Origin of the sequence: Nonomuraea sp. NPDC005501 (assembly GCF_040605905.1) — a bacterium.
GTDB lineage: Bacteria > Actinomycetota > Actinomycetes > Streptosporangiales > Streptosporangiaceae > Nonomuraea.
Map to the genome: position 1 here is coordinate 1 of NZ_JBEXDT010000044.1, position 50494 is coordinate 50494.

At 70.7% G+C, this 50494-nt stretch carries 49 protein-coding genes; 30 read left to right on the forward strand and 19 right to left on the reverse strand.

The annotated features are described in order from the left end of the window. Both ABZS51_RS21665 and ABZS51_RS21670 read right to left on the reverse strand, forming a co-directional pair. Positions 1 to 898, reverse strand: an 898-nt coding sequence (locus ABZS51_RS21665) for an MFS transporter (protein ID WP_355443909.1), incomplete at its 3' end; no start/stop codon positions are given. Positions 899 to 900: 2 nt separating this feature from the next. Next, positions 901 to 1503 carry a helix-turn-helix domain-containing protein gene (locus tag ABZS51_RS21670; RefSeq protein ID WP_355443775.1) on the reverse strand — a complete coding sequence of 201 codons (603 nt, stop codon included), beginning with the start codon at positions 1501 to 1503 and terminating at the stop codon, positions 901 to 903. A gap of 73 nt (positions 1504 to 1576) precedes the next feature. Between ABZS51_RS21670 and ABZS51_RS21675 the strand changes: the two genes are divergently transcribed. The 5 genes from ABZS51_RS21675 to ABZS51_RS21695 all read left to right on the forward strand — a co-directional run bounded on the left by ABZS51_RS21675 (position 1577) and on the right by ABZS51_RS21695 (position 8103). Next, on the forward strand, positions 1577 to 2248 hold the full coding sequence (locus tag ABZS51_RS21675; protein ID WP_355443778.1) for a phenylalanine--tRNA ligase beta subunit-related protein: 672 nt from the start codon (positions 1577 to 1579) through the stop codon (positions 2246 to 2248). 204 nt (positions 2249 to 2452) lie between these two features. Further along, positions 2453 to 6136, forward strand: coding sequence for a multifunctional oxoglutarate decarboxylase/oxoglutarate dehydrogenase thiamine pyrophosphate-binding subunit/dihydrolipoyllysine-residue succinyltransferase subunit (locus ABZS51_RS21680; RefSeq protein ID WP_310708616.1), 3684 nt, complete (start codon positions 2453 to 2455; stop codon positions 6134 to 6136). Between the two features lie 139 nt (positions 6137 to 6275). Continuing rightward, positions 6276 to 6452 (forward strand): DUF6104 family protein, encoded by a 177-nt coding sequence (locus ABZS51_RS21685; protein WP_310708615.1) that lies wholly within the window; start codon positions 6276 to 6278, stop codon positions 6450 to 6452. A gap of 128 nt (positions 6453 to 6580) precedes the next feature. After that, positions 6581 to 7381 carry a DUF4097 family beta strand repeat-containing protein gene (locus ABZS51_RS21690; RefSeq protein ID WP_355443781.1) on the forward strand — a complete coding sequence of 267 codons (801 nt, stop codon included), beginning with the start codon at positions 6581 to 6583 and terminating at the stop codon, positions 7379 to 7381. After that, on the forward strand, positions 7378 to 8103 hold the full coding sequence (locus tag ABZS51_RS21695; protein WP_355443784.1) for a PadR family transcriptional regulator: 726 nt from the start codon (positions 7378 to 7380) through the stop codon (positions 8101 to 8103). Before ABZS51_RS21690 ends, ABZS51_RS21695 begins: the two co-directional genes overlap by 4 nt. A 43-nt stretch (positions 8104 to 8146) precedes the next feature. Here ABZS51_RS21695 and ABZS51_RS21700 read toward each other — a convergent pair whose 3' ends face one another. The 3 genes from ABZS51_RS21700 to ABZS51_RS21710 form a co-directional block, all read right to left on the reverse strand. After that, complete coding sequence (locus ABZS51_RS21700) at positions 8147 to 9103, reverse strand: zinc-binding dehydrogenase (RefSeq protein ID WP_355443787.1); 957 nt, start codon at positions 9101 to 9103, stop codon at positions 8147 to 8149. Positions 9104 to 9112: 9 nt separating this feature from the next. After that, a complete protein-coding gene (locus tag ABZS51_RS21705) occupies positions 9113 to 10018 on the reverse strand; it encodes a hypothetical protein (RefSeq protein WP_355443790.1) in 906 nt (301 codons plus the stop codon). 190 nt (positions 10019 to 10208) lie between these two features. Next, positions 10209 to 10469, reverse strand: a complete 261-nt coding sequence (locus ABZS51_RS21710; RefSeq protein ID WP_310708610.1) for an SSI family serine proteinase inhibitor — start codon at positions 10467 to 10469, stop codon at positions 10209 to 10211. Positions 10470 to 10771: 302 nt separating this feature from the next. On the opposite strand from ABZS51_RS21710, the gene ABZS51_RS21715 reads away from it, so the two are divergent. The 5 genes from ABZS51_RS21715 to ABZS51_RS21735 all read left to right on the forward strand — a co-directional run bounded on the left by ABZS51_RS21715 (position 10772) and on the right by ABZS51_RS21735 (position 18854). Next, complete coding sequence (locus tag ABZS51_RS21715) at positions 10772 to 11872, forward strand: serine protease (RefSeq protein ID WP_355443794.1); 1101 nt, start codon at positions 10772 to 10774, stop codon at positions 11870 to 11872. Between the two features lie 200 nt (positions 11873 to 12072). Next, positions 12073 to 13239 carry a hypothetical protein gene (locus tag ABZS51_RS21720; protein WP_310708608.1) on the forward strand — a complete coding sequence of 389 codons (1167 nt, stop codon included), beginning with the start codon at positions 12073 to 12075 and terminating at the stop codon, positions 13237 to 13239. Positions 13240 to 13693: 454 nt separating this feature from the next. Further along, the gene (locus ABZS51_RS21725; protein ID WP_355443797.1) at positions 13694 to 15223 is read left to right on the forward strand and encodes a hypothetical protein; all 1530 of its coding nucleotides are present in this window, start codon (positions 13694 to 13696) and stop codon (positions 15221 to 15223) included. A gap of 431 nt (positions 15224 to 15654) precedes the next feature. After that, positions 15655 to 17190, forward strand: coding sequence for a hypothetical protein (locus ABZS51_RS21730; RefSeq protein WP_355443800.1), 1536 nt, complete (start codon positions 15655 to 15657; stop codon positions 17188 to 17190). 176 nt (positions 17191 to 17366) lie between these two features. Continuing rightward, a complete protein-coding gene (locus ABZS51_RS21735) occupies positions 17367 to 18854 on the forward strand; it encodes a hypothetical protein (protein WP_355443803.1) in 1488 nt (495 codons plus the stop codon). Between the two features lie 25 nt (positions 18855 to 18879). Here the strand turns inward: ABZS51_RS21735 and ABZS51_RS21740 are convergent, their stop codons facing one another. After that, entirely contained in the window at positions 18880 to 20238 is a 1359-nt protein-coding gene (locus tag ABZS51_RS21740) for a hypothetical protein (RefSeq protein ID WP_310708604.1), read from the reverse strand. 176 nt (positions 20239 to 20414) lie between these two features. Continuing rightward, on the reverse strand, positions 20415 to 21620 hold the full coding sequence (locus tag ABZS51_RS21745) for an NADP-dependent malic enzyme (RefSeq protein ID WP_355443806.1): 1206 nt from the start codon (positions 21618 to 21620) through the stop codon (positions 20415 to 20417). A gap of 279 nt (positions 21621 to 21899) precedes the next feature. On the opposite strand from ABZS51_RS21745, the gene ABZS51_RS21750 reads away from it, so the two are divergent. The 4 genes from ABZS51_RS21750 to ABZS51_RS21765 all read left to right on the forward strand — a co-directional run bounded on the left by ABZS51_RS21750 (position 21900) and on the right by ABZS51_RS21765 (position 24835). Beyond that, the gene (locus ABZS51_RS21750; protein ID WP_355443808.1) at positions 21900 to 22757 is read left to right on the forward strand and encodes an ABC transporter substrate-binding protein; all 858 of its coding nucleotides are present in this window, start codon (positions 21900 to 21902) and stop codon (positions 22755 to 22757) included. Between the two features lie 27 nt (positions 22758 to 22784). Next, positions 22785 to 23600 (forward strand): amino acid ABC transporter permease, encoded by an 816-nt coding sequence (locus ABZS51_RS21755; protein WP_355443810.1) that lies wholly within the window; start codon positions 22785 to 22787, stop codon positions 23598 to 23600. Continuing rightward, complete coding sequence (locus ABZS51_RS21760) at positions 23597 to 24340, forward strand: amino acid ABC transporter ATP-binding protein (RefSeq protein ID WP_355443812.1); 744 nt, start codon at positions 23597 to 23599, stop codon at positions 24338 to 24340. The genes ABZS51_RS21755 and ABZS51_RS21760 overlap by 4 nt, the downstream gene beginning before the upstream one ends. Positions 24341 to 24403: 63 nt before the next feature. After that, complete coding sequence (locus ABZS51_RS21765; RefSeq protein ID WP_355443815.1) at positions 24404 to 24835, forward strand: CGNR zinc finger domain-containing protein; 432 nt, start codon at positions 24404 to 24406, stop codon at positions 24833 to 24835. On the opposite strand, the gene ABZS51_RS21770 is transcribed toward ABZS51_RS21765, so the two are convergent. Then, positions 24808 to 25164 carry a S24 family peptidase gene (locus tag ABZS51_RS21770; protein WP_355443818.1) on the reverse strand — a complete coding sequence of 119 codons (357 nt, stop codon included), beginning with the start codon at positions 25162 to 25164 and terminating at the stop codon, positions 24808 to 24810. The genes ABZS51_RS21765 and ABZS51_RS21770 overlap by 28 nt on opposite strands. Positions 25165 to 25254: 90 nt before the next feature. Here ABZS51_RS21770 and sodN point away from each other — a divergent pair, with 90 nt between their 5' ends. From sodN to ABZS51_RS21785, 3 genes are all read left to right on the forward strand, one after another. Next, complete coding sequence (gene sodN / locus ABZS51_RS21775) at positions 25255 to 25656, forward strand: superoxide dismutase, Ni (RefSeq protein WP_310708597.1); 402 nt, start codon at positions 25255 to 25257, stop codon at positions 25654 to 25656. A gap of 127 nt (positions 25657 to 25783) precedes the next feature. After that, positions 25784 to 26209, forward strand: coding sequence for an anti-sigma factor (locus ABZS51_RS21780; RefSeq protein ID WP_310708596.1), 426 nt, complete (start codon positions 25784 to 25786; stop codon positions 26207 to 26209). Positions 26210 to 26226: 17 nt separating this feature from the next. Further along, positions 26227 to 27006: an RNA polymerase sigma factor SigF gene (locus tag ABZS51_RS21785; RefSeq protein ID WP_310708595.1), complete on the forward strand. Its 780-nt coding sequence runs from the start codon at positions 26227 to 26229 to the stop codon at positions 27004 to 27006. 12 nt (positions 27007 to 27018) lie between these two features. Here the strand turns inward: ABZS51_RS21785 and ABZS51_RS21790 are convergent, their stop codons facing one another. Then, positions 27019 to 27414, reverse strand: a complete 396-nt coding sequence (locus ABZS51_RS21790) for a hypothetical protein (RefSeq protein WP_355443823.1) — start codon at positions 27412 to 27414, stop codon at positions 27019 to 27021. Positions 27415 to 27524: 110 nt separating this feature from the next. Between ABZS51_RS21790 and ABZS51_RS21795 the strand changes: the two genes are divergently transcribed. After that, positions 27525 to 28535, forward strand: a complete 1011-nt coding sequence (locus tag ABZS51_RS21795; RefSeq protein ID WP_355443826.1) for a diacylglycerol kinase family protein — start codon at positions 27525 to 27527, stop codon at positions 28533 to 28535. Between the two features lie 273 nt (positions 28536 to 28808). Further along, positions 28809 to 29063: a WhiB family transcriptional regulator gene (locus ABZS51_RS21800; protein ID WP_310708592.1), complete on the forward strand. Its 255-nt coding sequence runs from the start codon at positions 28809 to 28811 to the stop codon at positions 29061 to 29063. A 166-nt stretch (positions 29064 to 29229) separates the two neighbouring features. On the opposite strand, the gene ABZS51_RS21805 is transcribed toward ABZS51_RS21800, so the two are convergent. Further along, complete coding sequence (locus ABZS51_RS21805; RefSeq protein ID WP_355443829.1) at positions 29230 to 30813, reverse strand: histidine kinase N-terminal domain-containing protein; 1584 nt, start codon at positions 30811 to 30813, stop codon at positions 29230 to 29232. Between the two features lie 60 nt (positions 30814 to 30873). Here ABZS51_RS21805 and ABZS51_RS21810 point away from each other — a divergent pair, with 60 nt between their 5' ends. From ABZS51_RS21810 to ABZS51_RS21850, 9 genes are all read left to right on the forward strand, one after another. Beyond that, positions 30874 to 32022, forward strand: coding sequence for an 8-amino-7-oxononanoate synthase (locus tag ABZS51_RS21810; RefSeq protein ID WP_355443832.1), 1149 nt, complete (start codon positions 30874 to 30876; stop codon positions 32020 to 32022). Then, entirely contained in the window at positions 32019 to 32738 is a 720-nt protein-coding gene (locus ABZS51_RS21815) for a GntR family transcriptional regulator (RefSeq protein ID WP_175604581.1), read from the forward strand. The genes ABZS51_RS21810 and ABZS51_RS21815 overlap by 4 nt, the downstream gene beginning before the upstream one ends. 169 nt (positions 32739 to 32907) lie before the next feature. Continuing rightward, positions 32908 to 33630, forward strand: coding sequence for a dethiobiotin synthase (bioD, locus tag ABZS51_RS21820; protein ID WP_355443835.1), 723 nt, complete (start codon positions 32908 to 32910; stop codon positions 33628 to 33630). Further along, entirely contained in the window at positions 33627 to 34622 is a 996-nt protein-coding gene (gene bioB, locus ABZS51_RS21825) for a biotin synthase BioB (protein WP_355443838.1), read from the forward strand. Before bioD ends, bioB begins: the two co-directional genes overlap by 4 nt. An 87-nt stretch (positions 34623 to 34709) precedes the next feature. After that, positions 34710 to 35678 carry a hypothetical protein gene (locus ABZS51_RS21830; RefSeq protein ID WP_355443841.1) on the forward strand — a complete coding sequence of 323 codons (969 nt, stop codon included), beginning with the start codon at positions 34710 to 34712 and terminating at the stop codon, positions 35676 to 35678. A gap of 100 nt (positions 35679 to 35778) precedes the next feature. Then, the gene (locus ABZS51_RS21835) at positions 35779 to 36939 is read left to right on the forward strand and encodes a histidine kinase (protein ID WP_355443845.1); all 1161 of its coding nucleotides are present in this window, start codon (positions 35779 to 35781) and stop codon (positions 36937 to 36939) included. Beyond that, on the forward strand, positions 36930 to 37583 hold the full coding sequence (locus ABZS51_RS21840) for a response regulator transcription factor (RefSeq protein ID WP_355443848.1): 654 nt from the start codon (positions 36930 to 36932) through the stop codon (positions 37581 to 37583). The genes ABZS51_RS21835 and ABZS51_RS21840 overlap by 10 nt, the downstream gene beginning before the upstream one ends. Beyond that, the gene (locus ABZS51_RS21845; protein ID WP_355443851.1) at positions 37580 to 38353 is read left to right on the forward strand and encodes a hypothetical protein; all 774 of its coding nucleotides are present in this window, start codon (positions 37580 to 37582) and stop codon (positions 38351 to 38353) included. The genes ABZS51_RS21840 and ABZS51_RS21845 overlap by 4 nt, the downstream gene beginning before the upstream one ends. Before the next feature lie 55 nt (positions 38354 to 38408). Continuing rightward, on the forward strand, positions 38409 to 40055 hold the full coding sequence (locus ABZS51_RS21850; RefSeq protein WP_355443854.1) for an acetolactate synthase: 1647 nt from the start codon (positions 38409 to 38411) through the stop codon (positions 40053 to 40055). A gap of 4 nt (positions 40056 to 40059) precedes the next feature. Here the strand turns inward: ABZS51_RS21850 and ABZS51_RS21855 are convergent, their stop codons facing one another. Further along, entirely contained in the window at positions 40060 to 41910 is a 1851-nt protein-coding gene (locus ABZS51_RS21855; RefSeq protein WP_355443857.1) for a protein kinase, read from the reverse strand. Between the two features lie 383 nt (positions 41911 to 42293). Between ABZS51_RS21855 and ABZS51_RS21860 the strand changes: the two genes are divergently transcribed. Continuing rightward, on the forward strand, positions 42294 to 42677 hold the full coding sequence (locus ABZS51_RS21860; protein ID WP_355443860.1) for a thioesterase family protein: 384 nt from the start codon (positions 42294 to 42296) through the stop codon (positions 42675 to 42677). Here ABZS51_RS21860 and ABZS51_RS21865 read toward each other — a convergent pair whose 3' ends face one another. From ABZS51_RS21865 to ABZS51_RS21890, 6 genes are all read right to left on the reverse strand, one after another. Next, positions 42678 to 42890, reverse strand: coding sequence for a biotin/lipoyl-binding carrier protein (locus tag ABZS51_RS21865; RefSeq protein ID WP_310708580.1), 213 nt, complete (start codon positions 42888 to 42890; stop codon positions 42678 to 42680). Between the two features lie 72 nt (positions 42891 to 42962). Further along, entirely contained in the window at positions 42963 to 44228 is a 1266-nt protein-coding gene (locus tag ABZS51_RS21870; protein ID WP_355443863.1) for an HD domain-containing phosphohydrolase, read from the reverse strand. Beyond that, a complete protein-coding gene (locus ABZS51_RS21875) occupies positions 44225 to 45595 on the reverse strand; it encodes an HD-GYP domain-containing protein (protein WP_355443866.1) in 1371 nt (456 codons plus the stop codon). Before ABZS51_RS21875 ends, ABZS51_RS21870 begins: the two co-directional genes overlap by 4 nt. A 229-nt stretch (positions 45596 to 45824) precedes the next feature. Then, positions 45825 to 46763 (reverse strand): NAD-dependent epimerase/dehydratase family protein, encoded by a 939-nt coding sequence (locus tag ABZS51_RS21880; RefSeq protein ID WP_355443869.1) that lies wholly within the window; start codon positions 46761 to 46763, stop codon positions 45825 to 45827. A gap of 10 nt (positions 46764 to 46773) precedes the next feature. Beyond that, a complete protein-coding gene (rsrA, locus tag ABZS51_RS21885) occupies positions 46774 to 47040 on the reverse strand; it encodes a mycothiol system anti-sigma-R factor (RefSeq protein ID WP_355443872.1) in 267 nt (88 codons plus the stop codon). Next, positions 47037 to 47642 carry a sigma-70 family RNA polymerase sigma factor gene (locus ABZS51_RS21890; RefSeq protein ID WP_310708575.1) on the reverse strand — a complete coding sequence of 202 codons (606 nt, stop codon included), beginning with the start codon at positions 47640 to 47642 and terminating at the stop codon, positions 47037 to 47039. The genes rsrA and ABZS51_RS21890 overlap by 4 nt, the downstream gene beginning before the upstream one ends. A 371-nt stretch (positions 47643 to 48013) precedes the next feature. On the opposite strand from ABZS51_RS21890, the gene ABZS51_RS21895 reads away from it, so the two are divergent. Beyond that, a complete protein-coding gene (locus tag ABZS51_RS21895) occupies positions 48014 to 48802 on the forward strand; it encodes a methyltransferase domain-containing protein (RefSeq protein WP_355443876.1) in 789 nt (262 codons plus the stop codon). Between the two features lie 182 nt (positions 48803 to 48984). Here ABZS51_RS21895 and ABZS51_RS21900 read toward each other — a convergent pair whose 3' ends face one another. Further along, positions 48985 to 49317: a TraR/DksA C4-type zinc finger protein gene (locus ABZS51_RS21900; RefSeq protein WP_355443879.1), complete on the reverse strand. Its 333-nt coding sequence runs from the start codon at positions 49315 to 49317 to the stop codon at positions 48985 to 48987. A 154-nt stretch (positions 49318 to 49471) separates the two neighbouring features. Then, positions 49472 to 50224, reverse strand: coding sequence for an SOS response-associated peptidase (locus tag ABZS51_RS21905; RefSeq protein WP_310708572.1), 753 nt, complete (start codon positions 50222 to 50224; stop codon positions 49472 to 49474). Positions 50225 to 50494 lie beyond the last annotated feature (270 nt).

Below are 50494 nucleotides of genomic sequence, written 5' to 3' on the forward strand. Positions count from 1 at the left end.
GTCCGAGGGCCGCGCCGCGCGCCGGTCCCCGGGCCAGCCGGGCCGCCCGGGGCGCGACCGCGTTGCCCACGGAGCTCCCCGCGAAGCCCAGGGCCGCGACCAGCGCGTACGCCGTCCCGCCCAGCTCCGCCGTGCCGGCCAGCCGGGCCAGCCGGCCCGGCGTCAGCAGCTCCACGGCGGTCAGCGCGACGCCCGTCACCACGGCGTACACCATCAGCCGGCGCAGCACGGCGTGACGGGTCGCCAGCCGCAGGCTCGACAGCACGGTCGCGGGCACGGCGCGCAGCGTCTCCCCCAGCGACGCCCGCCGGTGCGACGGCTCGGGCAGCGCGAGCAGCACCACGGCCAGCAGCACCGCCGCCGCGACAGCGCCGAGCAGCGGCGGCGCGGCCAGCGGCAGCAGCACGGCCGGCGGCACCACCAGCGGCACGAACCCGCCCGCGAGCACGCCGAGGCACAGCGCCGCCGACTCCATCGCGCCGCCACGCGACAGCCCCGGCCGCAGATCGGCGTCGCGGCCCTCCAGGTCGTGCAGCGTGTCGACGTACCAGGCGGTGGCGGGGCCGCTGGACAGCGCCCGCGCCACCCCCTTGAGCACGCCGGTCAGCACGAACATCCAGAACGTCGTGGACACCGCCATCAGCGTGAGCGAGACGACGGTGAACCCGGCCGACACGGCCAGCACCACGCGGCGGCCCACGACGTCGGCCAGGCCGCCCGTGGGCAGCTCCAGGGAGACGGTGACGACGGAGAACACGGTGAAGGCCACGCCGATCTCCGCCAGGCTCAGGCCGCGCTCGGCCATCAGCAGGATCATCGTGGTCATCATGAGGCCGGTGGGCAGCCAGCTCAGGAAGCAGACGAGCAGGTAACGGCGTAACGCCGATCGGGGGGTCATGGTCACGTGTCCTCCTCGGTGTCGCGGCTTCCGCTGTCACGGCTCTCCGTGTCGCGGCTCTCACGGGGGAAGGCGGCGGCCCAGAGCTGCACGTTGCGGGCCTCCGGGTGGCCGGCGTAGCGGGCGATCAGCTCGCGCACCAGCCCGCCCACCCGCTCGGCGAACTCGCGGACCCCCTCCGGAGGCAGTTCGGCCAGGTAGTCGCTCATCCCCGCCACGGGTATCCAGGCCGGGTCCGGGGACCTCTCGAACGCCCCCATCTCGCGCGCCAGCATCTCCACCTGGCGCGCCTGCATGATGCGGACCGCCTCCCAGCCCTCGGGCGTGGCGGCCATCCGGACGTTGTCCCAGCTGGTGTAGAAGTGGCGGGCGCGCCAGCGGCGCTCCCTGCCGTCGCGCCGGTCGTCGTCCTCCTCGATGAACCCGTACCGGGCCAGTACGCGCAGGTGGTAGCTGGTCGAGCCGGAGCTCTCTCCCACCACCCGCCCCAGCTCGCTGGCCGTCGCGGGCCCGTCGATGCGCAGCAGCCCCAGCAGCCGCACCCGCAGCGGATGGGCCACCACCTTCAGCACCCGCGGATCGCCGATCTCGTAGATCTCCTCCACACTCACGACGGTAAACCGCAAAGGCAATTTTGCAAAGTGTTTTTTGCGGTTTCTCGCTCCCTAAACTGGACGCATGCTCGACGACATCCGGGTGGACGACTCCGTCCTCGCCCTGCGCCCCGACTTCGCCGTCCTGGTCGTGACCGCCCACGGGCTGCGCAACGGCCCGACGGACGACCGCTCGCGCGGCTGGCTGGAGTCCGCCTCCGCCCACCTGTCCGCCGAGGGCGAGGAGGAGCGCGAGGCGCGGGCCGCCAAGATCGAGGCGTGGCGCGACGCGTACCGCGCCTTCGGGGCCAAGCCGTCGCGCACCCGGCCCTCGGTCGACGCGCTCACCCGCCGCCTGCCGCTGCCCGAGATCAACCAGGTCGTCGACGCGTACAACTCGATCAGCGTGAAGCACGCGCTGCCCATCGGCGGCGAGGACCTCGACCGCTACGACGGCCCGGCCCGGCTGGTCACGGCGGCCGGCGACGAGGCGTCGGAGGAGGCGCTCGGCACGCCCGACGCCGGCGAGGTGATCTGGCGCGACGACACGGGCGTCACCTGCCGCAGGTGGAACTGGCGCCAGGTGGCGCGCACGCGGCTCACCGAGGAGACGGTCAACGCGCTGTTCCTCCTGGAGCGGCTGGAGCCGATGTCGCTGGAGGAGCTGAAGGCCGCGGGCGAGGAGCTGGCCGATCTTCTCTCCGAGCTGTCCCCGGGCGTCCGCATCACCAGCCGGTTGCTGTCCGGCGGGAAATAAACCTCTTCCCTCAGCGTTGATACCAAACAGTGATGTTTACTGCATCACCCCCTTTGACTAGGGGTGCGTCGTCCCTGTTCACGGTCCTGGAAGGATCCGACGGGGTGGCGTGGCCACCCGGGCGCGCGTTGCCGGGCAGGACGAGTAACCTTGGACAGGTTCTCTAACATCAACGCCGATCTGCGGAAGAGGGCGATTTCCGCCGTGTCGTCTGAGTCGTCGCGGACAAACCCGCTGGCAAGCTTCGGTCAGAACGAGTGGCTTGTCGACGAGCTGTACCAGAAGTACCTCCAGGACCCCGAGTCGGTCGACAAGGCCTGGTGGAACTTCTTCGCTGACTACAACCCTGACTACGGACCGGGCCGGAGCCCGGCCAGGGAGGCGGCGAACGGCACAGCGACCGCGCCTCCCCCGGCACCCGCCAAGACGGCGGCTCCTCCGGCCCCCAAGACCATCGAGAAGCCGGCCGTCCCGTCCCCTGACGGGGTGGCCGCCAAGCCGGCGCAGCCGGTCGCACCGGCGCCGAAGGGCGCCGAGGAGATAAGGCTGCGCGGGGCGGCGGCCCGCACGGCCGCCAACATGGACCTCTCGCTGTCGGTCCCCACCGCGACCAGTGTCCGCGCCATCCCGGCCAAGCTGCTCATCGACAACCGCATCGTGATCAACAATCACCTCAAGCGGGGACGCGGCGGCAAGGTCTCCTTCACGCACCTGATCGGCTTCGCGATCGTCAAGGCGCTGAAGGCCATGCCGGAGATGAATCACTCCTTCGCCGAGGTCGACGGCAAGCCGACGCTCGTCAAGCCCGAGCACGTCGGGTTCGGCCTGGCCATCGACGTCCAGAAGAGCAACGGTGAGCGCCAGCTCCTCGTGCCGTCCATCAAGGCGGCCGAGCAGATGGACTTCCGCCAGTTCTGGATGGCGTACGAGGAGATCGTCCGCAAGGCGCGGGCGGGCAAGCTCGGTGTCGACGACTTCGCCGGCACCACGATCTCGCTGACCAACCCCGGCACGATCGGCACCGTCCACTCCGTGCCCCGCCTGATGCCCGGCCAGGGCACGATCATCGGCGTGGGCGCGATGGAGTACCCGGCCGAGTACCAGGGCGCCTCCCCCGAGACGCTCTCGCGCCTGGCCGTCTCCAAGGTCATGACGCTGACCAGCACCTACGACCACCGGATCATCCAGGGCGCCCAGTCGGGCGACTTCCTGCGCCAGATCCACCGGCTGCTGCTCGGCGAGGACGGCTTCTACGACGAGATCTTCGAGGCGCTGCGGATCCCGTACGAGCCGGTCCGCTGGGTGCGCGACATCTCCGCCTCGCACGACGACGACGTGGCCAAGTCCGCCCGGGTGATCGAGCTGATCCACGCCTACCGGGTGCGCGGCCATCTCATGGCCGAGACCGACCCGCTGGAGTACAAGCAGCGCAAGCACCCCGACCTCGACATCCAGTCCCACGGCCTGACGCTGTGGGACCTGGAGCGGGAGTTCGCCACCGGCGGCTTCGGCGGCAAGCCGCTGATGAAGCTGCGCGACATCCTGGGTGTGCTGCGCGACTCCTACTGCCGCACGGTCGGCATCGAGTACATGCACATCCAGAACCCCGAGGAGCGGGCCTGGATCCAGGCGCGGGTGGAGAAGGGGCACACCTCCCCCGACCGCGAGGAGCAGCTCAACATCCTGTCGCGGCTCAACACCGCCGAGGCGTTCGAGACGTTCCTGCAGACGAAGTTCGTCGGCCAGAAGCGCTTCTCGCTGGAGGGCGGCGAGTCGCTCATCCCGCTGCTCGACTCGGTGATCAGTGACGCCGCCGACGAGGGCCTCGACGAGGTCGTCATCGGCATGGCCCACCGGGGCCGCCTCAACGTGCTGGCCAACATCGTCGGCAAGTCGTACGCGCAGATCTTCGGCGAGTTCGAGGGCAACATCGACCCGCGCACGGCGCACGGCTCCGGCGACGTGAAGTACCACCTGGGCGCGGCCGGCGAGTTCACCGCGCTGAGCGGCAAGACGATCACCGCCTCGGTGGTGGCCAACCCGTCGCACCTGGAGGCGGTGGACCCCGTCCTGGAGGGCGTCGTCCGCGCCAAGCAGGACCTCCTGGAGCGCGGCGAGGAGGGCTTCACGGTCCTGCCGGTGCTCATCCACGGCGACGCGGCCTTCGCCGGCCAGGGCGTCGTGGCAGAGACGCTCAACCTGTCGCAGCTGCGCGGCTACCGCACCGGCGGCACCGTGCACGTGGTGGTCAACAACCAGGTCGGCTTCACCACCTCGCCGGCCTCGTCCCGCTCCAGCGTCTACGCGACCGACGTCGCGCGGATGATCCAGGCGCCGATCTTCCACGTCAACGGCGACGACCCCGAGGCCGTGGTCCGCGTCGGGCAGCTCGCCTACGAGTACCGCCAGACGTTCCGCAAGGACGTGGTCATCGACCTCATCTGCTACCGCCGCCGCGGCCACAACGAGGGCGACAACCCCGCCTTCACCCAGCCGCTGATGTACGACCTGATCGACGCCAAGCGCTCGACCCGCAAGCTCTACACCGAGGCGCTGATCGGCCGGGGCGACATCACGGTCGAGGAGGCCGAGCAGGCGCTGCGCGACTACCAGGCCAAGCTGGAGCAGGCGTTCACCGAGACCCGCGAGGCGGCCAAGAAGCCGCTGGAGGCGGGCGCGATGCGGGTGCCGCCCACCGAGGTGGTCAAGTGGTCGCACGACGACACGCCGACGGCGATCAGCGACGAGACGCTCAAGCGCATTGTCGACACCCAGCTCAACCTGCCCGAGGGCTTCACGCCGCACCCGCGCCTGGCGCCGGTGATCCAGCGTCGCGGCACGATGGTCGAGCAGGACGCCATCGACTGGAGCATGGGTGAGACGCTGGCCTTCGGGTCGCTGCTCATCGACGGCCACCCGGTGCGCCTGGTCGGCCAGGACTCCCGCCGCGGCACGTTCACCCAGCGCCACGCCGTGCTGGTCGACCGGCTGACCGGCGAGGAGCACACGCCGCTCAAGACCTTCAACCAGGGCACCACGAAGTTCTACGTCTACGACTCGCTGCTCAGCGAGTTCGCGGCGCTCGGCTTCGAGTACGGCTACAGCGTCGTGCGCCCGGACGCCCTGGTGGCCTGGGAGGCGCAGTTCGGTGACTTCGTCAACGGCGCCCAGACGATCATCGACGAGTTCATCTCGTCCGGTGAGCAGAAGTGGGGCCAGAAGTCGGGTGTCGTGCTGCTGCTGCCGCACGGCTACGAGGGGCAGGGTCCCGACCACTCCTCGGCCCGCATCGAGCGCTTCCTCCAGGTCTGCGCGCTCGACAACATGACGGTCGCCCAGCCCAGCACCCCGGCCAACTACTTCCACCTGCTGCGCTGGCAGGTGGAGTCCGGCCGGCACAAGCCGCTGGTCGTCTTCACGCCCAAGTCGTTGCTGCGCCACAAGGCGGCCACGTCCAAGGCGGACGACTTCACCTCGGGCACCTTCCAGCCGGTTCTCAGCGACACGACCGTCGATCCGGCGAAGGTCACCAAGGTGGTCCTCTGCTCCGGCAGGGTCTACTACGACCTGGCGGCCAAGCGCGACGAGAGCGGCCGCGACGACGTCGCGATCGTGCGGCTGGAGCGGCTCTACCCGTTCCCGGGCGACGAGCTGGCCGCCGAGCTGGGCCGCTACGGCCAGCAGGCGCAGCTCGTCTGGGCGCAGGACGAGCCGGTCAACATGGGCCCGTGGCCGTACCTCGCGCTCAAGCTGGCGGAGGACCCGCAGCTGTTCGGCGGTCGCGCGCTCAACCGCGTGTCCCGCCCGGCCAACAGCTCGCCCGCGGCCGGTTCCCACAACGCTCACGACAACGAGCTGCACGAGATGCTCAGCCAGATCTTCGGCTGATCGGCTCGTCAGAGACCCCCGCCGGCCCGCGCCGGCGGGGGTTTCTCGTTGAGCGGCCCGGCCGGGCGGCGCGGCGGGCTTACTAGAGTTGGGCCGGGGACCCCGTGTCCCGGCAGCACGGCGATCGAAACGGAGCACGATGTACTTCACCGACCGGGGGATCGAGGAGCTGGTCGACAGGCGCGGCGAGGAGGAGGTCAGCCTCCTCTGGCTGGGTGAGCGGCTGCGCGAGTTCGTGGACCTCAACCCCGAGTTCGAGACGCCGATCGAGCGGCTGGCCACCTGGCTGGCCCGCCTCGACGACGAGGACGAGTGACGGCGGGAGGACCCGTCCGCCTTCCGGTGCCGCATCGGCACGCGTAAACGCGATACATCTTGAGATCCCGCGAGACGCGACATATCGTGTCTCATGAGAAGAGCGTGCCGCGAGGAAGGGTGGGGACCATGCAGCAGTGGACGATCGACGACCCCGGACAGCTGACGTTCGGGCCGGTGCGGGCGCTCGACGTGCGGATCGTAGGGGGCCGGCTCGCCGTCCTCGCCAGCGACAGCCCGCCTGTCCTGGAGATCACCGAGATCGCCGGCGCGCCGCTGATCGTGACGTACGACGAGGAGACCGGCGAGCTGTCCGTCGCCTACAAGGACCTCACCTGGGACGGCATGCTCGACTTGATACGCAACAAGCTGCGGCGCACCGTCGCCACGCTGACCGTGCCGAAGGACTGCCAGGTCAAGGCGGGCGTGGTCAACGCCTCGGCGGTGATCGCCGGGTTCGAGAACCTCACCTCGGTCAAGAGCGTCTCCGGCGACGTCGTGCTCGACGGCGTGAGCGGCGAGGTGAGCGCCGGCACCGTGTCCGGCAGCGTCGAGAGCCGGGCCATGTCCGGCGACCTGTCGTTCAACAGCGTCTCCGGTGACCTGACCGTCGCCCACGGTGTGCCGCGCCGGCTGCGCGCCAACAGCGTGTCGGGACGCATCACGGCCGACCTGGAGCTGCAGCCCACCGGCCACGTGACGCTCACCAGCGTCTCTGGTGACATCCTGGTCAGGCTGCCTGAGGACGTGGAGGCGGACGTGACGATCCGGTCCACCTCCGGCCGGATGGTCAGCACGTTCGAGAAACTGTCCAACGAGAGCAGACCCGGCGCGAAGTCGCTGTCGGGGCGGCTCGGTGGCGGCATGGCCTCGCTGTCGGCGACGACGGTCTCCGGCGAGGTGGCGCTGCTCAAGGGGGAGAAGGAATGAGCCCTGTGTTCGGTCACGGCCGCCTGCGGCTGTACCTGCTGAAGCTGCTGGACGAGAGCCCACGCCACGGCTACGAGGTGATCCGGCTGCTCCAGGACCGATTCCTCGGCGTGTACTCGCCCTCCCCCGGCACCATCTACCCGCGCCTGGCCCGCCTGGAGGAGGAGGGGCTGGTCACGCACGAGGTGGTCGACGGCAAGAAGGTGTTCTCGATCACCGACAAGGGCCGCGAGGAGCTGAACGACCGCCTCGACGAGCTCGACGACCTGGAGCAGGAGATCTCCGCCTCCGTGCGCGACATCGCGCGCGAGGTCAAGGAGGACGTGCGCGACACGGTCAAGTCGCTGCGCGAGGAGCTGACCAGGATGGCCAAGGACGTGCGCGTCGGCTCGCCGGCCGATCTCCGCCGGCAGAAGGCCGACATCGAGCGGCTCAAGCAGGAGCAGAAGCGGCAGTGGCTGGAGCACGCCCAGCACTGGCAGGGCGAGAGCCAGCGGCTGACGACCGAGTGGCGCCGGATCTGGGCCGAGGTGTGGTCCACGCTCGGCGGCGCTCCGGCCTCGCGGGCCCAGCTCGACGCGGAGCTCGGCGGCATGCTGGCCGACTTCGTGGCCGGGGTGCGCGAGCAGGCGTCCGACCCCCGGCTGGACCGCGAGCGGCTGGAGCGCGTGCGCGCCGCGCTGGACGAGGCGTCCGGCCGGATCCGCGACGCGCTCCGGTGACAGTCAGGCGCGGCCCGTTCCCAGGTCGCGCCAGGTCTCCGTGTCAGGCGGTGAAGACGATCTTGCCGAACACGTCTCCCGCGGCCAGCGCGGCGAACCCGTCACGGGCCTCGGCGAGCGGCAGCGTCCGGTCCACGACCGGACGCACCCCCGTCTGCTCCAGGAAGACCGCCAGGCGCTGGAGCTGGTCACGGGTGCCCATGGTGGTGCCCACCACGGAGAGCTGGAGGAAGAAGACCCGGTTGAGGTCGGCCGGCGGCACCGCGCCGCTGGTCGCGCCGGAGACCACGATCCGGCCGCCCGGCCTGAGCGACTTGAGCGAATGGTCCCAGGTGGCCTGGCCGACGGTCTCCATCACCGCGTCCACCCGCTCGGGCAGCCGCGCGCCCGTCTCGAAGACCTGGTCGGCTCCCAGCTCCAGGGCCCGTTCCCGCTTGTCCGCCGAGCGGCTGGTGGCCCAGACGCGGAAGCCCCCGGCGCGGCCGAGCGCGATCAGCGCGGTGGCGACGCCGCCGCCGGCCCCCTGCACGAGCACCGTCGAGCCCGGCTGCAGCCCCGCCTTGTCGAAGAGCATCCGGTAGGCGGTCAGCCAGGCCGTCGGCAGGCACGCCGCCTGCTCGAACGTGAGCGCGGCCGGCTTGGGCACGAGGTTGCGGCGCGGCACGGCGACCCGCTCGGCGAATGTCCCGTCGTGCACCTCCGACAGCAGCGAGCGCTTCGGGTCGAGCGTCTCGTCGGCGCCACTGCCGATCACCGCGTGCACGATGACCTCGTTGCCGTCCTCGTCGACCCCGGCCGCGTCGCAGCCGAGCACGATCGGCAGCCGTTCCTGGCGGATGCCGACGCCCTTGAGCGTCCACAGGTCGTGGTGGTTGAGCGCGGCGGCCCGTACGGTGACGGTGGTCCAGCCGTCCCGCGTCTCGGGCTCGGGCCGCTCACCGAGCGTCAGCCCGGCCAGAGGATTGTCGGGATCGGTCTGTGTGGCGGTTACGGCGAACATGGCCGCACCCTACTTCAGCGTGATCCGGATCTCCTTGACCGCCCGCTCGACGAACGCGGGCGAGCCGGAGGCGGCGATCTGCACCCCGTCGCGGCAGACGGTCCTGGCCGGCCGGCCACGGCGGTCGATCATCATGGGCGGCTGGGAGGCACGGCCGCAGTCCGGCACCGGGATGAGGCCCACGACGTCGCCCGTCACGCCGCCGAACCAGAGCTGCGGCCCCACCGGGTCGCCCTGGACGGTCTCGCCCGGCTCGGCCAGGCGAACCGGGGCCGTGGCGGTCAGCACCAGGTAGCCGCCCTTGGTCACCCGGCCGCGGATGTGCCCGGCCGCCGCCATGCGCTGCTCGAAGGTCAGCCCGTCGGGCCGGTCGTACAGCGCGAGGCGCCAGTGGCCGAACGCGAACAGCAGCACCTGCCCGTACGAGCCGCTGCCCGGCTGGCGCGGGTACAGGTCGACGTTCGGCGTGAGGCTCCGCAGCGGCCGGCCGCCCTTCGACACCTCGGCCTCGCCGCCGTACGGCGCGGACATGCGGCGGTACTGGCCGGCCACCCAGACGCCCTGCAACGGCCGCGAGCCGAGCGCGGCGAGCCCGAGCCGCGACGGGTAGCGGACCTCGGCGGGGGTGCCGTCGGGGAAGACGACGCGAAGGACCTCGTCGCCGCCCTTCGCCCGGGGGGTGACCTGCAGGAGGTTGGGCGCGGCCCTCGTCGTGGTCAGGGGCGCGGCGGGGCGGGTGGTCCCGTGTCCTGTGGTGAGGGACCCCGGATCGGGGCCGGGGGCGGGACCGGGGTCGCGGCCGGCGAGCAGCCCGGCGACCGCGACGGCGAGCAGCGCCACGACCACCGCCACGCCGGTCAACCGCCGGCGGCGGCTCAGCCCCCCGGCCTCGATGACGTCGAACTGATCGGCCACGGCCGTCCTCATGTCGTGCGGGCTCTCGCCTTCCGCCCCAGTCCAGACCAGTGACGCGGCGTGGCGCATTCACCTGATCGCCACATTGCCCTTCCCCCCGCGGCGCGTACGCATGACGACGGGACCCCGGCCGATGGCCGAGGTCCCGTCATGGCAGGTCCGTCAGGGCATGGTGGTCAGGGCGTGTCTGTCAGGACATCTGGAAGACGGGGCCCGTCGCCGCCGACATCTCGCAGCCGTTGGAGAACGTACGTTCGTAGCGGATCGGCCGGCCCGCCCAGATGCCGAGCGCCGAGACGCGCACCGGGTTGTACTCCATCGTGCAGACCGCGTCGGTCCGCGAGGGCAGCCGGGCGGGGTCGCCGCCGGCCCTTTCGAGGGCGATGCAGGCGGGCTTGGACGAGCGCGACTTGCAGGACAGCACACCCCCCTTGTCGCCAACAATGATCACGAAAAGCCTCCGGTCCGTGTCGGGAGAGTGAGTCTCGGCCACGGCGGGCGAGGCGGCGAATGCCGTACAGGAAAGCACGGCGAGACAGAGAAGTCGACGCATGCTCGCAGCCTGCCTTGGCCTCTGACCTGCGGCAACGACCGACACGAGGGAGCAGTCTCACCTATCCGGACGGCCTCCTTGACACCGTTCTTATGGGACACAAGTCACACTTGATCAGATAACGAATCTCTATCTGAGCTGCAATACAGTCAGTTGATCTGGAAAAATCCACCCTTAACACCCTAAGGAAAGGCATTTCCATGATCCCCCCGGTCCGGCGACTGGCAGCCGTCGCGCTCAGCGCGCTGCTCGCGCTTGGGGTGACCTCACTCGGGGGGCCTGTGGCAGCGGCGAGCGCGTCCGCGAGGACGAGCAGCTGGGTCTACTCGGTAACCCTGGCCAAGACGGCCGCGGACGTCCAGAAGGTCGCCGAGACCTGGAAGCCGGACCGCCTCAAGAAGGCCGACAGCTACAGCCCCGCCACGCCGGGGTCCCAGTCCTCCACGGCGGCGGGCGCCACCACCGTCCCCAGCCCGGAGCTCACCGCGGCCAGGACGACCAAGATCCCGCTCAGCGTGTCGCCGGAGCTGCCGTCGAAGGGCTCGGCCGCCCGGACCATGGGCAAGGTGTTCTTCCGGTTCGGCGACAAGGAGTACTGGTGCTCGGCCAGCTCGATCGCCGCCAAGAACCGCAGCGTCGTCGCCACCGCCGCGCACTGCGCGTACGACGCCCGCCAGGCCAAGCCCGCCGACTCCTGGATCTTCGTCCCCAACCCCGGCCCCAACGGCGAGACGCCCGACGGCATCTACGTCGGCGCGGCGATCAGCATGCACGAGCACTGGCCCGGCCGGGGCGACTACGACTACGACTACGCGTTCGTCACCGTGCACCGCGGCTTCACCTGGGTCTCCAAGGGCGGAAAGCTCGTCATGCAGGACGTCGGCCGCCTCCAGGACATCGTCGGCGGCCAGGGCCTCGCGGTCGCCAAGGGCGTGGGCAGCCACGTCACCACCTTCGGCTACCCGGCCGGCCCGCAGCCCGACGGCACCCGGCCGTTCGACGGACGCAAGCTGCTGAGCTGCGCGGGCAGCACCCGCTGGACCGTCGCCCCCAGCCTCGACCTGCAGTACGGCGTGCAGATCCAGCCGTGCAACTTCACCGCGGGCGCCAGCGGCGGCCCCTGGCTGATCGACTACCAGGCCGGACAGGGCCTCGGCTCGCTGAACGGCATCAACAGCCTCACCTGGAACCGGGACGCCAAGGACGGCTACGACGCCGTCTCCTCCCCCAACTTCACCACCGCCACCGGCGAGGTCTACCGGCACGCGGCTGCGGTCACCACCCCCGCAAATGTGACGTAACGCACACGCAGCGTGGCAACCATCACGGTGATCAGCGAAGATCGGATCTCGGAACGATCACGGCCGCTTCACACACGCCTGACATGATCTTCCGCAAATTCCCAGACACGCAGTCAGCCCGATAGGTTCCCGGCTGTCCAATTGCTGCATCGAGGGATGTACGGAGCCCCACGACAGCACAAGGCAAGCCTGGAGTTACCTTGAAGCGAATCCTCCTCCCGGCCGGTGGCGCCGTCCTGGCGACCGGCCTCCTGGCCGCCGGCCTGACCGGCACCGCGCAGGCCCGAGCCGACATCGCCACCGACCCCATGGCCCGCAACACGTCACAGGCCTCCTCGGTCGCGTCGTTCTGGCTCGCCTCCAACGGCGCCGCGCTGCGCGCCGCCACGGCGTACGCCTGGGACGACAAGGAGGTCCGGAAGGTCGTCTCCAAGGGCGGTTACACCGCGGACGGCAACCCCGGCAGCGCCTCGCCCATCGGCGAGGAGAAGAAGCCCATCGGCCGCGTGCAGAACGTCAACCTGCCCAAGACGGTCGGCAAGGTCTTCTTCGTCGACGGGTCCGGCAAGTTCCGGTGGTGCTCGGCCACGTCGGTCCAGTCCAACTACCGCAACCTGGTCGCCACGGCCGGCCACTGCGTGTACGACACGGACAGCAACAAGGACGTCCTGAGCAACTGGGTGTTCGTGCCCGGCTACTACCAGGGCAAGGCGCCGTTCGGCATCTACGTGGGCAAGCAGGCGTTCACCCACACCGACTTCGACGTCTACGAGGACTACGACCGCGACTACGCGTTCGTGACCGTCTTCAACGGCATCGCCTTCGAGGGCGTCAAGCAGGTGGACCGCAAGGACTACGAGCGGTTCAGCGGCCCGAAGCGCAGCTGGGGCGGCCACTACTACATCCTGCTGTCGAAGGACGCGGGACGCCTGGGCGACAACGTCGGCGGCCAGGGCGTGGCGTGGAACCAGGCCACCGGCAAGGACGTGCGCGCGTTCGGCTACCCGGCCGGCCCGCACCCGGACGGCAACCGCCCCTACAGCGGCGTGACGCCGAAGTGGTGCTACGGCAAGACCACCGGCAAGGCCGTGGGCGCCTCGTGGCTCAAGATCGAGGAGCACGTGGGCCTCAAGTGCCCGGTCACCCCGGGCTTCGACGGCGGCCCCTGGCTGAGCAACTACAGCAACAGCAAGCGCCTCGGCTACGTCAACGGCGTGACGAGCACGTTCGCCGACCAGGACGGCAACGACCGGATCGACTACATCACCTCGCCGTACTTCGACGGGGAGACGGCGTCGGTCTACAACGCGGCCAAGAACGTCTGGTCGGGCAAGATCGTCGGCCCTAACGGCGAGCTGTACAAGTAACACCCCCGATTCGGAGAGGGGCCCGGCTTCGGCCGGGCCCCTTTTTCGTGCCTCCGGTTTGGGAGGCGAAGAGGCGGGGAGAGGTCGCCAACCCCGTTCCCGACGCCGATTCCGAAGATCATCGGACGGCGGAGCCGGATTAGACGGAGTTGGAGCCCGTTTTGGTTCCTGTGATCTAGGTCACATATACCCGAACACTCTCTGTCATGTCCGATTGATCCGGCTTTACTCGGGCCATACCGAACGCCGCGATACCCAGCGAAAACGTGACCTCATGATCACTGAACGCTAAGATCACTGACAGGTAACGGAATGGTCACGGCGGTAAGGGTGCCTACCGAATCAGTCAAACCGGGTTCCACCTGCGGAGATCACCGCGCTATGTTCCTTGCTATCCCTTTACTGACGCATGGGACGCAAGTTGCGTCTCACGACAGACCAAGGAGCAGTTCCCTTGAAGCGCATCCTCATCCCCGCCGGTGGAGCCATCCTGGCTACCGGCCTTCTGGCTGCCGGCCTGGCCGGTTCCGCCTCGGCCGCCGGAGACGTCGCCACCGACCCGATGGCGAAGAGCGCGGCCGACGCCAAGGCCATCGCCCAGTACTGGGCCGAGAGCAACGGTGCGGCCCTCAAGGCCGCGACCGAGTCCAATGTCTGGGACAAGAGCGACGTCGCCAAGCTCCAGAGCAAGGGCGGCTACAGCGCCGACACCAAGCCGGGCTCGGCCAAGCCGATCGGCCAGGAGACGAAGAAGACGGTCAAGGTTCAGAACGTGAACCTGCCGAAGACCATCGGCAAGGTCTTCTTCGTCAACAGCAAGGGCGAGAAGAAGTGGTGCTCCGCCACCTCCGTCCAGTCCAAGTACCGCAACCTGGTCTCCACGGCCGGCCACTGCGTCTACGACACGGCCGGCAACGCGGACGTCATGTCCAAGTGGGTCTTCGTCCCGGGCTACTACCAGGGCAAGTCGCCGTGGGGCATCTACGTCGGTAAGCAGGCGTTCACGCACTACGACTTCGACGTGTACGAGGACTACGACCGCGACTACGCGTTCGTGACCGTGTACAACGGCATCCAGCTGGGTGGCGGCACGGCGAAGCAGGTGTCGAAGTCCGAGTTCGACAAGTACCAGGGCGTCAAGGACGCCAAGGACGTCGAGATCAGCCGCGCCGAGTTCCGCCAGTGCAAGCTGGACCCGACCTCCACCACGGCGTGCTGGGTCAAGCGCGGCTCCAAGTCGGAGCCGACCGGCCCCGACTACCCCGGTGCCGAGGTCGCCAAGGTCGAGGTCCCCGCGGCGACCTACAAGGACGCCAAGGTCGGCAAGGGCAACGGTTTCAAGTTCGGTGAGCCCGTCACCGAGATCGTGACCGACTCCCAGGCCGCCGCGTACAAGAAGGCCCAGGAGGCGGACGCCAAGAAGTACCCGGCGACCGTCGTCCAGGACGCCCGTGGCAACTGGACCATCACGCACTACTTCGTGCAGCAGTGGCAGAAGCCCGGCTCCGACACCAAGTTCTACAAGACCGTCTTCTACATCATCGAGGGCTTCGCGAAGGACGCCGGCCGTCTCGGTGACAACGTCGGCGGTCAGGGTGTCGCCTGGAACCAGCCCACCGGCAAGTACGTCCGCGTGTTCGGCTACCCGGCCGCCGCGCACCCCGACGGCAACAAGAACTTCACCGGCATCACGCCGAAGTGGTGCTACGGGAAGACCTCGAAGAAGCTTGTCGGCTCCGCCGCCAAGAAGATCGAGGAGCACGTGGCCCTCAAGTGCTCGATGACCGAGGGCGCCGACGGTGGTCCGTGGCTGGTCAACTACAGCAACAGCAAGCGTCTCGGTTACGTGAACGGTGTCACCAGCACCTTCAACGACCAGGACGCCAACGGTCGCGTCGACTACATCTCCTCGCCGTACTTCGACGGCGAGACCGCGGCGATCTACAAGTCCGCCTCGAACGTGTGGTCCGGCAAGATCCTCTAAGTAACGCTCCGCGATCGGCCTGAGGCCGATCCACCCCGCGTCACTCGCCAAGGGCCCGGCTTTCGCCGGGCCCTTCGGCGTTCCCGGGGAAGTGTGGGTCGTTTTGACGCATCAGGCGCGCAGACGGTGCCATCAGATGGATGTGATGTGCGTCACATGCGCTTGCATGGCTCGAGATCTACGACACGCCACTCTCTGCAGTCACACTGACAACTTACTTATGTTGATCAGCGAAAACGGGCGCGTCAGGCACTCCGGGCAAGGTGTGGAGATAGCCGATCTAAACATCACAGAACGATCACGGGCGACAAGCCCTCTCTTTTCCTTCCAAAGTGGCTTCCCGTCATCAAGATCACGCCTGTATGTTCTGGCTATCCCTTTACTGACGCATGGGACGCAAGAAGCGTTCCACGACAGCCCAAGGAGTTACCTTGAAGCGCATCCTCCTCCCCGCCGGTGGCGCCATTCTGGCCACCGGTCTGCTGGCTGCTGGTCTGGCCGGCACCGCTCAGGCCCAGGGCGACGTCGCGAGCGACGCTCTGGCCAAGACCGAGGCTCAGGCTGCTGAGGTCCTCAACTTCTGGACCAAGTCCAACAACGCCGCTCTGACGCAGGCCGTTGCCTTCAACCCCGACTCGCTCGAGGTCAAGAAGATCAAGAGCGGCGGTGGCTACTCCGCCGACACCAAGCCGGGCTCGGCTCTGCCGATCGGCGAGGAGAAGAAGGCCGCGGTCAAGACCCAGAACGTGAACCTGCCGAAGACCATCGGCAAGGTCTTCTTCGAGGGTCGCGACGGCAAGCTGTACTGGTGCTCCGGCACCTCCATCCAGTCGCAGTACCGCAACCTGGTCGCCACGGCCGGGCACTGCGTCTACGACATGGCGGCCAACAACGAGGTCGTGTCGCGCTGGGTCTTCGTCCCGGGCTACTACCAGGGCAAGACGCCGTTCGGTGTGTACGTGGGCAAGCAGGCCTTCACCCACTACGACCTCGACGTCTACGAGGACTTCGACCGCGACTACGCGTTCGTGACCGTGTACAACGGTGTCGGCGGCCCCAACGCCGTCTCCACCAAGCAGGTCACCAAGGCTGAGTACAACGCTGCCACCGGTGAGAAGTTCACCAAGGAAGTGGAAGTCTCCGAGGACGAGTTCAAGAAGGGCCGCCTCGACCCGAAGACCGCGGACCTCTACTCCCGCAAGCACGGCACGCGCGACCAGCTCGCGAGCCCGGACTACCCGGGTGCCGAGGTTGCCAAGGTTGAGGTTTCCGAGGCCACCTACAAGGCCGCTCGCACCGGCAAGGGCAACGGCTACAAGTTCGGCGAGCCCGTCGTCGAGCAGGTGACCTACCGCGAGGGCTTCGAGTACGCCGAGAAGGCCAAGAAGAACCCGCAGGACTTCCCCGGCACCGTCAAGCTCGACCGCGAGACGGCCACCATCACCCACTTCTACGTGCAGGCCTGGTACAAGCCCGGTCAGCAGACGAAGTACATCCGCACCGACTTCTTCGTCGTCGACACCGCCGCCGCCCTCAAGGACGTCGGCCGCCTCGGTGACAACGTCGGTGGCCAGGGTGTGGCGTGGAACCAGCCCGGTGGCGCTGTCGTCCGTACCTTCGGGTACCCGGCGGGCCCGCACCCCGACGGCAACAAGCCCTACACGGGTGTCACGCCGAAGTGGTGCTACGGCAAGACCGCGACCAAGGTTCTCCAGGTCCCGGCCAAGAAGGTCGAGGAGCACCAGAGCCTGCGTTGCCCGGTGACCGCCGGTTACGACGGTGGCCCCTGGCTGGCCAAGTACAGCAACGCCAAGCGTCTCGGCTACGTCACCGGTGTGACCAGCCTGATCGTCGACGCCGACAGCAACAACCGCTACGAGACGATCACCTCGCCGATCTTCGACGGTGAGACCGCCGCGATCTACAAGGCCGCTGCGGCCGTGTGGTCCGGCAAGCTCGTCAAGTAGTTCACTGCGGTACCCGAATGAAGGCCCTAGGTCATCGTTCACATGCTTGACCCGAAGGGCTCGGCTTCTGCCGGGCCCTTCGGCCTTTTCTGGGTCTTTGGTACAGCCCCTTACCCAAGTGACCAGAGGGTCGATAGGGTCTTACGAGATATTTGACAACTTTGTGGAGCCCCCCAGTGAAGCGCCTGCTCGTCCCCCTCGCCGTCGCCGGTCTCGGCGCCGCCGCCCTCGCCGCCCCCGCCACCGCCACGCCGACCTGGGCGAGCGACCCCCTCTCCCCCAAGCCCGCCGACGCCTACAGCGCCGCGTACTTCTGGCTGGACGCCAACGGCGCCGCACTGAAGAAGGCCACCGAGTTCCGCGTCGACGCCAAGGACGTCCCCAAGCTCGTCCGCCCCTCGACCACCTCGGCTGACGGCAAGCCGGGCATGGCGGCTCCCACGGGCACCACCGGCGCGGCCGCGAAGACCAAGAACGTGAACCTGCCGAAGACGATCGGCAAGGTCTTCTTCCTCGACCGCGGCGGCGACTACCGCTGGTGCTCCGCGACCTCGATCCAGTCCAGGAACCGCAACCTGGTCGCCACCGCCGGCCACTGCGTGTACGAGCAGGGCAAGGACGTCTTCAGCAAGTGGGTGTTCGTGCCCGGCTACTACCAGGGCAAGGCCCCCTTCGGCGTCTACGCGGGCGCGTACGCCTTCACCGCCTACGATCTCGACGTCTACGACGACTACGACGGTGACTTCGCGTTCGTGGCCGTGCACAACGGCTTCAGCCTCGCCGCCGAGAAGACGGTGACGAAGGCCGAGTACGACAAGTGGGCGGGCGACAAGTGGATCAAGCGCGAGGAGATCAGCGCCGCCGACTTCGGGAAGTGCCTGCTCAACCTCGGCACCTGCTGGTCCGAGGGTGAGGACAAGCCGGCCGACAAGGTCGGGCCCGACTACCCGGGCGCGGTCGTCGAGAAGGACGAGGTCGGCGAGGAGGCGTACAAGGACGCCAGGACCGGCAAGGGCAACGGCTACAAGTTCGGCGAGCCGGAGACCGCGCTGGTGACCAAGCCGGAGTACGACGCGTACAAGGGAGTCGGCAAGAAGGCCGAGGACGCGCGCGGCAACTACACGATCACCCGCTTCTACACGCAGAAGTGGGTCAAGCCCGGCACCTCGCGCAAGTACTACAAGGGTGAGTACGTCATCGGCCTGGCCAAGGACGCCGGGCGGCTCGGTGACGTCGTCGGCGGCCAGGGTGTGGCGTGGAACCAGCCCATGGGCCAGAAGGTCACCGTCTTCGGCTACCCGTCCGCCCCGCACCCCGACGGCGACCGCCCCTTCACCGGCCTGACCCCCAAGGTGTGCTCCGGCAAGAGCGGCACCAAGACCTACCAGGTCAACATGTTCAAGGTCGAGACGCACCAGGTGCTGAAGTGCTCGATGACCGGCGGGTCCGACGGCGCGCCGTGGCTGCTCCGGTACGACAACAACAAGCGCACCGGTTACCTCAACGGCGTCACGAGCCTGTTCCACGACCAGGACGGCAACGACCGGATCGACTTCATCAGCTCCGCCTACTTCGACGGCGAGGTCGCCGACGTCTACAACAAGGCGAACTACGCCGCGACGAAGACGGTCGTCGGCCCGAACGGCGAGCTGATCGGCCAGTAGAAGGAAGCCAGGAGAAGGAAGAAGGTCAGACCGGCGCGAGCGCGCGGGTGCGTTCGTACAGGGACGTCACCGCGGGCTCGCGCCGGTACGGCTCCAGCCGCCGGCGCAGGTCCGTGGCGTAGGACCGGGACCTGACCGACTGGAGCTCCCCGGCGAGGTCGAGCGCGCCCGCCGCCACCCCGCACGCCTCCTCCAGCTCGCCGCACTGCAGCAGCCCGGCGGCCAGGAGCGACAGGTTGAACATGCGGCCCCGCACGTAGCGGCCGTCCATGTCGAGCGAGCGGCGGGCCTGGCGCACGGCCCGCTCCCCGTCGCCGAGGTCGCGGAAGCAGTGGGCGAACTTGGCCGAGAGGTACGCCTCGTCGAAGTAGCTCAGCCACGCCGGCTCACGCCCCGGCGAGCGGCGGTCGAAGGCCAGCTCGGCCTGGTGGAGGCTGGCGCCGCAGGCGTGGGCGTCGCCGAGACCGGCGTGGGCGTGGGCCTCCAGCACGTGGCAGGAGGCCATCAGGGTCTGGATGCCCGACCGCTGCGCCGCGAGCTGGGCGGCCCTGGCGAGGTCGAGGGCGTGGGCCGGCTGTCCCATGTAGATGGCCTGGTGGGCCATCCCGGCCAGGATCTCGCTGCCGAGCGCGTCGTCGCCGGCGCCCCTGGCCAGGCGCAGCGCCTGGATGAGGTAGCGCTGGGCGAGGCCGTGCTGCTCCAGGTCGTAGGCCATCCAGCCGGCCAGCCGGGTCAGCTCGGCCGCGGCGGCGGCGAGCTGCTTGCCGGTGCTCTCGCCGTACGTGCCGTCCTTGAGGAGCGGCGCGACGGCGGTGTCGAGGTACTTGACCACGGACGCGCGCACGCGCCCGCTGCCGAACCGGTTGTCGAGCTCGCCGAAGGAGCGGGTCACCTCGTGGATGGCCGCGATGTCGGCCCGGCCCACGCGGCGTGGGCCACCGCCGTCGAGGCGGTCCTCCGGTGGGGACGTCAGCCAGCGTACGGCTCCCACGGAGCCCGCTCCTATCGCGAACGTGGAGTCGATCAGGAATCTCCTTCTCTCCACGTCGGCCTTCCACAGCGCCGTCACGGTCGCGACCCCCTCCTGCCACGTGTGCGTGAACTCTTGCCCGAGGTCGAGGGGGGTGATGATCGTCGGCATGCCCAGGTCTTCGGGTCTGACGGGCCTGCCGAGCCGGAGCGCGAAGATCTCGCCGAGCAGCGCCGGCACGGGCTCCCTGGGCCGCTGACCACCGATCCATCGCAGGACGGAGCTGTGGTCGTACTTCAGGCCCGGGGCGCCGCGCGTCGCGCCCAGCTCGTTGAGGCGCCTGGCCAGCCCTTTGTGGGAGAAGCCCGACTCCGCGATGAGCTGCCGCAGCAGTCTGTTGGGCTCGCGTGTCATCGCTCTCCTCACCGCGGGAGTGGAGCCGGCCACGTCGTGGCCTCCTCACCGAGGGAGGCGGAGCCGGCGTCCTTACAGAGGGCTCCTGTTATAGCACGCTGAGTAAAGGAAGTTTTGCGCTTTCCCGATGCTCGCGCGAACTACCCGGACGCCGGCCCGGCGGATGCTTGTACGCGTCACCCTGCGACGCGAGCGACCCCGTCCCTCCTGGCCTGCGCGGCCACGGCGGCGGTGACGGCGGGGGCGACCCGCTCGTCGAAGGGGCTGGGGATGACGTAGTCGGCCGCGAGGTCGTCGCCCACCACGGCGGCGAGCGCGGTGGCGGCGGCGACCTTCATGTTCTCGGTGATGGTGGTGGCGCGGACGTCGAGCGCCCCGCGGAAGACGCCGGGGAAGGCGAGGACGTTGTTGATCTGGTTGGGGAAGTCGGAGCGGCCGGTGGCGACCACCCGGGCGTGCCGCGCGGCCACGGCCGGGGGCACCTCGGGCGTCGGGTTGGACAGCGCGAACACGATCGACTCGGGCGCCATGGACGCGATGGCCTCCTCCGACACGGTGGAGCCGGACAGGCCCAGGAACACGTCGGCCCCGGCCAGCGCCTCCTCGGTGGAGCCCTTGTGGCCGGCCCGGTTGGTGTCGCGGGCCAGGGCCGCCTTGACCGGGTTGAGCCCGTCGCGGCCGGGGTGGATCATGCCCTTGGAGTCGGCCACGGCGATGTCGCCGATGCCGGCCTCCAGCAGGATGCGGGTGACGGCGACGCCGGAGGCCCCGGCCCCGGCGACGACGACACGCAGGTCGCCGAGCGTGCGGCCGGTGAGGCGGGCGGCGTTGGTGAGGGCGGCCAGGGCGACGATGGCGGTGCCGTGCTGGTCGTCGTGGAAGACGGGGATGTCGAGCAGCTCGCGCAGGCGGTCCTCGACCTCGAAGCAGCGGGGGGCGCTGATGTCCTCGAGGTTGATGCCGCCGAACGAGGGCGCGAGCCGGACGACGGTCTCGACGAGCGCGTCCACGTCGGTGCAGTCGAGGCAGATCGGGACCGCGTCGACGCCGCCGAACTCCTTGAACAGCAGCGCCTTGCCCTCCATGACCGGCATGGCGGCGGCCGGGCCGATGTCGCCGAGGCCGAGGACGGCGGTGCCGTCGGAGACGACGGCCACCACGTTGGAGACCCACGTGTAGTCGTTGACGAGGGACGGCGTGTCGGCGATGGCTGTGCAGACCCGCGCGACACCGGGGGTGTAGGCCAGTGACAGGTCATCGGCGTCGCGGACGGGAATGGTGGAGCGGACCTCCAGCTTGCCGCCGCGGTGCAGGGCGAAGACGGGATCGAGGTCGAGTGGATCGTGGGGGGAGGATGCTGACGAAGCAGAGAAGGCAGTCACAGAGAGACCCCAGTACTCATCGGACGGACGAAGGACCTTCGGCAGACGGCGCGAGAGGCCTGGCTTCGGTAGCCGCCAGGGTCCCCTCCCGAACGTCTCGTGAGGGGTTACGGGGGTCACCCGTCGCCCCATAGTGCCACAGGCCGACACGACCACAGGTAGCCCTGCCGACGCCGTTCCGTTGACACATTGTTAAATGTCCGATGACGGACCCGGGCAACCTGCCACTTAAACTTCACCAAATCCGACTTTTTGGTATATCTCACGAGGAGGCCTGACATGGCCCTCTGGCCCAGGAGCAGCCGCGGCCAAGCCATCGGCGCGCTCGCCCTTACCGCCGTCCTGGCGCTGTCCGGCTGTGGCGGTGGCTCGGGGAGCAGCTCCACCTCCGCCACCACCGGAGGCGGCACGGCCGCGGGCGGAGCCAAGCTCGTCAACCCGGGCAAGCTCACCACCTGCACGAACATCCCGTACGAGCCGTTCCAGTTCAAGGACGCGAGCGGCAAGGTCGTCGGATTCGACGTGGACATCGTCGACCTGGTCGCCAAGAAGCTCGGCGTCCAGCAGCAGATCGTGGACATCGACTTCGCGGTCATCAAGAGCGGCGCGGCCATGGCCACCGGCAAGTGCGACGTCGCCGCGGCCGGCATGACGATCACTCCCGAGCGCAAGCAGAACATCACGTTCTCCGTGCCGTACTTCGACGCCACGCAGGCCCTGCTGGCCAAGAAGGGCACGGGCGCCAAGTCGCTGGAGGACGTCAAGGCCAAGGGGCTCAAGCTCGGCGCGCAGGCCAGCACGACCGGCCTCGACTACGTCAAGAAGCAGGGGTTCGATCCGACCGAGTACGCCGACTCCCCCAAGGAGCTGCTGGCGCTGCAGGCCGGCCAGGCCGACGTGATCGTGCAGGACCTGCCGGTGGTCCTCACCTGGCTGAAGAAGCCGGAGATCGCCGCCAAGTTCGAGCTGATCGCCAGCCTCGACACGGGCGAGCAGTACGGCATCGGCCTGAAGAAGAACGCCGACCCGGTCCTGCTCAAGACCATCGACGACACGATCACCCAGGCCAAGGCCGACGGCACGTACGAGAAGATCTTCGTGAAGTGGTTCGGCAAGAAGCCGGGCGAGCTGAGCTGATCCATGACGGACCACATACCACCGCCGGTGACGGCTGAGCCGGGCACGAGGGCCCGGCTCAGCCCGCGCAAGAAGCAGCGGATCAGCCGCGCGGTCCAGTACGTCGTCCTGCTCGCCATCCTCGTCGGCGTCGTCCTCTACGCCGACTGGGCCAGCCTGGCAGAGAACTTCGCCAAGCTGGACGTGGCGGAGAAGGCGCTGCCCGAGCTGTTCACGGTCGCGCTGAGGAACACCATCATCTACGCGGTGGGCGGGTTCCTCTTCTCCTTCGTGCTCGGGCTGATCCTCGCGCTCATGCGGCTGTCCACCGTCCGGCCGTACCGCTGGATCTCGGGGCTCTACATCGAGATCTTCCGTGGTCTGCCGGCCCTGCTCATCTTCCTGCTGATCACCTTCCTGCCACTGGCCCTGCCCGGCTTCGCGGTGCCCGGCGGCACGTACGGCCAGGGCATCCTGGGCCTCGGCCTGGTCGGCGCGGCCTACCAGGCGGAGGTGTTCCGGGCCGGCCTGCAGGCCGTGCCGAAGGGCCAGACCGAGGCCGCGCGGTCGCTCGGCATGTCCGCCTTCAGGTCGCAGGTCACCGTGGTCATCCCGCAGGCCATCCGGATCGTCATCCCGCCGACCACCAACCAGTTCGTCGCGCTGCTCAAGGACTCGTCACTGGTGCTCTTCCTGGGCGTGTCCGGTGAGTACGTCGAGCTGGCCAAGTTCGGCAACGACCTGGCCTCGCAGTACGCCAACGCCACGCCCATCATGGTGTCCGGCCTGACGTACCTGCTGGTCACGATCCCGCTGGGCCACCTCACGACCCGGCTGGAGAAGCGGAAGGTGAGGGCCCGATGACGCCCGCCATCGAGATCAAGGACCTGCACAAGCACTTCGGCAAGAACGAGGTGCTGCAGGGCATCAACTGCACCGTCGAGTCCGGTCAGGTGGTGTGCGTGATCGGCCCGTCGGGCTCGGGCAAGTCCACGCTGCTGCGCTGCGTGAACCTGCTGGAGCAGCCGACCAGGGGCAAGGTGCTGGTGGAGGGCGTCGAGGTCACCGACCCCGACGTGGACATCGACGCGGTCAGGCGCCGCATCGGCATGGTGTTCCAGCAGTTCAACCTCTTCCCGCACATGACCGCCCTGCAGAACGTCATGATCGCCCAGCAGCGGGTGCTCGGGCGCGGCAGGAAGGAGGCCCAGGAGATCGCCCGGGCCAACCTCGACCGGGTGGGCGTCGGCGAGAAGGCGGGCTCCTACCCCGCCCAGCTCTCCGGCGGCCAGCAGCAGCGCGTGGCCATCGCCCGGGCGCTGGCCATGGGCCCCGACCTGATGCTGTTCGACGAGCCGACCTCGGCGCTCGACCCGGAGCTGGTCGGCGACGTGCTGGCGGTCATGCGCAAGCTGGCCGAGGAGGGCATGACCATGCTCGTGGTGACCCACGAGATGGCCTTCGCGCGCGAGGTCGCGGACCGGGTCGTGTTCATGGACGGCGGCGTCATCGTCGAGGACGGGCCGCCCGCCCAGGTCATCGGCGAGCCCCGCGAGGAGCGGACCCGCACGTTCCTGCGGCGCGTCCTGCACCCCGAGGGCTGAGGACCGTCCCGCTGGGCGCCCGTCCAGGGCGCCCAGCCGGCCCCGCCCGTGTAATACTCCGGCATGGACTTGACCTCTTACGCCGAGTGGGCGGTCCGCCTGGTCAACGACCCCGTCCCCCCGCCCGCGCTGCGGGAGCTGCGTGAGGAGCTGGCCGCCGTCTTCGCCGCCGAGGACGAGGAGACGGTCGTGGCTCTGCTCAACGCGCTCCTCGTGCTCCATCCCGTACGGCCGCAGCTCACCGCCCACGACGGCAGCCACTGGCATCTGCACCTGGCCCAGGACCCCACCGGGAACCCCGCGGCCGGCGCCGTGATGGGCTTGGCCGCGGTGGTCGCCGAGCACGGCGCGGAGCGGCTGGGCCGCTGCCAGGACCCCCGCTGCGGCAGGGCGTTCCTCGACACCTCCTCCAACCGCTCGCGCCGCTACTGCTCGGCCCGCTGCGCCAGCCGCGCCAACGTGGCCGCCTACCGCGCGCGCCGCCGTGGTGAGTGACCCCGTGAGGAGTGACGCCGTGCTGAGTGACGCCGTGCTGAGTGACAGCGCGGCGGCCAGTAACGCAGGACGACCCGCCCGACCACGTCGGTGACGGGCCCGAAGTCCCAGCTGTCGCGCCGGCCGGACGCCCGCTGGTTGTCGCTCTCCAGCCACCACCCGTCCTCGCCCTGCCAGGCGGCCCGCTTGACGATCAGCCTGGAGGGGTCACCGGGGAGCCGCGCGACCACGACGTCGCCGGGCCGGATCGGGATGGATCGCCGCACCAGGAGCCAGTCTCCCGGCAGCAGGCCGGGACGCATCGAATCCCCCTCGACACGCACTCTCATACGCCGAGACCCCCTCCGGCACGGGCCCTGAGACCCGAGTAAGGTCGGTAAGTGGACCAAGCTGACACAGCATCAAGGAAGGATTTTCTGATGCTCGCACGACTGCTACGACCCAAGCATGTCGCTTCCGCTCACTGCGACCTGCCCTGCGGCGTATATGACCCCGCCCAGGCCCGGATCGAGGCCGAGTCGGTCAAGGCGATCATGGAGAAGTACGGCGCCAACGAGGACCCGGTCTTCCGCGCTCGCGCGCTGACCATCAAGGAGGAGCGGGCCGAGCTGGTCAAGCACCACCTGTGGGTCCTGTGGACCGACTACTTCAAGCCCCCGCACCTGGAGCAGTACCCCCAGCTGCACCAGCTCTTCTGGGACGCCACGAAGCTGGCGGGCGCGGCGGGCGCCAAGGGCACGGTCGACGTCGCCAAGGCCGAGGACCTGCTCGGCAAGATCGACGAGATCTCCAAGATCTTCTGGGAGACCAAGGCCGCGTAGAACGGCGCAAAGGCTCTGTGTGGTGACCCGCTACACAGAGCCTTTTCCGTTGATGGCGCGTCTGATTCGTCCAAGCACCGCTCGGGGGCGGTAAGTTGCAGTCAGCGTCGTATACGCGAGGAGGAACGTGACCGAGGAAACCGAGACGCGCATGGAGGGCGAGACCGGTATCCGTGACGTGGTGAGCATCAGGCTCCCCGCGGCGAGCGCCTACCTGTCCGTGCTGCGTACGGCCACTGCCGGGTTGGCCGCCCGGCTCGACTTCACGCTGGACGAGATCGAGGATCTGCGGATCGCGGTCGACGAGGCGTGCGCCATGCTGCTGAACGAGGCCGTGCCCGGAACCGACCTGACGGCCGAGTTCGAGCTGAGCGGCCAGGAGATGCAGGTCACGGTCGAGGTGGCGACGGTCGGCAGCTCCGCTCCCAAGCGCGACGACTTCGCCTGGATGGTCCTGACCGCCCTGGCCGACGATGTGGAGGCTGCTACCGACTCTCCTGACCGCATGGCGATCGTCCTGCGTAAGCGCCGTGGCGCTGCGAGGCCGGCGTGACGGAAAGGACTGGAGCCATGGCCACCAGCGATCACGCTGTGCCCGACCGGGTCCGTGCCCGCATGCTGTTCGCCGAACTGGCCGAGCTGGGGCCCGAGGAGCCGCGCCGTCAGCGCATCAGGGACGAGCTGGTGGAGCTCCACCTTCCGCTGGTCGAGTACCTCGCGCGACGCTTCCGCAACCGCGGCGAGTGGCTCGACGACCTCACGCAGGTCGCCACGATCGGGCTGATCAAGTCGATCGACCGGTTCGACCTGGCCCGCGGCGTGGAGTTCTCCACCTACGCGACGCCGACCATCGTCGGCGAGATCAAGAGACACTTCCGCGACAAGGGCTGGGCGGTCCGGGTGCCGCGCCGCCTGCAGGAGCTCAAGCTCTCGCTGACGAAGGCCATCAGCGACCTGTCGCAGCGCGAGGGGCGCGCGCCTACCGTGGCCGAGCTGGCCGCCTACCTCAAGATGACCGAGGAGGAGGTGCTGGAGGGCCTGGAGTCGGCCAACGCCTACTCGACGGTCTCCCTCGACGCGCCCGACTCCGGCGACGACGACGCGCCCGCCGTGTCCGACTCGCTCGGCATCGTGGACGAGTCGCTCGAAGGCGTCGAGTACCGCGAGTCGCTCAAACCGCTGCTCGAACGCCTGCCGCCGCGCGAGAAGCGCATCCTGCTGCTGCGGTTCTTCGGCAACATGACGCAGTCGCAGATCGCCACCGAGCTGGGCATCTCGCAGATGCACGTCTCACGCCTGCTGGCCCGCACGCTGGCCCAGCTGCGCGAGGGTCTGACCGCCGACGACTGACGCCCGCTCCGGTCAGCCGGTTTCCTGGCCGTCGCCGTACAACGCCTTGGTGGTGGGGGGTGCGAGCAGGGCGGCCAGGCCGACCACGGCCACCACGACCAGCGGGACCCCGAGGTCCGGCCGGCTGGAGTCGATGAGCGTCACCGCGACGGGCAGCAGGAAGACCTGGGCGAGCACGCTGGGGGTCCTCCCCCACCGCTCGCCTCTCAGCAGACCGCCCCACGCCACCCAGAGCAGCCCCGCGCCGATCAGCACCCCGAAGGCCGCCTCGGCGACGGCGCTGGTGACGTCACCGGCCAGGCCGCGCAGGGTCTCGACCGCCACGTAGCCACCCAGACCTAGCGTCACGAGGCCCTCCAGGGCGACGACGACGGCGGCGACGAGCAGGGTCACGGGACGCTTGGACACACGGGCACCCTATCCACTCCGGCCTCCGGTCCGGTCGCCGCCCGGACGTTGACCCAACAAATAGGGATCATCGCGACAAGACAGACATCCATCATGGATACGCTGGCCTCATGCGCGCGATGCTGCTGGTCAACCCCAAGGCGACGACCACGAACGCCCGCACCCGGAACGTCCTGATCCGGGCGCTCGGCGCGGCCGTGGAGCTGACCGTCGAGGAGACCGGCTACCGGGGACACGCGGCGACACTGGCCGCCACCGCCCGCGCCAAGGGCTACGACGTGGTGGCCGTGCTCGGCGGTGACGGCACCATCAACGAGACGGTCAACGGCCTGCTCAATCCCGTGGACGGCGTCCTCCCGGCCCCCGCCACCCTGCCCGCCGGCACCCTCCTGCCCGAGGACTCCGCGGCCGATGCCGACCCGAGCGCGGGGCGGCCGGCGCTGATCGTCATCCCGGGCGGCAGCGCCAACGTGTTCGCCCGCGGGCTCGGCCTGCCGAACGACCCCGTCGAGGCCACCGGGGCGGTGCTGGAGGCGCTGCGCGAGGACCGGCGCAGAACCGTCGGGCTGGGCCAGGCCCTCTGGGGCCACGAAAGCCGATATTTCACCTTCTGCGCGGGGATGGGGTACGACGCCGAGGTGGTCCGCGCGGTCGAGGGCCTCCGCGGCGCCGGCCGCAAGGCGACGCCCGCCCGTTACGTGAACACCGCGCTACGGCACTATGTCGCGACCGACAAACGGCACCCCCCGATGACGCTGACCGGTCCGGGCATCCCCACGGCGGGCGGGATCTACATGGCGATCATCTCCAACACCTCCCCCTGGACGTACGTCGGCACGCGGCCCGTCCGCCCCACGCCGTGGGCCGCCTTCGAGACGGGCCTGGACATGCTGGGGCTCCAGCGCCTGGGCCTGACCTCGTTGATTCCGCTCATCCAGCACATTCTCACGGAGAGTGACGCCCTCCCGTCCGGCCGGCACCTCGTCCAGCTCCACGACGAGCCCGGGTTCACCCTGACCGCGGACCGCCCGGTGGCCTTCCAACTGGACGGGGACTACCTGGGCGAACGTGAATCCGTAACATTCCGGTCTATCCCGAACGCGTTACAAGTCCTGGTCTAGCTGGTTACATTCGGTCATTGTGTGACGCATCCGACATCCATTACGGCCAAAACTTCGCGGTGACCCCCTTGCGTGCACTCTCCGTGGCTGACAGGCTCAAGACTGACGTCGGAACGTAGGACGTTTAACCACGACCCCGAGGTCGTTCCGGCTGTCCGGCGAGCAATTCCGGTTCTCCATGATCCGGGTCTTTGCTCGCGCGCCCTAGTGAAACTCTTCACAAAGTAGCCGCACGGAGCCGCCCAGAGGCTCCATCTACTAAGGAGTGGACGCATGGACTGGCGCCACGTAGCTGCCTGCCGTGACGTGGACCCCGAGCTGTTCTTCCCGATCGGCAACACCGGCCCGGCACTCATGCAGATCGAGGAGGCCAAGCAGGTCTGCCGATCCTGTCCGGCCGTGGACGCGTGCCTGAAGTGGGCCCTGGAGTCCGGCCAGGACGCCGGTGTCTGGGGCGGCCTGAGCGAGGACGAGCGTCGCGCGCTCAAGCGCCGCACGGCTCGTGCCCGCGCCCGCGCCACCGCCTGATTCACGCGCTCGGCCCGCGCGCCAGACCCACCCCGAACACCCCATTCTCCTGAGCCCCCTGCCCCCGGCAGGCCGTCTCATCCCGGAGTGATCCGTACGGCCGGCAGTCCCCCGCCGCGTCAACCGCGGCGGGCCGGCCCCTGCCCGCCTCGCCCCGCGCCGGCCGTCAGCCGGCGGGCAGCGGGATCGACAGCGTGACCTCGGTGCCCCCGCCCTCCCGGGGCCCGATCGAGAGCCTGCCCGACAGCTCGCCCTCCACCAGCGTCCGCACGATCTGCAGCCCGAGGCTCGTCGAGCTGTCGAGGTCGAACCCCTCCGGAACTCCCTGACCGTCGTCCCAGACGGTCACGTTGAGCCGCTCGGCGCTCGGCTGGACGACGACCTGGAGCCGCTCGGGGCGACCGTGCTGGAGCGCGTTCTGCAGCAGCTCGGTCATCGCCATCGCCAGCGGCGTGGCGATCAGCGACGGCAGCACGCCGAAGCCACCGACCCGGCGCGGCGTGACCGCGGACTCCGGCGCGGACACCTCCCCCGCCATCGCGATGACCCGGTCGGCGATGTCGTCGAAGTCGACGAACTCCTCCGGCGCGTGGGAGAGCGTCTCGTGCACGATCGCGATGGAGCCGACCCTGCGCACAGCCTCCTCCAGCGCCTCGCGCCCCTCGGGCACCTGGAGTCGCCTGGCCTGCAGCCGCAGCAGCGCGGCGACGGTCTGCAGGTTGTTCTTGACGCGGTGGTGGATCTCGCGGATCGTCGCGTCCTTGGTCATCAGCTCTCGCTCGCGCCGCCGCAGCTCGGTCACGTCGCGGATGAGCACCAGCGCGCCGATGCGGCCGCCTCCGACGATCAGCGGGATGGCGCGCAGCTGCACGATCGTGCCGCCGGACTCCACCTCGGTCTCCTTGGCGGCCCGCCCGCTGGCCACGATCATCAGGTCTTCGTTGATGGGCTCGTCGGAGTAGCACAGGGTGGCGGTCACCCGGCCCAGCTCGGCGCCCACGAGGTCGGCGTGCAGACCCAGCCGCCGGTAGGCCGACAGCGCGTTCGGCGAGGCGTACGTCACCCGGCCGCCCCGGTCGAGCCGCAGCAGCCCGTCGCCCACCCGCGGGGAGCGCACCAGGATCGGCTCCTCGCCGGAGAACGGGAAGCGCCCCTCCGCGACCATCTGCGCGAGGTCGGAGGCGCTCTGGAGGTACGTCAGCTCCAGGCGCGACGGGGTGCGCGCCGACGACAGGTTGGTGGAGCGCTGGATCACCGCGAGGAAGCGGCCCTGCCCGTCGGGCAGCGTCCGGCGCACGGGGATCGTCTCCTCGCGCACGGGGACGCCCGTGGACCAGTCGGGGTCGCCCTCACGGCAGATGCGCCGCTCGTTCCAGGCGGTGTCGATGAGGTGGCGCTCGCCCCTGGCGACGACCGTGCCCACGATGTCGTCGTGGTAGACGGTCGGGCCGGTCGTCGGGCGCATCTGCGCGATCGCGATCCAGCCGCACTCGTACCGCTCGCCGCGCCCGTTCGCGCCGCGTCCGCCGGCGGCGGGCCCGGTCTCCGCGAGCACGCTGTCCGCGGCCTGCTCCCCGCCGTCCGGGACGGACTGGCGGTCGGCGGACGGGAGCAGCGGCGCCCACAGGATGAGGTCGGCGAAGGACAGGTCGGCGAGCAGCTGCCAGTCGGAGACCAGCGAGTGCAGCCAGTCGAGGTCCGCCGCGTCCAGAGCGGTGTGGCGGACGACGAGGTCGCTGAGAGTGGGCACACTGCATCATGCGTGCTTTCCCGCCGTACGGCCAAACCGGCCCCCTGATTGAATGCCCCCATGAATCCCCTGGCAGGACTTCGCGCGGCCACTGCCGCACGGCGCGCCGCCGGGCTGGGACGCACGCTGCGCCCCCGCACCCCTGACGACGGCGGCCTGCTCGATCTGGCCTCGAACGACTACCTGGGGCTGGCCCGCGACCCCCGGCTCGCCGAGGCCGCCGTCGAGGCCGTGCGCGCCTGGGGCACCGGCTCGACGGGCTCCCGCCTCGTCACCGGCTCCACGCTGCTCCACCAGGAGCTGGAGGGCAAGCTGGCGGCCTTCTGCGGGGCGGCCGGGGCCCTGGTGTTCTCCTCCGGCTACCTGGCCAACCTGGCGGCCGTGGCGACGCTCGGCCGGGGCGGGCTGGTGGTGTCCGGCGCGGGCAACCACGCCTCGCTCGTGGACGCCTGCCGGCTGGCGCGGGCGCGGGTCGTGGTGACGCCGCGCGCCGACGTGACGGCCGTGGAGAAGGCGCTGGCGGGCCGCGAGGAGGAGCGGGCCGTCGTGGTCACGGACGCGCTGTTCTCCGTCGAGGGCGACCTGGCGCCCGTCGCCGAGCTGTCGGAGGTGGCGGCGCGGCATGCGGCGCTGCTGGTCGTGGACGAGGCCCACTCGCTCGGCGTCGTCGGCGAACATGGGCGCGGAGTGGTGCACTCAACCGGCCTTTTCCGGGAATCTCACATTGTGAGAACCGTCACACTGTCGAAGGCGCTCGGGTCCCAGGGCGGAGCGGTGCTGGGAGAGCCGGAGGTGATCGAGACGTTGGTCGACACGGGCAGGTCGTTCATCTTCGACACCGGCCTCGCACCGGCCTCGGTTGCGGCCGCCTCCGCCGCCGTGGATATCCTTCTCCATCAGCCCGAGCTGCCTCGACGCGCGCGTCTCAGGGCAGGCGAGCTGGCCCGTGCGGTCCGCGAGCTCGGCCTGGAGACGAGCGAGCCGGCGGGCGCGGTCGTGCCCGTGGTCCTCGGAGCGCCGGGAACCGCCGTGCTGGCCGCCGCCGCCTGTGCGGAGCTGGGGGTGCGCGTGGGATGTTTCCGCCCGCCCTCGGTGCCGGACGGCCGCTCTTGCCTGCGGTTGACCGCTCGGGCCAATCTGAGTTCCGATGATCTAGCGGTGATCCGACACGCCCTCACCGCCGTGGCAGAAGTGAAGGTGAGAGCGTGACGGACGACGGCCCTCGCGTACCGAAGTACTACGACGTGAAGCGGAGCCTGCTCGAGCTCACCAAGAGCCTCCCGGCCGGCACGGCGCTGCCTCCGGAGCGGACGCTGGCCGTACGGTTCGAGACCTCGCGCACAACCGTGCGGCAGGCGCTGACCGAGCTGGTGGTCGAGGGACGGCTGCTGCGCATCCAGGGCAAGGGCACGTTCGTCGCCCAGCCCAAGGTGGCCCAGGTGCTCCAGCTCACGTCGTACATCGGCGATCTGCGCACCGCCGGGCTGGAGCCGGACACGAAGATACTGGAGATCGGCTACATCACCGCGGACGAGGCGCTGGCCCGCCGGCTGGCGATCAACCCGGGCGGGCGGGTCCTGCGCATCCACCGGCTGCGCCTGGCCAACGGCGAGCCGGTGTCGATCGACACGACCCACCTGTCGGCCCGCCGCTTCCCGCGGCTGCGACGGGAGCTGGAGGTCCACTCGTCGCTGTACGAGACGCTGCACAACGCCTACAACGTGCGGCTCACGGACGCCGAGGAGATCATCGAGACGGTCCTGGCGACCCCGTACGACGCCAAGGCGCTCGGCGTGGACGTGGGCCTGCCGATGCTCCTCCTGACCCGCCACGCCTTCGACGCCGACGGCAACCCCGTCGAGTGGGCTCAGTCCCTCTATCGCGGCGACCGGTACAAGTTCGTCACACGGCTGCGTCGTCCGTGATCTCCGGGCTCCGTCACGGCACAGCCCGGCAGGCCCCGGTCGCCGCACGGGGCTGAGGGCCTCCAGGGGGACGGCCGCTGACCCGCACGGGGCCGGGCGCCGTCACGGCGTCCTCCGGGCCGTCGCCGTGGTCCACCGTGCGCCCTGCGGCCCGTTCTAGGCTGGGCCGGTGAGCGTTCTCGTCGTCAGTGGGACCGACACCGGGGTCGGCAAGACCGTCGTGACCGCGGCCGTGGCCGCGCTGGCCCGGTTGCGGGGTTCGAGCGTGGCCGTGGTGAAGCCGGCCCAGACCGGCGTGGCTCCTGATGAGCCCGGTGACCTGGACGAGGTCATCCGGTTGTCCGGGGTGACGACGACATTCGAGCTGGCCCGCTACCCGGCCGCCCTGTCACCCGCCGCGGCCGCGCGGGCCGCGGGTGCGGCGCCCGTGTCGCTGGCGGGCGCGGCCGAGCGGATCGGCGAGCTGGCCGAGACCCACCGGCTCGTGCTGGTCGAGGGAGCCGGCGGGCTGCTGGTGCGCTTCGACGAGGACGGCGGCACGATCGCCGACCTGGCGCGGATGCTCGGCGCGCAGGTGCTGGTGGTGGCCCGGGCGGGGCTGGGCACGCTCAACCACACGGCGCTCACGCTGGAGGCGCTGGCCCATCGCGGGCTGGGCCTGGCGGGCGTGGTGGTCGGGTCCTGGCCGGAGGAGCCGGGCGTGGCCGAGCTGAGCAACGTGGCGGACCTGGAGATGCTGGCCGCCCGACCGCTGGCGGGGGTGCTGCGGGCGGGACTGGGCGCGCTCGGCGTGGAGGAGTTCGCGGAGGAGGCGCGCGGCGGGCTGGCCACGACGCTCGGCGGCGGTTTCGACGCGGCGGCGTTCAAGCGGAGGCTTAGGCTGCTCCCGTGACCGACATCCTCACGATCGCCCGCGCGCGGGTGCTGGACGAAGGCAGGGGACTGGACCGGGAGCAGTCGCTGGAGTGCCTGCGCCTCCCCGGCGAGCGGCTGGGCGAGCTGCTCGCGCTGGCCCACGAGGTGCGCATGAAGTGGTGCGGGCCGGAGGTCGAGGTGGAGGGCATCGTCTCGGTCAAGACGGGCGGCTGCCCCGAGGACTGCCACTTCTGCTCGCAGTCCGGCCGGTTCTCCTCGCCGGTCCGCGCGGTCTGGCTCGACGTCGACGAGCTGGTCCGGGCGGCCGAGGAGACGGCGGCGACCGGCGCTACGGAGTTCTGCATCGTGGCCGCCGTACGCGGGCCCGACCAGCGGCTGATGGACCAGGTGCGCCAGGGCGTCGAGGCGATCCGCCGGGCCGTGGACATCAACGTCGCCTGCTCGCTCGGCATGCTCACCCAGGAGCAGGTGGACGAGCTGGCGGCGATGGGCGTCCACCGCTACAACCACAACCTGGAGACGGCCCGCTCCCACTTCGGCGCGGTGGTCACCACCCACACCTGGCAGGAGCGCTGGGACACCTGCCTGATGGTGCGCGCGGCCGGCATGGAGCTGTGCTGCGGCGGCATCGTCGGCATGGGCGAGACGCTGGAGCAGCGGGCGGAGTTCGCCGTCCAGCTCGGCGAGCTGGGGCCCGACGAGGTGCCGCTCAACTTCCTCAACCCGCGCCCCGGCACCCCGTTCGCCGGTCATCCGGTGGTCGAGGGCGCCGACGCGCTGCGCACGATCGCGACGTTCCGGCTGGCGCTGCCGCGCACGATCCTGCGGTACGCCGGGGGCCGCGAGATCACCCTGGGCGACCTCGGCACCCGCGAGGGCATGCTGGGCGGCATCAACGCGATCATCGTGGGCAACTACCTGACCACCCTGGGCCGCCCGCCGGCCCGCGACCTGGAGCTGCTCGACGAGCTGAGGATGCCCATCAAGGCACTGTCGCGGACCCTGTGAGGCTTGACCCGTCCATGGGATGACCATCGGTCGCCATTGGTTGCGATATCGCGGGACTTGTCGCCCGAACAGGGTGATGATGCAGGCATGGCAAAGGCGATCGAACAACCCGTTCCCGGCATCACGGTTGGCCACGGCCTCCTCGCCCGGCGCAACGGGCAGGCCGAACCCGTGGACAAGATCGTCCACGACGGCGACACGATCAACATCGCGGCCGACGGGAACTTCGGCGTGCGCCTGCTCGGCGTCGACGCCCCCGAGGTCAGCTTCGAGCTGCCGCAGAGTCCCGACGTCCCGGACTTCCCCGGAGGCTTCGTCAAGATCGAGCACCCGGCCTGGACGACGTTCCTCACGGACCCGTTCGCCAAGGGCCTGCCCGAGCTCACGTTGCGCACGGCGCTGCGCGCGAACCTGACGGCCCGGCTCGGCCCGCGCGCCGCCGCCAACCACGCCGCCCACGCCGCGCCCGCCACGAAGGCGCTCAAGGACATGGTCGCCGCCGACATCGCCGAGCAGGGCCTCACCGAGGCCACGTTCAAGCTTCGGCTCGCCTTCGCGCACGAGATCCTCGACCGGTACGGCCGGCTCCTGTGCTACGTCAACCGCGACCAGCGCGAGCGGCCCCGCCCCGACCCGTACAACGAGCGGCTGCTCGCGACCGGGCACGTGGTCCCGTACTTCATCTGGCCGAACGTCGACCCGTTCGTACGCCAGGAGGGACGGGTGGCCGACGCGGTGCCGCCGCCCGGCACGGCCCGCTCGATCGGCGCGGCCGGAGCGCTCGGCCGCGCCCGCGAGGCGGTCCGGCTGGCCCGCGAGGCCGGGCTCGGCCTGTGGGAGCACACGGACCCGCTGGCCCTGCTGCCGTTCGAGCTGCGCTTCCTGGCGCAGCGGCGCGCGCCCGACCGGTACGTGCTGGACCTGTCGGACGACGCCCGCGAGCTGCTGCACCCGCAGAGCTACTTCCGTGTGCCGAACCCCGAGGACCGGCTGTTCGTCAACGCCGAGCACGCGCCGCTCTTCCACGAGAAGGGCTGGTCGGTGCCGCCCCTGTGAGGGCGCCGTGAGAGCCGTCCGGGGGTGGGGCCAGCCCCACCCCCGGAGCGCACACCAGGCCCCTGGCCCGCGGGCCGCCGGGGTCAATACCGTGGGGGGCATGAAAGTCCCCCGGCCGTGGTCGGCGCGGGCCTGGCTCGACACGGCCCACGTGATGGTCGGCCTGCCGGTCTCCGCGGTCCTCGCCCTGCTCACGCTCGTGCTGGCCGCCGTGCCGTCCGGGCTGCGCCGCGGCCTGCCGGCGTTCACCCGGGTGCAGCGCTCCAGGTTCGCGGCGTTCCAGGGGGCGCACATCCCGCCCACCGACGCGCCGGTCCGCTGGCGCAGCCGCGCGACGTGGCGGCAGCTCGGCTACCACCTGCTCTCTCCCCTGGTCAGCGGCGCCGGGGCCGTGCTCGTCGCGTTGGGGTGGGGCGGGGCCGTGGTGGGGCTGACGGCATACGCGCAGCCGCGGTTGCAGCCGCCCCAGCAGGTGTTCAGGTTCGACCTGCGCGACCCGGTCGTCGCCGGGGGCTACACGGCCGTGGGCGTGCTGCTCCTGCTGGCGGTGCCGATGCTGGCGCGCGGCATGGCGGCGCTGGACCTGGCGGTGGCCCGCATGCTGCTCGGCCCCAGCCGCTCGGAGCTCGACCGGCGCATCGAGACGCTCACCGAGACCCGGGCCGGGGTGATCGACGCCGCCGACGCCGAGCGGCGCCGCATCGAGCGGGACCTGCACGACGGCGCCCAGCAGCGGCTCGTGTCCCTCGCCATGAACCTCGGCCTGGCCCGCGCCACCCTCACCGATCTGCCGGAGCCGGCCCGCGAGGCCATCGCGCAGGCGCACGAGGAGGCCAAGCAGGCGCTCAAGGAGCTGCGCGACTTCGTCCGCGGCCTGCACCCGGCCGTGCTCAACGACCAGGGCCTCGACGCGGCCCTGTCCGGCGTGGCCGCCCGCGCCCCCTTCCCCGTACGGCTGCGCGTCCGCATCGACCGGCGCCCGTCGCCCACGATCGAGGCTGTGGCGTTCTTCGTGGTGTCCGAGGCGCTGACGAACATCGCCAAGCACGCCGCCGCGGCGCGGGCGGAGATCACCGTGGCGTGCGACGGCGAGGACCTGCGCGTGCGCGTCCACGACGACGGGCAGGGCGGCGCCTCCCTGGACGGCGGAAGCGGCCTGCGCGGCCTCGCGCAGCGCGTGGGAGCGGTGGACGGCGTGTTCAGGCTGACCAGCCCGCCCGGCGGGCCGACGACGATCGAGGTGGAGCTGCCGTGCGAGTAGTGCTCGCGGAGGACTCGGTGCTGCTGCGCGAGGGGCTGGTCCGGCTGCTCGACGCGGCCGGCATGCGGGTGGTGGCCGCGGTCGCCGAGGCTGAGGCGCTGCTGCGCGCCGCCGAGGAGCACCAGCCGGACCTGGTGGTCACCGACGTGCGGATGCCGCCCACGCACACCGACGAGGGCCTGCGGGCCGCCCTGGTGCTGCGCCGCCAGCGGCCGGGCCTGGCCGTGCTGGTGCTGTCGCAGTACGTCGAGGAGCGCTACGCGGCCCAGCTCCTCGGGTCCGCGACCGGCGGCGTCGGCTACCTGCTCAAGGACCGGGTGGCGGACGTGGCCGAGTTCATCGACGCGCTGCGCCGGGTCCCGGCGGGCGGCACCGCGCTCGACCCCGAGGTGGTCTCCCAGCTCCTGCTGCGCGGCCACAGCGACCCCCTGGACCGGCTCACGCCCCGCGAGCGGGAGGTGCTCAAGCTGATGGCCGAGGGCCGCTCCAACGCCGGCATCGGCCAGGAGCTGGTCCTCAGCGAGGGGGCCGTGGGCAAGCACATCGGCAACATCCTCACCAAGCTCGACCTGCCCCCCGCCGAGGGCGACCACCGGCGCGTGCTGGCGGTCCTGCGCTTCCTCAACGTCAGGAGCCTGCCGTGAGAGCCCTCTGGCTGGCCGCCGGCACGATCGCCACCGCCGCCGCCCTGTTCGCCGCCACGGCACTGCTCTGGAACGGGTTCGCGAACGCCGAGCCGCCCAGCGAGCTGTCCCGCGGCTCCTTCCCCGACCAGGGCTCCCAGGTGCGGCTGTTCGTCGGGGAGGGCGTCTCCACCGTGCTCGTCCAGAGCGGGGAGGCCGGAGAGGTCGTCGTGGAGCGGCTGGTGCGCTGGACGCTGGAGAAGCCCGAGGTGACCGAGGAGTGGGGCGCCGGCACCCTGCGGCTCGGCACGGACTGCACCATGACCGCCCGGCGCCGAGGGACGTCCTGCTCGGTGGACTACATCATCCAGGTGCCGCCCGAGGCGTCCCTGGAGGCCGACACGGCGAGCGCGTCCCTGGAGCTGGCGCGCATCCACGGCGGGGTCCGGGTGACGTCCGTCTCCGGCGACGTGCAGGTGGACAGCACGCCCGGCGACCTGTACGTCCGGAGCGGCTCGGGCGACGTCGACGCCATGTCGATCGGCGGCGAGCGCGCCGACGTGGAGATCGGCACCGGCCGCGTCCGCCTGGTGTTCCAGAAACCGCCGGCCGACGTGCGGGCGGTCGTGCGGACCACCGGATCCGTGGCGGTGGAGGTGCCGCAGGAGGCCGCCTACGACGTCAGCGTCGAAGCCCCGCGGGTGGACGTGAACGTCCGCCGCGACAGTGGGGCGGCGCGCCGGATCAGCGCCTCGGTGGCCGAGGGCACCATCGACGTCTGCTGCGATTGACCACCGTCCTCGTTGCTTCCTGTTTACTCGTGTGACTGGTTGGTAAGTTCCCGGCATGGAGTCTGCGAAGCACGCCGGTGACGCCGCCGTCGCCGTGTCCAAGGCCTATGGCGTCGAAACCATGTTCACCCTGTCCGGAGGGCACGTCTTCCCGCTGTACGACGGGGCCGTCCACGAGGGCATGCGCATCCTCGACGTACGTCACGAGCAGAGCGCGGTGTTCGCCGCCGAGGCCACGGCCCGCCTGACCCGCAAACCGGGCCTGGCCGTGCTCACCGCCGGCCCCGGCATCACCAACGGCGTCAGCGGCGTGGCCACGGCCCACTTCAACGGCTCCCCCGTGGTCGTCCTGGGGGGCAGGGCGCCCCGCTCGCGCTGGGGCAGCGGCGCCCTGCAGGAGATGGACCACCCGCCGCTGCTCGCCCCGATCACCAAGCTGGCCTTCACCGCCAGCGACGCCGAGTCCCTCGGCCAGGACGTCGAGGTGGCCTTCCGCACCGCCGTCGCCCCGCACCGCGGCCCGGTGTTCCTCGACGCGTACATGGACGACCTGTTCGCCCCCTCGACCGTCCCCGAGACCGAGACGCAGACCCCGTCGCCGCTGGAGCCCGATCCCGACTCCCTGGCCGCCATCGCCCGGCTGATCGCCGAGGCCGAGCGTCCCGTCCTGGTCTACGGGTCGGACGTGTGGATGGAACGCGCCGAGGAGGCCGCCCGCGACTTCGCCGAGACCTGGCGGCTGCCGGTCATCCCCAACGGCCAGGGCCGCGGCGTCCTGCCCGCCGGCCACGAGCTGCTCGCCACCCGCGCCCGCGGCCTCGCCCTCGGCCAGGCCGACCTCGTCGTGGTCGTCGGCACGCCGCTCGACTTCCGCCTCGGCTACGGCTGGTTCGGCGGCAAGGACGGCGCCTCCCTGGCCAAGGTCGTCCACATCGCCGACGCGCCGTCGCAGCTCGCCACCCACATGCAGCCGGCCGCCTCGGCCGCCGGAGACCTGTCCGTGGTCTTCTGGGGCCTCACGGCCGCCTGCGGCGAGGCCGGGGTCAAGCCGGACCACCACGCCGCCTGGGTGTCCCGCCTGTCGGAGGCGTCCGCCGCGGCCATCGCCGGCGACGCCGACCTGCTCGCGGCCGACTCCGACCCCATCCACCCGATGCGGATCTACGGCGAGCTGAACAAGGTGCTGGCCGACGACGCCGTGGTCATCGGCGACGGCGGCGACTTCGTCTCCTACGCCGGCAAGTACGTCGAGTCGCGCCGCCCCGGCAACTGGCTCGACCCCGGCCCCTACGGCTGCCTCGGCACCGGCCTCGGCTACGCCATCGCGGCCCGCCTGGCCCGCCCCTCCTCCCAGGTGGTGCTGCTGCTGGGCGACGGCGCGGCCGGCTTCTCCCTCATGGACGTCGACACGCTCGTGCGCCACCGCCTGCCCGTCGTCATGATCTGCGGCAACAACGGCATCTGGGGCCTGGAGAAGCACCCCATGCAGATGCTGTACGGCTACGACGTCGCCGCCGAGCTCCAGCCGAACTGCCGCTACGACCAGGTCGTCACGGCCCTCGGCGGAGGCGGGGAGCTGGTGACCAGCCCCTCGGAGATCGGCCCGGCGCTGCGCCGCGCGTTCGACTCCGGCGTGCCGTACATGGTGAACATCGCCACCGACCCGCAGATCGCCTACCCGCGCAGCACCACGGGGGTGTGAGGCCCTACTGCTTGAACGGCGACCCCGTGGCGGTCGGCGTGGCGCTGCCGGAGGGGCAGGTGCCCTCGATGAGCACCAGCGAGACGGGCTTCTTGGGGGCGAGCAGCGTGCCGCCGTCCGGGGTCGACTGGCCGACCCTGAGGCACTCCAGCGGCATCGCGCCCCGGGTCTGGTCGTCGTACTTGACCGTGAACCCGGCGTTCATGAGGATCGTCCTCGCCTGCGGATAGGGCATGTCCAGCACGGCCGGCACCGGCTTCTTGGCGACCGGGGTGGGCGTGGCAGAGGGCGACTTCGTGACCGAGGGCGTCGGCGAGGGCGACGGGGACCGGGTGGGCTCCCGGGTGGGCTTCTCGGTCTCCTCCTCGGTCTCGGTGGGCCTGTTCGCGACGGGCTGCTCGGTCGTGGACCTGGGCTTGGGGCTCCTGGACCTGGTGGTCTTGGTCTGCTTGGGCGTCTCGGAGGTGTCGGAGCCGGCGCTGGTCGTGGTGACCGTGGGGACCGGTGGCTTGTCGGCGTTGATCCCCGTCAGGGCGACCGCGCCGGCGCCCACGCCGAGCACCACCGCGGCTGCTATGCCCGCGATCAGGCCGCCCCTGCGCGGACCCTTGCCGCCGCGCCTGCCTCCCTGCCGCGGTCCCGCCATGGTCGTGGCGTCCTCGGAGGCCGAGAACGCGCCCGTCCGCTGACCGTCGCCCGGCCGGCCGCCGGCCGCCTGGTGTGAGCCCGTCTGCGGGTATCCCTCGGCCTGGTGCGCGCCGGTCTGATAGCCGGCCTGAGGGCCGGTCTGGTAGCCGGCCTGAGGACCCGTCTGGTGGCCTGTCTGGTGCGCTCCGGTCTGGTAGCCGCTCTGCTGGTGCGCTCCGGTCTGGTAGCCCCCCTGCTGCGCCGTCTGGTAGCCGCTCTGGTGGGCGCCGGTCTGGTACGCGTCCTGGGGGTGGGCCCCGGTGGGGTGACCGCCGTTCGTGGGGGCGCCCGGCTGGCCCGGGGCGGCCATCGTGGCCCCGGTGGCGTGCGGCATCGGGGCGGGCAGGGGCGTCTGCCCGGCCGCGATCTGGCGGGCCGTCTCGCTCATGGCCTTGGCCGACGGGAAACGCCGGGCCGGGTCCTTGGACAGGGCACGTTCCACCAGCGCCCGCACCGCCGGCGGGATCTCGGCCGGCAGTTGGGGCGGCGCCTCGCGGATGTGCTTGAGCGCGATGGTGACCGGGCTGTCACCGTCGAACGGGCGCTGCCCGGCCAGGCACTCGTAGGCGACCACGCCGAGCGCGTAGATGTCGACGGCGGGCGTCACAGGGGCGCCCTCGGCCTGCTCCGGAGCGCAGTAGGCGGCCGTGCCGAGCACCATGCCCGCGTCGGTGAGGCGGTTGGCGAGGTCGGAGCGGGCGATGCCGAAGTCGGTGAGCACCAGCGTCCCGTCGCGCTGCACGAGCAGGTTGCCGGGCTTGACGTCGCGGTGCACGATGCCCTGCTGGTGCACGGCCTGCAGGGCCGCCGCGGCCTGCGCGATGAGCTCCATCGCCGCCTGGGGCGGTATCCGGCCCAGCCGGGCCAGCAGCCGGTCGAGGGGCTCGCCGTCCACGAACTTCATCACGAGGTAGACGGTGTCGCCGCTGACGCCGTAGTCGTAGACGTCGACCACGCCCGAGTGGTTGATCGTGGCCATCGCCCGCGCCTCCGCCTGGAAGCGGGCGACGAAGCCTGGATCGTCCATGCGGCCGGGAAGCAGCACCTTGACGGCGACGGTGCGAGCCAGCACGACATCCTCGCCCCGCCACACCTCGCCCATGCCGCCGGCGCCGATGCGGGTATCCAGGCGATACCGCCCCGCCAGCGTCGTCCCTTGGGCCACCATGACTTCCCCCGTACCCCTCTGTCTCTGCGACCTCTCCCACCCCGGGGCTCTCCAACAAAGCGGACTTGTGTCGCGGTGAGATAACACAGAGGTCACGGAATTCCGAGAGTGTACGACTCAGAAATCCCAGACGCCACTTAAATGACACAAGCCGTACAAACCCTATCCTGCGGCCTGGCGGCCGTACTTGTCCGGGGATTCATGAGATCAGCATGCCGTGTTCGGAGCACCTGGCCGTCCATCCGGTCGGCCTCACCTGCACCACCAGCCGGCGGCGGCAGGCCCCGCAGTAACGCGGGGGCTCCAGCTCTCGCGCGGCGGCGCATCGCGCGTGAGCACCCTCGCGCGCGGGCCCGCCACAGTGATCACAGTACGCTGACGTCATGACGCTCGCTCCCGGTCTCCGCTCCCAACTGCTCATCATGGTCGAGCGTGAGGACACGGCGCAGAAGGTCGGCAGCGGCGACGTCCCGGTGCTCGCCACGCCCCGGCTGCTCGCCTTCGCCGAGATGACCACCGTCCAGGCCGTACGCCCCCACCTGGAGCCCGGCCAGACCTCGGTCGGCACCCGGGTCGAGCTGAAGCACCTGGCGGCGAGCCCGCTGGGCACCCATGTCCAGTTCACCGCCGAGCTCACCGAGGTCGACGGCAGGCGGCTGGTCTTCGCCTTCGAGGCGCGCGACAGGACCAAGGTGGTCGGCCGCGGCACGATCGAGCGCGTGGTGGTGGACCGGGCCCGGTTCGTCGAGCACGCGACTGCTCGATGACTACTCGATGACGGCGATCAGGTCGCCCTCCTGGATCACGTCGCCCTCGTTCACCTTGAGCTGCGTCACCACGCCGTCGTCCTCGGTGATGACCGGGATCTCCATCTTCATCGACTCGAGGATGACCAGGGTGTCGCCGTCGGACACCGTGTCGCCCTCGCTGACGACGACCTTCCACACGTTCGACACCATCTCGGCGCGTACCTCGGCCACCGGGGCTCCCCTCGTTCAACGGATCCCAGGATGCCATGCGCGCCCGCCCCGCATCTCCGGGCCGCCCCGGCGTCAGAGACGGTGAACGGCGGCCAGGCGGTCGACGACGCGGGACAGCGCCTCGATGGCGGCCGGGTCGTAGGCCGAGCCGGCCGCCAGGCGGATGCGTTCGAGCGCCGCCCCCGCCCGGTCACGGTCGGTGGAGCCGCCCACCAGGTCGTCGTAGGCGTTGGCCACCTTGATGATGCGGCTGGACAGCGGCGGGTCGTCGGCGATGGAGTCGCACTGGCGGCGCACCACGTCGGCCACCCGGTCCAGCACGCCCGTCTGCTTGATGACCTCGGCGCCCAGCTCCGCGATGCGGCGCGCCTGCTCAGGGTCGGCGAGCACGGTCGCACCGCCCGGGATGGGGTCGCGCAGGGAGAGCTGGCCGATGTCGTGCATGAGCGCGGCGTACTCCAGCTCCAGCAGCTCCGGCTCGGCCATCCCCAGCTCCCGGCCGATGGCCACGGCCAGGCGGCTCACCCGGCGCGAGTGGCCCGGCTCGACGTACCCGCCGACCTCGGTGACGCGCGACAGCGCCCGTACGGTCTGCAGGTAGGTGGCGCGGATGCCCGCGTACTTGCGGAAGGCCACCTGCGTGACCAGCAGCGGCGCGGCGAACACCAGCAGGGCCACGAGGTCCATGCTGTGCGTGGCCAGGGCGAGCAGCACGCCGGAGGCGGCCACGGCGGCGCCCAGCGGGAACGCCATGTTCAGCTCGTCGCGCACCGCGACACGGAAGGCGGTGCGCACCTGCTCGGCCCGCAACAGCGCGGCGATCAGCACGTCCACCAGCAGTGTGACGGCGATGAGCACGACCATCACGCCCAGCGCCGGCCACCACGTCGGGGCGGGCCCCTGGGTGAGCCGGAACAGCGGGTCGGCCAGCGGCCGGAACGCGAAGGCGAGCAGCGCGCCGGTGAGCAGCCGCCGGGCCATCGCGTCGAGCCGCGGCGGGCGGCCGACAGCGAGGTGCGGCAGCGCGCCGGCGATCATCCCGACGGCGATCACCGCCACGACCTGGAGCGCCGAGTGGCGGAGCTGGTCCTGGCTCAGGTCGAGCAGCAGCGTGTAGCCGAGGGCGGCGGCGGCCCCGATGGGCGCGACCTCCCTGTTGCCCGGCATGGTGAGCCTGGCCAGCTCGCCCACCGCGATGAGCGCGCCGAACCCGACCGCGATCTCGGGGTGGTCCAGCCGGGTGGCGGCCGTGTGCGCCACCCCGGCCACGGCGACCAGCCCGGCCCCGCAGATCAGCAGGAGCTGGCCGGAGTCGAGGCCCTGGAAGGCCCGGCTCAAGGCCCGCTCACCACTTCGATCGGCATCGTGGGGTCGTCGTGGTCCTTGACCGGCGCCTCGTCGGCCTCGGGCGGCGGCGGCTCGACCCGGCGGGGCGGCTCCCACGGCCGGTCCTCGAGCGCCTTGACGAACGCGGTGACCATGACAGGGTCGAACTGGGAGCCGGAGTTCTTGCGCAGCTCCTGCACGGCCACCTCGACCGGCCGCGCGCCCCGGTAGGAGCGGTCGGAGGTCATCGAGTCGAACGCGTCGGCCACCGCGATGATCCGGGCGAACTCCGGGATCTCGTCGCCGGCCAGCCCCATCGGGTAGCCCCTGCCGTCGTGGCGCTCGTGGTGGTGCATGATCCCGGCGTACGCCTCGTCGAGGAAGTCGATGCCGCGCACGATCTCCAGCCCGCGCATCGGGTGGAGCTGGATCGCGGCGAACTCCTCCTCGGTCAGCGGCCCCTCCTTCTGCAGCACCTTGGTGGGCACGCCGAGCTTGCCCACGTCGTGCAGCATGCCCGCGTAGCGGATGGCCCGCAGCCGCTCCTGCCCCATGCCGATCTCCTGGGCGATCATGCTGGACGCGGCCGACACACGGGTGCAGTGCCCCCGGGTGTAGTAGTCCTTGGTCTCCACGGCCTGGCACAGGGCCGCGATCGTGGCGTCGTACGAGCGCTGCTGCGCGTGGTACTGGCCGAACGCCCAGCGCGCGACGAACAGCGGCAGCAGCACCAGCACCGCCGAGATCGACTGCACGGTGGCCCACAGCCCGGCCACGAGCAGCCCGAACGTGCCGTAGCCGAGGTACGACAGCAGGAACTGGGCCAGGCCCCGCATCGGGACCTCCATGGCCCGCACTCCGGTCGCCAGGCGGATCATCGTGAGCGTGAGCAGGATGTTCAGCGGCACGAAGACCGCCGTGGCCGCCATGTAGGGGCCGATCAGGTCGTCGAAGGCGTGCACCTCCGGCACCCCGATCCGGCCCCCCAGCCGCTCGTACACCCAGCCGGCCGCGTGACCGCAGATGGCGAACTGCGCGCCGTTGAAGAGCCGCTTGACCAGCGGCAGCCCGGGCCGCACGCTGAACACCGCGGTGAACCCCACGAGCGCCGTGCCGTCGGGCCCGATCAGCACCACGGCCGCCAGCGCCGCCGAGAAGCTGACCGACACCGCGAACTGCTCCACGTTGAGCAGCGTCGGCATCGACTCGCACACGAGGAACAGCAGTGCGAGCACCAGCAGTGTGCCCAGCCCCTCGGCGCCCAGGTGCCCGGGGGTCATCGACTGCCCGATGGTGGTCAGGCTGTGGGCGATGACCCCTGCCGCGACGACGACGACGGCGACGAGGTAGACCCTCGCCGGCCACGACAGATCACGCATAGCGGCCCCTCACGGCCGGATCAGGTCCACGAGACCCCGGGCGGGAAAAGGCCCCCGCCCGCGATCAGCAGCGCCACCGGTGCGATCAACGAGATGCCCGTGATCAGGCGGGCGATCCATGGCTTCGACATCCGCGTCCTCCCCCTTGAGGTCCTGGGGCTCACGGTACAGAAGACAGGGTCACCGCACCCGCCGAGTCACGAATCGCAAGCAAAGCGTAATCAACCGGCTACCCCCGGCGACTCCTGGCCCACTCGACCGTGTTCTTCAGGCCGGTGGCGAGGTCGGTGCGCGGCTCCCAGCCGAGGCCGTCGTAGGCGGGTACTGGATCGACCGCCATGGCGGGCAGGTCGCCCTGGCGGGGCGGCGCGAACCCCGGCTTGTCGGGGCGGCCGGCGGCGTCGGCGATCAGGGCGTGGAGCCTGCGGTCGGTCGTCTGGATGCCGGTGCCGAGGTTGAACCGGCGGCCGTCGCCGGCCTGGCCGCACGCCCGGACGAAGCCGTCGACCACGTCGTCGACGTACACGTAGTCGCGGGTCTGCGTGCCGTCGCCGTGGACGACCGTGGGGACGCCGCTGAGCAGGCCGTCGGTGAAGATGGCCACCACCCCGGCCTCGCCCTCGGGCGACTGGCGCGGGCCGTACACGTTGGACAGCACGAGGGTCGTGTACTCGATGCCGTGCAGGGCGCGGAAGGTGGCGAGGTAGGTCTCGCCGCTGAGCTTGGAGGCCGCGTACGGCGAGCGCGGGTCGGCCGGCGCGTCGCCGGGCACCGGGATCGTGCCGGGACGGCCGTAGACGGCGACGGAGGAGGCGAAGACCACCTTGCGCGCGCCGCCCGCGTGGGCGGCGGCGAGCACCGACGCGGTCCCGACGACGTTGACCATGGCGTCGTGGACGGGGTCGGCCACGCTGCGGCGGACGCTGATCTGCGCGGCCAGGTGGCAGACCACCTCGGGCCTGGCCTCGGCGGTCAGCTCGGCCAGCGCGGGATCGCGCACGTCGAGCACGTGGAGGCGGAACCGGTCGCCGCCCAGGGCGCCCGTGAGGTTGTCGCGGTCACCGGACGACAGGTCGTCCACGGCGACGACCTCGTGGCCGTCGGCCAGCAACCGGTCGACGAGATTGGATCCGATGAAGCCGGCACCCCCGGTGACGAGCACGCGCATGGGGGGAATCCTAGTCGGACAGGTCGGCTCTCACCTGTGCGATGCGCGCCAGCACCTTGGACCGGAGGTCGCCGGGCAGCGGATCGCACCCGCAGTGCTTGGCGACGAGTTGCTTGACCACCTTGTCGAGGTCGTACTCCTGCAGGCACGGCCCGCACTCGTCGAGGTGCACCCGGATGTCGACGCAGTCGCCCTCGGCGAGCTCGCCGTCGAGGTAGGCGTAGACCTTGTCGAGCACCTCACGGCAGTCGGTCTCGTGCGGGTTTCCACAGCTCATTTGGAGCCCTCCGCGGGGACGAGGCCGCGCTCGCGGGCGTAGTCCTCCAGGTGCGCCCGCAGTTGCCTGCGGCCGCGGTGGAGCCGCGACATGACGGTGCCGATCGGAGTGCCCATGATGTCGGCGATCTCCTTGTACGGAAAGCCCTCGACGTCGGCGAGGTAGACGGCGATCCTGAACTCCTCGGGAAGCGCCGCGAGCGCCTCCTTGATGTCGCCGTCGGGCAGGTGCTCCAGCGCCTCCACCTCGGCGGACTTCAGACCGCTCGACGAGTGCGACTCCGCGCGGGCCAGCTGCCAGTCCTCGATCTCCTCGGTGCCCGACTGCTTCGGCTCGCGCTGCTTCTTGCGGTAGCTGTTGATGAAGGTGTTCGTCAGGATCCGGTACAGCCAGGCCTTGAGGTTCGTGCCCTCCTGGAACTGGTGGAAGGACGCGAACGCCTTGGCGAAGGTCTCCTGGAGCAGGTCCTCGGCGTCGGACGGGTTGCGGGTCATCCTGAGCGCCGCGGAGTAGAGCTGCTCGAGATAGGGCATCGCTTCGCGCTCGAACCGCTCGCTCCGCTGTTCGAGTGTCTCCGCGCCTGTCGCGGGCACCAGGCCCACCCCCCTAAGATCACCGGTGGCCGGTTGTGACGGGACACCGTACTCAGGGGAGAATACCCGCTCGTCAAGAGGCGCCCGGTCACCGGGGACCGGGTCCACCTTCTGATAGGTGGCGGGGCCCGGCGAGGCGGAGCTCGGCGAAAGAGAGCCCGGCGGAAGAGAGCTGGGCGAAAGAGAGCTCGGCGAAAGAGAGCGAGGTACGAGCCTACGAGCGCCGAGACGGTCGCGTCCATCGACAACAGCGAGCATGCTCGTCGCAACACGCCCGTGCCCGCGTCTGTTCCCGCAAGATGGAAGGTGACGAACGACCCGGTGCGGGGAAAACCATACGTACCGGCTGGTAGCCATTTTCCGGAACCCAGGAGTCGCGTGTGCTGCCCATTCCGGCCGAGGAACTGAACGGCTCAGGGACGCTCGGACCGTACTGGACCTTCTACCGTGCCGTCGTGGCCGAGCAGCTGAGCCGGTGGCTACCCGCCGAGCCTTCCGTGGTGCTCGACCTGTCCGGCGGGCGTGGACGCTGGTCCGGCCAGCTGTCGAGGGCGGGGCACCGCGTGGTCGAGGTGCTCGACTTCCGGCGCGTGGCCGACGTCCAGTCCAGGCTGCGGCCCGTGGAGGGCCCGCAGCGGCTGCGCGAGGCCGACTCCCCCGGCCATGACAGCGGCGAGGTGCGCCAGGTCCGCGCCGACGACCTGTCGTTCCTGCCCGACGCGAGCGTCGACGCGGTGGTCGCCGAGGAGCGGGCCATGTCGATCGAGCTGATGGCCGAGTCGGCGATGAGCGACGTGATGCGCGTGCTGAAGCCGGGCGGGCGCGCGCTGGTCTGCGTCGACTCGCTGGTGCTGGGCATGGCGATCCTGGCCGAGCAGGGGCAGTGGCAGCACCTGCGCCAGACCGGCGAGGTCATGCTGGTGCCCTGGCCCGACGGCAGCATCACGCGCTGCTTCAGCGGCTCCCAGCTGCGCGAGCTGCTGATGGACGCGGGCCTGGAGGTCGAGTGGGTGCGCCCGCGCACGGTGCTGTCGCCCTCGACGGTGGACCACGTGCTCGGCTCCGGCACCAGGGCGATGAACTGGCTGGTGCGCACGGAGCTGGAGGCGCATTTCGACGACGACGACACGGTCGGCATCCACCTGGTGGCCAGCGCCCGCAAGCCCTGACACCCGGCGCCGGCCCGTGCGGGCCTGTGCGGCCCGATGCCTCATGTGCCGGCCTGTGCCCGTGCCGGCCCGTGCCTGCCTGTGCGGCCCGAGACCTCGTGTGCCGGCCTGTGCCTGTGCCGACCCGTGTTCGACCCGTGTTCGACCCGCGGCGGCCCGTGCCGGCCCGTGTGCGCGGCTCGTCAGCGGCGGCGTTCCCGCCTGCCCTGGCACTGCACGCAGCGGGCCGCCTCGGGGCGGGCCTCCAGGCGGCCCTCCGGCACCGGCTCGGCGCAGTCGACGCACCTGCCGTAGGTGCCGTCGTCGAGGCGCTTGAGCGCGTCCAGCACGGCCCGCCGCTGCGTCGCCGCGACGGTCAGCATGGCCTGGGCGCGGTCGGCGTCGCATAGGTCGGACCCGGCGTCGGCCGGCGAGCGGTCGTTGACGGCGACCCGGTCTCCCCGTAATACCCCGATCGAGCGGTCGAGGTCGGCGAGCATCTTCTGCAGCCTCTGGCGAGCGGACGTGTCCTCCACGGATCCGCACCTCCGGGTGAATGACGGCAACCCGCGGCGGGACTCCCCGGCTGTCCCGCGCGGCGCATGGGGGGCAATGTGGTGGCGGTGACTCCTCGTAAGCGAATGCACCGCTTTCCTCACCGAATGCCCACTTGGCCGTCCTTTTACACCTTCAGAAGAGCGCGGGCGCCTCCTCGGGAGGGAGCGGTTCGACGAGCTCCGGGCCGTTGTTGCGGACGTTGTTGACGGCGGTGGAGACGGGGACCGCGGCGAGCCGGCCCGGGGTGGCGGGCACCAGCAGCCCGGAGACGGTCTCCGTGTCGGTGAGCTTGGGGTCGAGCCACTCGGCCCAGCGGTCCGGCTCGACCATCATGGGCATCCTGTCGTGGATGCGCCCGAGCTCGTCCTCGGCGTCCGTGGTGACGACCGTGCAGGTGACGAGCCACTTGAGGGGGTCGTCGTCCTCGCGCGAGGGGTCCTTCCAGAACTCGTACAGGCCGGCCATCGCCAGCAGCCCGCCGTCGTCGGGGCGGATGAAGTACGGCTGCTTGCGCTTCTTGCCGTCGTCGCCCTCGACCGGCATCCACTCGAAGTAGCCGTCGGCGGGCAGCAGGCACCTGCGCTTGGCGAACGCCTGCCGGAACGACGGCTTCTCCGCCAGGGTCTCGGCCCGGGCGTTGATCATGCGCGAGCCGATGGACGGGTCCTTGGCCCAGGCGGGCACCAGGCCCCATCGCACGACCCTGAGCTGCCGCACCGCCCGCTCGGCCTCCTTGGGCACCCGGCTGAGCACGGCGTAGACGTTCTTGGTGGGCGCGACGTTGTAGTCGGGGGCCAGCTCCTGGTCGGGATCGCCGTCGAGCTCGACCTGGAACTCCTCCAGCAGCTCGTGCTTCTTGCGCGCCGACGCGTATCTACCGCACATGCCCCCACATTGCCACGTACGGCCTCCGCTCGCGTGTCCACACGCGGCGACCGCGTGGGGACCCCGCCTGCCCACGGTCGCGGGCGAGGGACCGGCGTCCGTCCACAGGCCGGTCCGTAGGGACGGCGTCCGTCCACAGGCCGGTCCATAGGGACGGCGTCCGTCCACAAGCCGGTCCATAGGGACGGCGTCCGTCCACAAGCCGGTCCATAGGGACGGCGTCCGTCCACAAGCCGGTCCATAGGGACGGCGTTCGTCCACAAGCCGTAC

Bases quoted from the DNA above. Each gene is read 5' to 3' on its own strand.
- ABZS51_RS21770 (WP_355443818.1), bottom strand. From the start codon at position 25,164: ATGAGAGTGCGTGTCGAGGGGGATTCGATGCGTCCCGGCCTGCTGCCG.
- ABZS51_RS21830 (WP_355443841.1), top strand. From the start codon at position 34,710: ATGGCAAAGGCGATCGAACAACCCGTTCCCGGCATCACGGTTGGCCAC.
- ABZS51_RS21715 (WP_355443794.1), top strand. From the start codon at position 10,772: ATGATCCCCCCGGTCCGGCGACTGGCAGCCGTCGCGCTCAGCGCGCTG.
- ABZS51_RS21695 (WP_355443784.1), top strand. From the start codon at position 7,378: ATGAGCCCTGTGTTCGGTCACGGCCGCCTGCGGCTGTACCTGCTGAAG.
- ABZS51_RS21905 (WP_310708572.1), bottom strand. From the start codon at position 50,224: ATGTGCGGTAGATACGCGTCGGCGCGCAAGAAGCACGAGCTGCTGGAG.
- ABZS51_RS21855 (WP_355443857.1), bottom strand. From the start codon at position 41,910: ATGGTGGCCCAAGGGACGACGCTGGCGGGGCGGTATCGCCTGGATACC.
- ABZS51_RS21740 (WP_310708604.1), bottom strand. From the start codon at position 20,238: ATGACACGCGAGCCCAACAGACTGCTGCGGCAGCTCATCGCGGAGTCG.
- rsrA (WP_355443872.1), bottom strand. From the start codon at position 47,040: ATGAGCTGTGGAAACCCGCACGAGACCGACTGCCGTGAGGTGCTCGAC.
- ABZS51_RS21800 (WP_310708592.1), top strand. From the start codon at position 28,809: ATGGACTGGCGCCACGTAGCTGCCTGCCGTGACGTGGACCCCGAGCTG.
- ABZS51_RS21860 (WP_355443860.1), top strand. From the start codon at position 42,294: ATGACGCTCGCTCCCGGTCTCCGCTCCCAACTGCTCATCATGGTCGAG.
- ABZS51_RS21685 (WP_310708615.1), top strand. From the start codon at position 6,276: ATGTACTTCACCGACCGGGGGATCGAGGAGCTGGTCGACAGGCGCGGC.
- ABZS51_RS21690 (WP_355443781.1), top strand. From the start codon at position 6,581: ATGCAGCAGTGGACGATCGACGACCCCGGACAGCTGACGTTCGGGCCG.
- ABZS51_RS21810 (WP_355443832.1), top strand. From the start codon at position 30,874: ATGAATCCCCTGGCAGGACTTCGCGCGGCCACTGCCGCACGGCGCGCC.
- ABZS51_RS21700 (WP_355443787.1), bottom strand. From the start codon at position 9,103: ATGTTCGCCGTAACCGCCACACAGACCGATCCCGACAATCCTCTGGCC.
- sodN (WP_310708597.1), top strand. From the start codon at position 25,255: ATGCTCGCACGACTGCTACGACCCAAGCATGTCGCTTCCGCTCACTGC.
- ABZS51_RS21880 (WP_355443869.1), bottom strand. From the start codon at position 46,763: ATGCGCGTGCTCGTCACCGGGGGTGCCGGCTTCATCGGATCCAATCTC.
- ABZS51_RS21785 (WP_310708595.1), top strand. From the start codon at position 26,227: ATGGCCACCAGCGATCACGCTGTGCCCGACCGGGTCCGTGCCCGCATG.
- ABZS51_RS21760 (WP_355443812.1), top strand. From the start codon at position 23,597: ATGACGCCCGCCATCGAGATCAAGGACCTGCACAAGCACTTCGGCAAG.
- ABZS51_RS21850 (WP_355443854.1), top strand. From the start codon at position 38,409: ATGGAGTCTGCGAAGCACGCCGGTGACGCCGCCGTCGCCGTGTCCAAG.
- ABZS51_RS21765 (WP_355443815.1), top strand. From the start codon at position 24,404: ATGGACTTGACCTCTTACGCCGAGTGGGCGGTCCGCCTGGTCAACGAC.
- ABZS51_RS21875 (WP_355443866.1), bottom strand. From the start codon at position 45,595: ATGCGTGATCTGTCGTGGCCGGCGAGGGTCTACCTCGTCGCCGTCGTC.
- ABZS51_RS21835 (WP_355443845.1), top strand. From the start codon at position 35,779: ATGAAAGTCCCCCGGCCGTGGTCGGCGCGGGCCTGGCTCGACACGGCC.
- ABZS51_RS21795 (WP_355443826.1), top strand. From the start codon at position 27,525: ATGCGCGCGATGCTGCTGGTCAACCCCAAGGCGACGACCACGAACGCC.
- ABZS51_RS21750 (WP_355443808.1), top strand. From the start codon at position 21,900: ATGGCCCTCTGGCCCAGGAGCAGCCGCGGCCAAGCCATCGGCGCGCTC.
- ABZS51_RS21675 (WP_355443778.1), top strand. From the start codon at position 1,577: ATGCTCGACGACATCCGGGTGGACGACTCCGTCCTCGCCCTGCGCCCC.